Annotated in this window: 45 protein-coding genes (1 of these 45 running past the window's edge); 15 read left to right on the forward strand and 30 right to left on the reverse strand. The window is 66.0% G+C overall.

From position 1 onward, the window contains the following. Nucleotides 1–787 carry the 5' portion of a hypothetical protein gene (locus tag AB0I53_RS19480; RefSeq protein ID WP_358604441.1) on the reverse strand. 341 nt of this gene lie to the left of the window's left edge, so the window shows 787 of its 1,128 coding nt (coding positions 1–787); its start codon is at nucleotides 785–787; the stop codon falls past the left edge of the window. Between the two features lie 809 nt (nucleotides 788–1,596). Here AB0I53_RS19480 and AB0I53_RS19485 point away from each other — a divergent pair. Then, a complete protein-coding gene (locus AB0I53_RS19485) occupies nucleotides 1,597–1,887 on the forward strand; it encodes a hypothetical protein (RefSeq protein ID WP_358604444.1) in 291 nt (96 codons plus the stop codon). Between the two features lie 89 nt (nucleotides 1,888–1,976). Here AB0I53_RS19485 and AB0I53_RS19490 read toward each other — a convergent pair whose 3' ends face one another. The 10 genes from AB0I53_RS19490 to AB0I53_RS19535 form a co-directional block, all read right to left on the reverse strand. Then, nucleotides 1,977–2,915 (reverse strand): M23 family metallopeptidase, encoded by a 939-nt coding sequence (locus AB0I53_RS19490; RefSeq protein ID WP_358604447.1) that lies wholly within the window; start codon nucleotides 2,913–2,915, stop codon nucleotides 1,977–1,979. A 7-nt stretch (nucleotides 2,916–2,922) separates the two neighbouring features. Continuing rightward, entirely contained in the window at nucleotides 2,923–3,825 is a 903-nt protein-coding gene (locus AB0I53_RS19495; RefSeq protein ID WP_358604450.1) for a replication-relaxation family protein, read from the reverse strand. A 221-nt stretch (nucleotides 3,826–4,046) separates the two neighbouring features. Further along, a complete protein-coding gene (locus AB0I53_RS19500; protein ID WP_358604452.1) occupies nucleotides 4,047–6,536 on the reverse strand; it encodes a type IV secretion system DNA-binding domain-containing protein in 2,490 nt (829 codons plus the stop codon). A gap of 46 nt (nucleotides 6,537–6,582) precedes the next feature. Beyond that, nucleotides 6,583–7,416 (reverse strand): hypothetical protein, encoded by an 834-nt coding sequence (locus AB0I53_RS19505; RefSeq protein ID WP_358604455.1) that lies wholly within the window; start codon nucleotides 7,414–7,416, stop codon nucleotides 6,583–6,585. Nucleotides 7,417–7,505: 89 nt separating this feature from the next. After that, complete coding sequence (locus AB0I53_RS19510) at nucleotides 7,506–7,901, reverse strand: hypothetical protein (protein WP_358604458.1); 396 nt, start codon at nucleotides 7,899–7,901, stop codon at nucleotides 7,506–7,508. A gap of 20 nt (nucleotides 7,902–7,921) precedes the next feature. After that, a complete protein-coding gene (locus AB0I53_RS19515; protein WP_358604460.1) occupies nucleotides 7,922–9,763 on the reverse strand; it encodes a DUF87 domain-containing protein in 1,842 nt (613 codons plus the stop codon). After that, the gene (locus tag AB0I53_RS19520) at nucleotides 9,763–10,803 is read right to left on the reverse strand and encodes a PrgI family protein (protein WP_358604462.1); all 1,041 of its coding nucleotides are present in this window, start codon (nucleotides 10,801–10,803) and stop codon (nucleotides 9,763–9,765) included. The genes AB0I53_RS19515 and AB0I53_RS19520 overlap by 1 nt, the downstream gene beginning before the upstream one ends. Nucleotides 10,804–11,763: 960 nt before the next feature. After that, nucleotides 11,764–12,579, reverse strand: a complete 816-nt coding sequence (locus tag AB0I53_RS19525) for a hypothetical protein (protein ID WP_358604465.1) — start codon at nucleotides 12,577–12,579, stop codon at nucleotides 11,764–11,766. A 230-nt stretch (nucleotides 12,580–12,809) separates the two neighbouring features. Further along, on the reverse strand, nucleotides 12,810–13,103 hold the full coding sequence (locus AB0I53_RS19530) for a pilin (RefSeq protein ID WP_358604567.1): 294 nt from the start codon (nucleotides 13,101–13,103) through the stop codon (nucleotides 12,810–12,812). A 181-nt stretch (nucleotides 13,104–13,284) separates the two neighbouring features. Beyond that, nucleotides 13,285–14,178 carry a hypothetical protein gene (locus AB0I53_RS19535; RefSeq protein ID WP_358604468.1) on the reverse strand — a complete coding sequence of 298 codons (894 nt, stop codon included), beginning with the start codon at nucleotides 14,176–14,178 and terminating at the stop codon, nucleotides 13,285–13,287. A 1,469-nt stretch (nucleotides 14,179–15,647) separates the two neighbouring features. On the opposite strand from AB0I53_RS19535, the gene AB0I53_RS19540 reads away from it, so the two are divergent. From AB0I53_RS19540 to AB0I53_RS19555, 4 genes are all read left to right on the forward strand, one after another. Beyond that, entirely contained in the window at nucleotides 15,648–16,286 is a 639-nt protein-coding gene (locus AB0I53_RS19540) for a DNA modification methylase (protein WP_358604471.1), read from the forward strand. Further along, complete coding sequence (locus AB0I53_RS19545; RefSeq protein ID WP_358604473.1) at nucleotides 16,283–17,341, forward strand: site-specific DNA-methyltransferase; 1,059 nt, start codon at nucleotides 16,283–16,285, stop codon at nucleotides 17,339–17,341. The genes AB0I53_RS19540 and AB0I53_RS19545 overlap by 4 nt, the downstream gene beginning before the upstream one ends. Before the next feature lie 416 nt (nucleotides 17,342–17,757). Then, nucleotides 17,758–19,614 carry a recombinase family protein gene (locus AB0I53_RS19550; RefSeq protein WP_358604476.1) on the forward strand — a complete coding sequence of 619 codons (1,857 nt, stop codon included), beginning with the start codon at nucleotides 17,758–17,760 and terminating at the stop codon, nucleotides 19,612–19,614. A 188-nt stretch (nucleotides 19,615–19,802) separates the two neighbouring features. After that, entirely contained in the window at nucleotides 19,803–20,108 is a 306-nt protein-coding gene (locus tag AB0I53_RS19555) for a hypothetical protein (protein WP_358604479.1), read from the forward strand. Between the two features lie 95 nt (nucleotides 20,109–20,203). Here the strand turns inward: AB0I53_RS19555 and AB0I53_RS19560 are convergent, their stop codons facing one another. The 4 genes from AB0I53_RS19560 to AB0I53_RS19575 all read right to left on the reverse strand — a co-directional run bounded on the left by AB0I53_RS19560 (nucleotide 20,204) and on the right by AB0I53_RS19575 (nucleotide 23,776). Next, nucleotides 20,204–20,710, reverse strand: coding sequence for a hypothetical protein (locus tag AB0I53_RS19560; RefSeq protein WP_358604482.1), 507 nt, complete (start codon nucleotides 20,708–20,710; stop codon nucleotides 20,204–20,206). Nucleotides 20,711–20,751: 41 nt separating this feature from the next. Beyond that, the gene (locus AB0I53_RS19565; protein ID WP_358604485.1) at nucleotides 20,752–22,251 is read right to left on the reverse strand and encodes a sodium:solute symporter family protein; all 1,500 of its coding nucleotides are present in this window, start codon (nucleotides 22,249–22,251) and stop codon (nucleotides 20,752–20,754) included. Beyond that, complete coding sequence (locus AB0I53_RS19570; RefSeq protein WP_358604487.1) at nucleotides 22,248–22,418, reverse strand: DUF3311 domain-containing protein; 171 nt, start codon at nucleotides 22,416–22,418, stop codon at nucleotides 22,248–22,250. The genes AB0I53_RS19565 and AB0I53_RS19570 overlap by 4 nt, the downstream gene beginning before the upstream one ends. Nucleotides 22,419–22,498: 80 nt before the next feature. Further along, entirely contained in the window at nucleotides 22,499–23,776 is a 1,278-nt protein-coding gene (locus tag AB0I53_RS19575; protein WP_358604490.1) for a M20 family metallo-hydrolase, read from the reverse strand. Nucleotides 23,777–23,914: 138 nt separating this feature from the next. Here AB0I53_RS19575 and AB0I53_RS19580 point away from each other — a divergent pair, with 138 nt between their 5' ends. Next, on the forward strand, nucleotides 23,915–24,964 hold the full coding sequence (locus tag AB0I53_RS19580) for a LacI family DNA-binding transcriptional regulator (RefSeq protein ID WP_358604493.1): 1,050 nt from the start codon (nucleotides 23,915–23,917) through the stop codon (nucleotides 24,962–24,964). 618 nt (nucleotides 24,965–25,582) lie between these two features. Here AB0I53_RS19580 and AB0I53_RS19585 read toward each other — a convergent pair. The 3 genes from AB0I53_RS19585 to AB0I53_RS19595 form a co-directional block, all read right to left on the reverse strand. Continuing rightward, complete coding sequence (locus tag AB0I53_RS19585; RefSeq protein ID WP_358604496.1) at nucleotides 25,583–26,140, reverse strand: hypothetical protein; 558 nt, start codon at nucleotides 26,138–26,140, stop codon at nucleotides 25,583–25,585. A 227-nt stretch (nucleotides 26,141–26,367) separates the two neighbouring features. Beyond that, nucleotides 26,368–28,350, reverse strand: coding sequence for a hypothetical protein (locus tag AB0I53_RS19590; protein WP_358604499.1), 1,983 nt, complete (start codon nucleotides 28,348–28,350; stop codon nucleotides 26,368–26,370). A 4-nt stretch (nucleotides 28,351–28,354) separates the two neighbouring features. After that, the gene (locus tag AB0I53_RS19595) at nucleotides 28,355–28,777 is read right to left on the reverse strand and encodes a hypothetical protein (RefSeq protein ID WP_358604502.1); all 423 of its coding nucleotides are present in this window, start codon (nucleotides 28,775–28,777) and stop codon (nucleotides 28,355–28,357) included. Nucleotides 28,778–29,353: 576 nt separating this feature from the next. Here AB0I53_RS19595 and AB0I53_RS19600 point away from each other — a divergent pair. Further along, nucleotides 29,354–29,587, forward strand: coding sequence for a hypothetical protein (locus tag AB0I53_RS19600; RefSeq protein ID WP_358604505.1), 234 nt, complete (start codon nucleotides 29,354–29,356; stop codon nucleotides 29,585–29,587). A gap of 193 nt (nucleotides 29,588–29,780) precedes the next feature. Here AB0I53_RS19600 and AB0I53_RS19605 read toward each other — a convergent pair whose 3' ends face one another. The 5 genes from AB0I53_RS19605 to AB0I53_RS19625 form a co-directional block, all read right to left on the reverse strand. Further along, complete coding sequence (locus AB0I53_RS19605; RefSeq protein WP_358604508.1) at nucleotides 29,781–30,074, reverse strand: hypothetical protein; 294 nt, start codon at nucleotides 30,072–30,074, stop codon at nucleotides 29,781–29,783. A 157-nt stretch (nucleotides 30,075–30,231) separates the two neighbouring features. Continuing rightward, nucleotides 30,232–31,152: a hypothetical protein gene (locus AB0I53_RS19610; RefSeq protein ID WP_358604511.1), complete on the reverse strand. Its 921-nt coding sequence runs from the start codon at nucleotides 31,150–31,152 to the stop codon at nucleotides 30,232–30,234. 131 nt (nucleotides 31,153–31,283) lie between these two features. Further along, nucleotides 31,284–32,873 carry a PQQ-binding-like beta-propeller repeat protein gene (locus AB0I53_RS19615; protein WP_358604514.1) on the reverse strand — a complete coding sequence of 530 codons (1,590 nt, stop codon included), beginning with the start codon at nucleotides 32,871–32,873 and terminating at the stop codon, nucleotides 31,284–31,286. 249 nt (nucleotides 32,874–33,122) lie between these two features. After that, nucleotides 33,123–33,857 (reverse strand): NAD(P)H-binding protein, encoded by a 735-nt coding sequence (locus tag AB0I53_RS19620; RefSeq protein WP_358604517.1) that lies wholly within the window; start codon nucleotides 33,855–33,857, stop codon nucleotides 33,123–33,125. Between the two features lie 63 nt (nucleotides 33,858–33,920). Next, a complete protein-coding gene (locus AB0I53_RS19625; protein WP_358604520.1) occupies nucleotides 33,921–34,358 on the reverse strand; it encodes a cupin domain-containing protein in 438 nt (145 codons plus the stop codon). A gap of 118 nt (nucleotides 34,359–34,476) precedes the next feature. Here AB0I53_RS19625 and AB0I53_RS19630 point away from each other — a divergent pair, with 118 nt between their 5' ends. Both AB0I53_RS19630 and AB0I53_RS19635 read left to right on the forward strand, forming a co-directional pair. After that, nucleotides 34,477–35,670 (forward strand): hypothetical protein, encoded by a 1,194-nt coding sequence (locus AB0I53_RS19630; RefSeq protein WP_358604523.1) that lies wholly within the window; start codon nucleotides 34,477–34,479, stop codon nucleotides 35,668–35,670. A 287-nt stretch (nucleotides 35,671–35,957) separates the two neighbouring features. Next, nucleotides 35,958–37,874: a hypothetical protein gene (locus AB0I53_RS19635; protein WP_358604526.1), complete on the forward strand. Its 1,917-nt coding sequence runs from the start codon at nucleotides 35,958–35,960 to the stop codon at nucleotides 37,872–37,874. 142 nt (nucleotides 37,875–38,016) lie between these two features. Here AB0I53_RS19635 and AB0I53_RS19640 read toward each other — a convergent pair whose 3' ends face one another. Both AB0I53_RS19640 and AB0I53_RS19645 read right to left on the reverse strand, forming a co-directional pair. Further along, the gene (locus tag AB0I53_RS19640; RefSeq protein WP_358604529.1) at nucleotides 38,017–38,538 is read right to left on the reverse strand and encodes a hemerythrin domain-containing protein; all 522 of its coding nucleotides are present in this window, start codon (nucleotides 38,536–38,538) and stop codon (nucleotides 38,017–38,019) included. Nucleotides 38,539–38,942: 404 nt separating this feature from the next. Continuing rightward, nucleotides 38,943–39,071 (reverse strand): hypothetical protein, encoded by a 129-nt coding sequence (locus AB0I53_RS19645; RefSeq protein ID WP_358604532.1) that lies wholly within the window; start codon nucleotides 39,069–39,071, stop codon nucleotides 38,943–38,945. An 80-nt stretch (nucleotides 39,072–39,151) separates the two neighbouring features. Between AB0I53_RS19645 and AB0I53_RS19650 the strand changes: the two genes are divergently transcribed. From AB0I53_RS19650 to AB0I53_RS19665, 4 genes are all read left to right on the forward strand, one after another. Next, complete coding sequence (locus AB0I53_RS19650; protein WP_358604535.1) at nucleotides 39,152–41,875, forward strand: LuxR C-terminal-related transcriptional regulator; 2,724 nt, start codon at nucleotides 39,152–39,154, stop codon at nucleotides 41,873–41,875. A gap of 122 nt (nucleotides 41,876–41,997) precedes the next feature. Next, on the forward strand, nucleotides 41,998–42,150 hold the full coding sequence (locus tag AB0I53_RS19655) for a hypothetical protein (protein WP_358604538.1): 153 nt from the start codon (nucleotides 41,998–42,000) through the stop codon (nucleotides 42,148–42,150). 82 nt (nucleotides 42,151–42,232) lie between these two features. Next, on the forward strand, nucleotides 42,233–43,132 hold the full coding sequence (locus AB0I53_RS19660; protein WP_358604541.1) for an alpha/beta fold hydrolase: 900 nt from the start codon (nucleotides 42,233–42,235) through the stop codon (nucleotides 43,130–43,132). 183 nt (nucleotides 43,133–43,315) lie between these two features. Next, nucleotides 43,316–44,047, forward strand: coding sequence for a methyltransferase domain-containing protein (locus AB0I53_RS19665; RefSeq protein ID WP_358604543.1), 732 nt, complete (start codon nucleotides 43,316–43,318; stop codon nucleotides 44,045–44,047). On the opposite strand, the gene AB0I53_RS19670 is transcribed toward AB0I53_RS19665, so the two are convergent. The 4 genes from AB0I53_RS19670 to AB0I53_RS19685 all read right to left on the reverse strand — a co-directional run bounded on the left by AB0I53_RS19670 (nucleotide 44,042) and on the right by AB0I53_RS19685 (nucleotide 48,454). Further along, entirely contained in the window at nucleotides 44,042–45,601 is a 1,560-nt protein-coding gene (locus AB0I53_RS19670; protein ID WP_358604546.1) for an AMP-binding protein, read from the reverse strand. The two genes, AB0I53_RS19665 and AB0I53_RS19670, sit on opposite strands and share 6 nt — an antisense overlap. Before the next feature lie 91 nt (nucleotides 45,602–45,692). Beyond that, nucleotides 45,693–45,911 (reverse strand): phosphopantetheine-binding protein, encoded by a 219-nt coding sequence (locus AB0I53_RS19675; protein WP_358604549.1) that lies wholly within the window; start codon nucleotides 45,909–45,911, stop codon nucleotides 45,693–45,695. A 40-nt stretch (nucleotides 45,912–45,951) separates the two neighbouring features. Further along, nucleotides 45,952–47,205, reverse strand: coding sequence for a wax ester/triacylglycerol synthase domain-containing protein (locus AB0I53_RS19680; RefSeq protein ID WP_358604552.1), 1,254 nt, complete (start codon nucleotides 47,203–47,205; stop codon nucleotides 45,952–45,954). A gap of 304 nt (nucleotides 47,206–47,509) precedes the next feature. Further along, nucleotides 47,510–48,454, reverse strand: a complete 945-nt coding sequence (locus tag AB0I53_RS19685; protein ID WP_358604555.1) for an NAD(P)/FAD-dependent oxidoreductase — start codon at nucleotides 48,452–48,454, stop codon at nucleotides 47,510–47,512. A gap of 506 nt (nucleotides 48,455–48,960) precedes the next feature. Here AB0I53_RS19685 and AB0I53_RS19690 point away from each other — a divergent pair. Continuing rightward, nucleotides 48,961–50,232 (forward strand): C39 family peptidase, encoded by a 1,272-nt coding sequence (locus AB0I53_RS19690; protein ID WP_358604558.1) that lies wholly within the window; start codon nucleotides 48,961–48,963, stop codon nucleotides 50,230–50,232. Here AB0I53_RS19690 and AB0I53_RS19695 read toward each other — a convergent pair. Next, nucleotides 50,187–51,620 (reverse strand): M14 family zinc carboxypeptidase, encoded by a 1,434-nt coding sequence (locus AB0I53_RS19695; RefSeq protein WP_358604561.1) that lies wholly within the window; start codon nucleotides 51,618–51,620, stop codon nucleotides 50,187–50,189. The genes AB0I53_RS19690 and AB0I53_RS19695 overlap by 46 nt on opposite strands. A 107-nt stretch (nucleotides 51,621–51,727) precedes the next feature. On the opposite strand from AB0I53_RS19695, the gene AB0I53_RS19700 reads away from it, so the two are divergent. Beyond that, on the forward strand, nucleotides 51,728–52,336 hold the full coding sequence (locus AB0I53_RS19700; protein WP_358604564.1) for a helix-turn-helix domain-containing protein: 609 nt from the start codon (nucleotides 51,728–51,730) through the stop codon (nucleotides 52,334–52,336). Nucleotides 52,337–52,494: the final 158 nt, after the last annotated feature.

The raw sequence follows: 52,494 nt of genomic DNA on the forward strand, positions 1-52,494 counted from the left end.
GCGCCTGCGCAGCCTCCGTGTGCCCTGCATCCAGGGCATCTAGCCCAGCCACGGCGAAAGGGATGTAGGGGGACACAGCTTCGTAACCGCATCCCTCGATGGCCATGCGGCAGTCGGCGGAGATGCTCTTCCACCGGCGGCCCAGGATCTCCCGCCGTCCACTCGCCCCGTCGGCCCGGATCAGCGCCTCGGCAATCGCAGTGCGCGGCAGACCGTAGAGCGGGATGCCGTCGACCATGACGACCTGCTCGACCTCCTCGAGCTTCAACCCCCCGATACTCCGCAGGTTCGGCGGGTAGAAGGCGGCGGCGCGCATCGCCGCGATCGCCGGACCGATGTTCTTCAACCAGGTCGCCTGCTGCGCGGTGAACTTCTCAGCGATCTGACCCGCAGCCGCGAAGGCGCTGAAGTCGATGTTCCTGGTCAGCTGGGAGGCGACCAGGTTCAGGTTGGACTGCGCCAGGGCATGGCTCTTGAAGATGTCGCTGCTGATGCTGGCGAACTGCTTCTGCCAGGCCGACTGCGCATCGAGGAAGGGCTTGATCGCATGGGCCACCAAGGCGTGCTGCGCCTCAGCGATCCGCGAGATAGCAGCGATGTTCTTGAGGGTCGACTCGGGCAACGTGGACTTCGGGAGCCGAACCTTGCGAACCAGCGACTGCTGGATGCTCTCCATCGTTCTGCGCAGGGCCACCTGCTGCTCGGGTGTGAGCTCGATGTGCTCCTCCGCATCGCCGCCCTCCCCGCTCTCGTCAGCGGGTTCCCCCACGTTCTCGTCGTCGCTCACGAGAGCAGGCTAGCGAGCACCACCGACGGTGTGCCGGGGCTTTGTTGAGTAGGCGTCCGGGTTGGAAAAGATCCGGAGGTTCTGCACGCTGTCCTGGTTACCTCGACGGCAGTCAGCGGAAGGTGGCGTCCAGGAGCTCGGCATGCTCGTCCAGGTGCTCATCGGGGTCCGGCGGCAGGCGGTTGGGATCCAGGTGCCGACCACGCTTCCTTCTCAGGTTTCTGGATCTAGGTGGCATCGCGGGGCGTAGACGAAGATCCTGCCGTAGCACCGGATCAGATTGTGTGGGCTGGCATGCCAGCGCGGGGCACCAAAGTTTAATCCGGAGATGGGTCAATTAGGGCACGAACGTTGCCCCTACAGATGAGTCTATCGACATGCCTTTGACCTCGGAATTTACCGACTGCTGCCGACAGAATAGGCGTAGAAACCCATCCCCTCGATCGACTTCTTTCACGAACTCGCCCACGCCACCCGCCCGGAGGGTCGGCCCCACGGACCAGCCTGGCAACGCCAGATGAACCTGTGGATGCCCGACTGGCGCCAGCGCAAGGCCGCCTTGGCCCTGGCCGCTCGACGTGCCTGGATGGGCGACTGCCAACCGACCTGATCCGGCACAAGTGGCGAGACAACGCGTAGCCCACCTCATCAGTGAGGAGACGGGCATCCTGCGTACAGCGCCGCGCACCTTTACAGGTGTCGGCTCCAACCACGCGTCCTGTTGAAAGGAGTGATAGACATGCATGGTAGACAGGTGGCGACAACGAGGTTCGCTCGCCGCGGCGAGCCTGATAGGTGGTGGCGTCCACGTGAGCCAGCCGGACGAAACTCCTGATGAGGTCCTGCAGCTACGCGCCTGCAGATCCAAGCTCGAAGGCATCAAGAAGGACCTGCAGGAGGCTCGCGAGGAGCAAGCCGAGATCGAGGCGAAGATCACCAGTCTCCTCGCGCGGCAGCGCGAGGCGCGTAAAGAACGGAATCAAGCGGTTCTCAACGCTGACGCCGCTAAGATCCCGCGTTTGACGATCTCCAAAGAAGTCGGCATGCAGCGCAGCAACGTCTACAAGCTTCTTGAGGACGGAAGCGCCTCCGATTCGTAGCTTCGAACGCTTCACGGGCGTCCTATGTCGATGGACTTGCGGTCGCTCTACGGCCCTGTAGCGGTGCGCGAGCGCGGTAGCGGCGGCGGTCACTTACAGAGCGGTGGTGCTGACTGCTGCTGGAAGAACGTTACTGGGTCGACTGGGCGGCCGTTGTCTTCGATCTGGAAGTGCAGGTGTGGGCCTGTGGATTGCCCTTGGTCGCCGACCTCGGCGATCAGTTGCCCTGTGTGGATTTCTTGTCCTCTCCTGACGACGTTGCGGTTGTTGTGGCCGTAGGTGGTGACGACACCGTTTGGGTGTTGTATGCGGATCCAGAGCCCGTAGCCGCGGGCGGGTCCGGAGTCGATGACCGTGCCACTGCTGGCGGCAAAGATGGGTGTGCCGATAGGTGCGGCGATGTCTTGCCCGCGATGAAGCTCACTACCTCGCCGTCCGAAGCCGGAGGTGCACTGTCCCTGCGTGGGAACGGTCCAACTTCCGGTGGGTGTGCCGCTGCAGGTGGCATCGTGGACGCTGCCGAGGAGCTGGCGCGCTGCGGGCTCGTGTTGGGCGTATTCGTGTGGATATCCGGAGCGCTGGACGGCTTGTGCAGCGTCGTTGATGGTCATCCGCTGCCAGCCGGGAACTCCTAGAAGGTGCCGGTAGAACTGGGTGGTGCTGTAGGTGGTGTTCATGACTTGGTCAGCGCTACCCCACCCTTGGGATGGACGTTGCTGGAACAGTCCAAGGCTGTCTCGATCGCCGTGATCGAGGTTGCGCAGCCGGGATTCTTGTATCGCGGTCACGAGTGCGATCACCCAGCCGCGTTCTGGCACGTTCATCTGTTTGCCGATTGCGACGATGGTTGCAGCGTTCGTGATCTGGTCCGGCCCGAATCCGTGGCCTGCTGTAGCGGAGTCAGTTGGAGTGCAGGTCGTGGCACCGCCACCGCTGAAGAGGGTGGCGGCGACTCCCGACACCGCGACGGCAGCAAGCACGATCACTGCGAGGGCGCCGACCAGTACGGTGGTGATGAGTTTGAGCATGCGCGGATCACCAGGCTGGGGACCACGTCAGATCCCCGGCGTGCCAGGTCGGCATCGGTGCGGGTGGGCTCAGGCGCGGCTGCGATGTCGACTCGATGGCCGCAGGAAGGGTGCCGCTGACGGTTGTGGCTCGGGAGAGCTGCGGCCAGGCGGTGAGCAGCTCGATCAGCCGTCGGCGTCCGGCTCGAGAATTCCGTAGAGGCAACCACATCTCGGGTGAGGCGCCGGTGCCGGTGTCCTGCAGGTGTTGGGCGTTGGTGGTGGCGATCGGTAGGTCGTGCGGCCTGGTGTGGGTTTTCAGGTGTTCGGTCAGCAAGTTCCGGGCGTGGGTTTCCCGTTGTGGGGTGGCGAAGCAGGCCAGCAGCGGAGTGATGATGCGGGTGGTGGCGGCGAGCTCGAAGTAGCCGGGCAGTTTTGCTACGAAGCGGGACAATTGGTAGCTGCCGGTGTCCCATTCCAGGAACCATTCGATCTCACGGTCGCCTTCGCGCCAGCGGCCGTAGCCGTCGGGGCGGACGAGGTCGCCGAAATGGCGGGCGCAGCGGGCTTCGGACCACCAACCGGTCACTGCGCACTCATGCCGAGCGAGAGCATCCGCGAGGAGCGTGGTGAAGAAGGTGTTCACGCCGTGCAGGTGGGCCAAGCGCAGCGAGTAGGCGATGCCAACGGAGCGTTCAGCTCGGAATTTCAGCTCGCGGGGCTCGAGGCCGTCCTCGTGGGCGAGGACATGGGCGCCGGCGGTGTCGAGGACGTAGTACATCGGTGCACGTCCCCGTCCGATGTAGGGCTGGAAGCGGTCGAGCACGCGCCATTGGTAGAGCCGGCGTAGCCGGTGGTTGGCGGCGCGGCTGGATGGGAACGCGATCGCGGTGATCTGGTGTGTGGTCAGTACGCGATGTTCAGCGAGCATGCGCGCGATCCATCGGTCGCGAGCGGTGAGGTGTGCGGCGATGGTGGCTTGGTGTTCGGTGGATGCGGCCAGCCGCGGGCTGACGCGAGCAGGGGCCGGAGCGCGAAAAGCGCGTTGCGGTCTAGTGGGTTCCAACATGCAGAGTCCTCCGGATGGGAAAGCGAAGACGCACAACGGCGCGCCCGCGCCCAGTAATGCGGGGGTCCTTGGAAGTGGGTGTTTCAGCTCGCGCGGCGTGGGTCGAAGCCTCTGGCGTCCGACTCGTCGTCGTGTGTGCGCTCGGCGCTGGACGTGAGGGGCCGGGTGTGGCGGGCCGCCGCCTGACGGACCGTCTTTGCTCGCCCACGGATAGCCGGTGGGAGCGGTTGGGTGGAGACGGTGAACGGCGGAGTTTCCTCGCCGTTGACGACCAGTCGAGCCGCGGCGTGGAAGGCTCCGAGGTGGGCTAGGTCATGCTCAGAGATCCGAGGTGCCGTGTGGCGAGCGAGTTCACGAGCGTCTTCGGGTGAGGCGTTGAAGAAGATCTTCGAGCGTGCGTTGGTCGAGATTCCTTCCTTGAGATCTCGTGGGAGTTGACTGAGATGCTGGTGCGCGAGCGTCATCGCGAGCCGGTAGCCACGGGCTTCGGCGAGCATGTCGTCCATGGCGTAGGGCAAGTTGAGGAAGTTGTGTGCTTCATCGACGTAAAGGGCTGCGTCCCGTCGGTGGCGTTGCGGCAGCTTCGCTCGGCCGGTGGTGGCTTGCCAAACACGCGCGACGATGAGCGAGCCCAGCAACCGGGTGGTGTCTTCACCGAGGCTGCCTTTGGGGATACGCACCAGGCACAGGCCACCATCCAATACAGTAGATAGATCCACTGTGGAAGGGCCTGCCGCGATGGCCTTGACCACGAACGGCCGCAACAAGAACGCCCGCAGTTTGTTCAGCAGAGGGGCGATGGACTGAGCGCGGGCAGCGTCGGAGAGCTGCTCATACCAGTTCCAGAATCCCCGCAGCGTCGCGTCATCCTTTAGTTTCTCCTGATGCCGTGCCCGGGTCGCGGGGTCGGTGAGCAAGTCGGGCAGCTTCGCCAGAGTCGGTGCCTCCGAGACAGCCCGTAGCGACAGGCACCCTGCCCGCAGAATGTCCTCGGTACGTGGGCCCCACGCTGACGAGAACACCCGGGAGAACACCGACACGAGGTTGTCGACGGCGGCTTCCCTCGGCCCTTCCAACGGGTTGAGGCAGGGCACTGGGCCTCGGGTGTCGGCGTCGAAGAGCACGACCTTCTCGGCGGCGTGCTCGGGGAGCCGTTGCAGCACGTCGGTGATGAGGTCGCCTTTGGGATCGATGACCACTGCGCCGCGGCCGTGTTCGGCGTCGGCGAGGATCATCCGCGCCAGAATCGTCGACTTCCCGCTGCCGGTGGCGCCAAGAACGTGGAGGTGATGGCGAGCGTCGGAGACTTGCAGGCCGACTGGGCGGGCCTGCCCGGTGTCGGAGATCCCGACGGGGCGGATGAGCTCGCCTTCGGTGGGCGTGTTCGGCGGAGGAGGCACGGCCTTCGCCCCGGCGCGGGCCAAGCCGGGCAGCCCCTCATCGGTGGGTAGATGCGCCACGGCAGCCAGTTCGGGAATCGAGAGCAGGTCACCACGGCGCAATCGACGTTGAGCCATCGCCGTCAACGGGGCACCCAGCCGGCGGCGCCGGTAGTGATTGTGTTCGGTGAAAACGGAGAACGCGCTGGCGATCGCGTGCGCCTTGCCTCTGAGTTGCTGGCGGCGTCGAGCGACCTGCTCCGCGGGCATGTCGGTGGGCACGGTGGTCGCGACCGCGTACCGAATGACGGTTTCCCACTGGGATCCGCGCTGCTTGACCACGATGGCGCGGTTCTGAGCGTTGAACTCCAGCGAGGTCTGCGGATCAAGCTTCGGCAGACCAGCCTGGTTCTTCGCGCTGGACGTCGGGCCGGGCGTGATCACATCGAGAATCCGGCCCACCATCCGCGTGGACCGCCCGGCATCGAGGTGCCGGGCGGCTCGCCGCGCACGCTTGACCCGACGTCCGGTGACCGGGCGCGCGAGGACCTGCACACAGGCGACCTCATGCACCCCGAGGCCCACCGGTGCGCCGAGCAGCGCCCGGATCGGATCGGTGTCGAACTCCGAGCGGATCGGCAACGCCTCCGACCGGGCCAGGCGCAGCACGCCCCCCGTGGCCAGATGGCGGTGCCCATCGGCAGGCTCTATAGGCAGTGGTGAGCTGGCGGGTGCACTGCGGGTGTGCGCACCGGGCCAGGCTGCCTCGATAGCACGCTCGACCATTCCGGGAGGGACCGTGCCCGGCACCCACAACCGGATCTGGAGCCCGTCGTGATCGAAGACAAACTCCCAGGCCAGCTGCGGCTGCCCGCGCATCAGGCGCTGTAGCTTCGGACGCAGCAGTCCCACCAGGTTCGACCACACCGCTTGTGCCCCGCCCGGGTCGACGGTCGGCGGCGCCAGGATCGTCACCACGCGGGCCCTCTCATGCAGCGCGTCCTGGCACCGGCGAAACCGCCACCGATGCAGAATCCACGATCCGACCACCACGACAAGCAGTGCCGGCAACGCGACGAAACCCCATGAACGGACCCACGACCACACCGTGGTGAGGAGCGCCTGGATCATGCCCCACGGATCGGTCATTAACTCGCCGACCAGACTGTCCACAACCGAGCGTCGCAATATCATGATGTGGTCTCCTCCTCGAAGAAGTGAGCTCGTAAACGAGAGCGGGTCAGGCAGCCTTCGACCCCGATTCAGGCGGCATTCGACGGCGCGCGGATCGTGCGGTGGTGATCGCTTGCACTCGCGCGGTGTGGCGGGTGTGTCGTTCGGCGTCGACCTCGGCTTGCCATTCGGAGAACCGGCGGCCCTGCAAGCGACGCAGGAAATGCGGGATGCGGTTGGCCGGCACTCCCACCAGCTTGGGGCCGAGCACAGCCAGCAAGTCCGAGGCGTCCTGCGACGACCATCCCGCGGCTTCGATGGAGGCCTCGTCGGGGAACACGTCGGCCACGCGGTCGGAGGCGGTCAGCTCGGAGTCCTGTGTGCCACCGTAGGAGTACACCCACAGAAAGTTCGCAGGCGGGTCAGGTTCGACGAGTGCTCTGAAGCGGTGAATTTCCTTGGTGTAGCAGTAGAAGTTCACCTCCGTTCGCTGGCGCATGATGCGCAGCCACGACGCCAGGTAGGCGTCGGAGAAGAAGTCGCCGGAATCGTGAATCCGGATCCAGCCGCTGCGGAACCGGGGCGCTGCAAGCTCACCGAGCATGGCCTGTTCCCAGCCTGGCAGGTCGTCGAGAACGAACTGCAGGTTCGCGTGGTGTTTGGCTCGCACGACCGGCCACAGGTAGGTGCCGTGACGGGCGTAGCAGACCTGACGGCACACCCCTGCCGAGGGGCAGGTGTTGTAGGTACGGCCGTCGGGCAATCTCCCCGCCCAGGCTGGCAATGTCCAGTTCCACGCGCCGATGGCGCGCATTTCTCTGTTCTGGGTAAGCAATCGCCGCGGACGAGCGGAAGATGCCTGTGCGGAGCTCGAAGAGTGAGCCGTGTGAGAGGAAGGCATAGGAGTACCTCTGCAGGGAAGCAAGGACAGAAAGAGGGGTGACGGAACTGCCATCCGATGCGTTGCGGAGATGTGGCGTTGGTGATGGCCTATGCGGGGTCGTCGCCGGGTTCGGAATGGTTCTCCGCCTCGTGGGGCGTGGTCTGTGTGCCTTCATGCCGGTGGTGCCGCTGACGGCGGTAGTGATCAAGGTTGATGACGGTGGTGGTCACGCCATCGGTGTGCACGGTGATCAGCTGGGCATACTCGAGGCTGTGGGGAGGACAGGTGCGGCCTGTGTAAAGCCGGATCAGTCCGTGAGTTCCGCGCACGGCCAGGACGCCGATGGACACCCCGGCGATGGCGATGAGGGCACAGGCGATCGAGATTCCGGCGATGAGCCCTGCGGCAATGGTCCACGAGAGCAGGAAGTCGTGACCGAAGGCGTGCAGGAGCGAGCCGAGAATGTGCTGACTGGGGCCACCGGTGGTGGTGAGGGCGTACACGCGCGTTCCTCCTTCCTGGTCTAGTCGTCGAGGACGATGTCCGGATGCACCTCGGCAGCGGTGAAGTCATGGCCGGTGGGCGGCTCGTCGTCGGTCATGGCGGCCAGTTCGGCCGGGTTTGTGGTGATCAGCTGGTGTTCAGCGTCGGAGGCGATGGCGTGGAAGGCGACGCGTTGCGTCCCGGCCGCGAGCAATCCCTGACCGGTGCCGGCCGAGAGTAGGAACTGCCTTTCCCCTTCCGACAGTGCGAACGTGCGCACGATGTCGTCGATGGATTGCGGCGCTTGTCGAAGGAGCACCTGGGTGGCAGCGTTAGCGATCACGGCTTTGCCGAGGTCGGAGCCGAGGACGTCTCCGACGTCCTGGGTGGCGACGGTGAGACCTGTCCAGTGTTTGCGGGCGGATTTCGCCATGCGCCACAGGAACTCGGCTCCCGCCTGCTGCTGCATCAGCAGCCACGCCTCGTCGACGACACACAATCTGGGACGGCGTGCGGCGGGAGTGGAGATGCGCCGCCAGACCGCATCCAGCGTCAGCAGGGTGCCCGCGGGTTTGAGCTCGTCCGGGAGATGCCGCAAGGAGAACACCAGCAGGTGCGACTCGGTCGTCTGCGTTGTGGGCCCGTCGAACAGCCCTGAGAATGCTCCCTCGGTGAACGGACGCAGGCGAGCGGCGAGATCGTGGGCGGTCCCGTCGTGGCTTGCTGCGAGGGCAGCTTGCAGGTCCGGCAGCAGTGGTGCTTGGCGTGTCCAGGTGCGGGCGTCCTCGGTGATCCCCGCAGCCTGGTAGGTCGCAGTGACCGCCAGGTCGAGTACGGCTCGCTCGCCGGCAGTCAATGGTTGTCCGAAAAGGACGGAAAGCAGAGTGTGGCAGAACAGGCTGCGCCGGGTGAGCGCGTCAGCGGGGGCGCAGCGGCGCCCGTCGGGGCCCGTGTGGATCGGCAGGTCGAGGGGGTTGAGCCGGACTCCTCCGGTACCGAGGGGGATGTAGGTGCCGCCGACAGCACCGGCGAGGCGGGCGTATTCGTCCTCGGGGTCGATGATGGCGACCTCCACACCGCGGTAGAGGCTGCGGAGGGCTTCGAGCTTGACCAGATAGGACTTGCCCGCTCCGGAGCGGCCGAGGATGACGGAGTTGTAGTTTTCGCTGGCGAAACGGTCCCAGTGCACCAGGCCCTGGCTGCCGAGGTTGTAGCCGTAGAGCACGCCGCGGGCGGCCGAGGAGGAGGTCACGTCCGGTGGAGGTAGGTCGGGGCTGGTGAAGGGAAACGCCGCCGAGAGGGCGGCGGTGTCGAAGGTGCGGGTCATCCGGATCTGGTCCAGGCCCATCGGCAGGGCGGTCACCCAACCCTGCAAAGACCGGTAGGTAGTGGGTTTCGCATCCAGCAACAGACTGGCCGCCAGAGCACGCACGGCACTGATCTCTTCAACGAGTTCGTCCTCGGAACCGGCATGCACGGTGAGGTAAAGGCCGAATCGGAACAGTCGACCTTCACCACGGGCCAGGCGATCCGAGAGGTCGTAGGCATCCTCGGTCGCAGCCTCGACCTGGGGATCGGCCAGGCGTCCGTGTGCGGCATCATCACGGCGACCGGACTCCAGCTTGCCCAGTTGCTTGCGCAGCCGATCTGCGGCCACGCGCGGATCGATCGGTTCGATGTGCAGGGACACGTCCAGTCGCCCTGGATAGGTCAGCAGCGGCTGCAGCCAGCCGGGGTGGACTTCGCGCGGGTAGCCGGTGATAGCGAAGCTGGCGACCCAGTCCTCGCCGATCTGTAGATGGCGCGCGCCGACCTCGATGGCGTCCGGGGTGAACGCGCTGCCAGATGACCCTGTTGTGCGGCGGTGGTTTCGGGTGCGCATCAGGGTGTGTCCTCCTCATCGCTGAGGCCCCAGCCCGGGCTGATGGTGATGACCTCGTGGGCACCGGCCATCTCCGGCGAGGGCGGCACGAGCCGGTCAGGGTTGGTGGCGGCGGCCAGCACCGCCGTGGCCTGCCCCGCATCCAGCGGGGTGGCCTCGATTCCGGCGGGCGCCAGGAGTTCGATGGCTTCATGCATCCGCCGCACCAGCCGGGAGGCCGCAGCACGGCGCGCTCCGGTCGAGGGCTCTTGATCCTCGGTGTGATCTCGGTGCCGGCGTCGGGACCGGCTCAGGGCATCCGTGGATGCGCTCCCGACAGGCTCGCGGACCACCAGCAGGATCTGCCGGCGCAGGAGCTCGGCCTGCTCGCCCAGTTGGTGCAGGTAGTCGGCATGATCGAGCGCGGCGTCCTCCAGCGCCGGATGAGGCAGGCTCGCCGCACGGTGGCGAAGATCATCAATGTGACTGGTGAGATCCAAGCGCTGGGCGCGCACGAGAATCTGGACACCGGCAGTCAAGCTGTGCAGATAACGGCCGAAGCCCGCCGCGAGTGCTTCCTGCTCGGCCGGGGTGCGCAACGCGAAGTTGACCGTCGAGCACGCGGCCACCAGCGCGAGACCATCCCGCCCGAGATCGATCACTCCGGCCTCGCTCACCGCGTTCGCGGGAAGTTCTAGGCCCCCGAGGGCGACGTCGTCGGCTTGGTCGGCGAACTCGGACAGCCACTCGGGCACCGCCGCCGGAGTCTCGGGGGCGGCGACGCGGCGTCGTGGGGACAGGCGTTGGTGCAGCGCCGCCAGCAGCAGGCGATCCAGCGTGATTCCGTCGCGGGTGACCACCACCAGCAATACGACCGCAGCTGCGATCGGCGCGGCCATGACCAGATACGCCACCACCGGGAGCACTGCGCGGGTTGCGAGCCATCCGCAGTAGAGGACGAGGCCGGTGACGGCCATGGCGGCGACCTGGCGCGCGGTGAACCCGGCGAGAATGCGGTCCTCGCGGTCGACATCGGCCGGAATGCGGACGCTGCGCGTCATCGTGTGTCACCTCCACGGCGGCGGGTACTCGGGCGTGGCGGATGGACCTTCGGCAACTTCAGCGGCAGCGAGGGCTGCTTGCCGTGCGTTGATCCCGGCCGCGTAGCCGGCGATGCCGGTGGCGGAGTCGGTGGGGCTGCCGCGGGGCGGCGGGCTCGCTGGACCTGCAGCGGCAACTGGTATTGCCCTTCGGGACCGAGGCGGGGCTTGCTCTCCGGCCACTCACCGTCAGGGGGCAACTTGAGCTGCCGGGCCGCAGGCCGCGGCGACGAAGTCGGCAGTGGCTTCGGTGGCGCGGGGGCGGCTTCTGGCCGCCGGACGCGCTGGACGTCGAGCGGCAAGCGGTACTGCCCATCCCGGCCGAGCACGGGTCTGGTCTCCGGCCACTGACCATCGATTGGGAAACGCAACTGCTGAGTTCGCGGCCGCCGGGATGGCGGATTCGGCGGCGGTGGCGTTGGGCATTGACGTGCCGGTTGGCGTTGCACGTTCAGCGGCAGGCGGTATTGCCCATCCCGGCCAAGCCGGGGCTTGTTCTCCGGCCATTCCCCATCGAGAGGGAGCTTCAGCTGTTGGCCCTGTTCGGTTCGGCGCGGCTGCGCCGCCTTCGGTTTCGGGAAGTTCGGCTGTCGCACCGAGGGGCCACGCCGTTGACGTCTCACGTTCAACGGCAACATGTATTGGCCGCTAGCAGTCGCCTTCGGCGACTCGTAAGGATCCGCTGAGGTTTTCGGGTGGCCTTTTACCGGTGGCGCGCCTCGTCGTCCCCGGATCAGCCCGAAGGTCTTGTAGGCGATGAAGGCCCTGACGAGTCTCCCGATGAATGATCTGCCGCCGCCTCCGCGGGCAGCTCCTATGACCCAGAACGGGATTTTGACGAGGATGTAACACAATGCAAGTGCAGTCAGAAAAGGAATCATGGACCATCCCCCTGTTGCGAGACGGGCGATGTGTGGCGGGTCAGAAGATGGTGATTCCGCCAGGTAGATAGAAGATCTTCAGGGCAGAGATGAAAGCGAGAGATTGTGCGACCTGGACGACGAGAACCGCGCCGAAGACACGCCACCACCAAAAGGCAATGGACTCGGTCTGCGGCAAGGCGTGACACATCAACACCAGCGGAGCCGCGGCAAGCAAGAGCACGGTCAGCGCAATCCGGACCACATAGGTCAGCAGCACTGCGATAATCATGACCACGAGCGCCAGGACGGTGAAGACGACATACAGATCGCCGTAGGGAGAGAAGTCCTCACCTTCTTCCGGCACCTTACCGAGCAGCGTGTCCACGAATACGCGGGACGCTTCTTCCGCTCCGGTCTGATCTCCCAGGAACGCCCGGGACAGCGCGTTGGCGAACTCGATCGCCTTTCCGCCCAGAAACAGCGACAGGTTCGCGGCCACGAACCCGATCACCAGCCGCGGCAGAATCTCCTTCACCGAACTCCGCGTTTGCAACGTCTGATAGGACAGGACCACGACCCCCGCGATCGTGGTCACCAACACATACGCGGCGATCATGATGTTGCGGGAGCTGTTCCACAGCTGGCCCATGACGGGAAGCTGGTCGAACCGCGGGGTAGAGAGCAGGGAATCCGCCAACATGCCCAGCACCCCTTCGAGAGCCGAACGCGCGACATCGGCGAAGAAATCGCGAATCCACCCCGTAAGGAACTCCCCGATCCACGAGCTCTCCGGTTCCTCGGACGCAGGCTCAGGTTCTGGCGCCGGATTCGGCGGTGCCGGTAGCGCGGGCGAGGTGGGGCTGCTCGGCGCCACCGTCGGTAGAAGACACGCCGGGGTCTGTGGCTGGTCGGGGCCGCACCCCGGTCCAGACGGCACCGGAAGCGGCAGAGGGAGCGGTTCGCCAGACGGACGTGCGGGCACCGACGTGGATTCGGCCCGGACTGTGCCGGTGAAACCGAACCCTGTGACGCCAAGCAACACCACGAGCCCGGCGAGGACAATGCGCCGCACTCCAGCACGCCAGATCCAGGACCATGTGGTGGTCATTTTGGCTGGGCCAAGATCTCTTTGAGAATCTCAACCACCACCGGCGCTAGCACGGTCAACCCGTAGCCGATCCCGGCGCTCTTGAACGCCTGCTTGGCCTTCTCCACCTCGCCCGCGTTCCCGCCGGCCATCAGATAGCGGACCCCACCCACAGTGAGGAACAGGGTGGCGAGCAGCGCGAGGATGCCCATGATCCAGTTCCGGGCGTTGTTGAGGACATCGGTGATCGACGGCCCGGGGGCTTGAGCCAAGACGTAGGGGGCCGCCGTTGCCGAAGCGACGGCGAGCACTCCAAGCGCGACGGCGAGCGCAGCGGCCACCGCCAGCCCCGTCCACCTCCGACGGCATCGTGACAGTGCAGGCAGGGAGGGCTGCGGGCTTGTCGGGGAACGACGGCGAGGGTGAATCGTGATCATGAACGGAACCTCCAGAGGCGATCAGCAGGCGACGAGCCTGGGAAGCGAGCAGGGATCAGTCGCAGCCCTGAAGTCCGAAAATCGGGCCCTCACCGGTCACCGAGCGGTCAACTTCTTTCGCTACAGAACGTGACCGGCTCGCCGCTCTCGTCCTCTGCTCGAGCGATAGCCGGGCGGCAGCGGTCTCGCCGGTCGGATCGCCGTCGGTCCGGCCGATGCCGGACTCGATCAGCCAGGCGACGAGTCGGGCTTCGGCCCGACGGCGGATGCTGCGCAGGCCTTCGTAGGTCAGCTCAGGGTGGTGCGGCCAGTCGGCCAGCTCGACGCCTTCCAGCCGGGTGGCGCCGATCAGCTCGGCCTCGGTCCGGGTGAGGACCCCGGCTTCGACGGCGCGAGCCAGGACCAGGTCCGGATGGCCGGCCGGGGGTTTGGGGTCGCTGGAGTGAAACCCCGGCGGCTTCGGGATCGGCCCATCCAGTCCGTCCAGCAGTGCCCGATGCCCGGCGCGATAGGCGGCCCACCGGAGCCGGATCGTGATCCGTCCGGCGGCAAGATCCACCGTGTGCAGCGCGTCGAGGAACCCATGCAGGACCTCGGCGTGGATGTCGGCCGGGTCATCGGCATAGCGCTCGGTCAGCCGGGCAGCCAGCGAGGTCAGCATCGGCAGCGCCAACCCGACCGCGGCGACCAGCCACGTACCGCCCTCGATCCGGGCGCGGCTGATCACATGCGTCCACACCTGGTCCCACACCCGCCGCGGGCACCCCTTGGCCAGCAGCAAGTCCCGGAGTTCGTCGACCGGGATCTCACGGGCAGGCAAGTGATCGAACAGGCGGCCATCCACGGCCACCGGATGATCGCCCGCGGCCAGCCACCCGAATGCCTCACGCGCGGCGTCGAGGGGGTTACCCGGCCACGCTTTGTGCTCGGAGCTAGATGGGAGAGCCATGTCTCGGCTCCTCTCGAACGAGGTCAATGACGCCGTCGAGAGAGCCAGGCGCGAAACAGCGCAGCGCACGGCTCCGTACTAAGACGAAGCTAAAACGATCTTCTTGTTCGCGAACAAGAAGATCGCCCTGCGGTGGATTTCACGATTGCCTCTGGGCGAGCAATAGGCCTGTGCACTGCGGTGTTAGTCGGACGCTGTTCCCGTGCTGTCGCCTCGACGGGACGAGAGCGGGAGCAAGAGCAAAGATCTTGAGGAAGTTCCGGGGCGATCTTGAACCGGCATGCCGCAGGGCCTAGTGGGGCCCTGCTCACCACTGCTCTCCGCCGACCTTGAACGACCCGCTCGGACGTCGACATGGGGGGCGGTGGAACCGAAAGATCCAGTGACGCAGGGTGTCCGTTCCGCACGTGTGAAGGCGAGAATTTTCTGCAGGCAGCGACGACCGATCAGGGCAGGTTTCGCGGACTTCAGGAGTGCTCTTGGCACAACCCGACGATCAACGGAGCACCCAATGCCTGCCCTCCCGACCCCGGATGCGCCGCCCCCCAACACCGTGGAAGCCAGCGGACTGAGCCACTCGAACGCCGCAGCCCGTGAGCCACGCCGCGAACGCTCCGGTCCGTCGGCATCGGCCACAGTGCGACTGTGCCTCGTCGACCCTGCAGCAGGGGCAGACGAGATCGTCACCGCTGAGGTCTCAGTGATCACGAGGACCTACACCGTGCCCGGCGACCGGATCATGCTCGCCGCCCCCGAAGACCCGACCTCCGCGAGCCTGCAACGCCGGGACCGACTCGTGGAGTCCGTCCTCCGACTCGGCCGCGGCGCCACCACGACCGCAGACCACTCACCTCACCTCGACCATAAGTCGGGTCCCGCTGACGGATGCTCGCGCGACATTTCGAGGTCCGGGTCCGGACTCGGACCCCGCCACGACCACCTGATCGAGCCGGTCGCGAACCCGACCGGCCGCCCACCCCTCAACGGTCCTTCCGGCCCGGATTCGGGCGGCGTCACATTGATCATTGCCGGATGGTCCGACTGTCCCGTCACGCCGTGTGCACTGGCCGACTCGACGCTCAATCTTGCCGCAGGCGGAGCCGTCGTCGCGCTCACACGCAGTAGCGATCAGTACAGTGGGCGAGGCACCCATTCGGGGCACTTGGCACATCTCGCGGCGCAGGCCGGACTGATCTTGACCGACCGGCTGATCCTGGCCCACCAACTCCCGTCCGCCGCTCGGCCCCCATCCGGACAGGACCGCCGAGCGATCGCACGCGGCGGGCATCGCTGTATCCACACGACCGCAGAGGTGTTTCGCCGCGCGACCCCGAACAGGTCGGGCTGCTATGCCTAAGATCAACGTAGGCCCCGCCCGTGCCGGGGACACCGACCGCACAGACTCGCGCCTGCATTTCGCTGACCAGCATGTCGGCACCACCTGGGCAGACACAACTCTGACATCAGCCGTGGTGCAGCAGATCATCACCACCTACACCAGCCCTGGCGACACCGTCTGCGATCCCAACCCCGGCTCGGGCCTGCTCCTGGCTGAAGTCGTCCGCGCTGGCCGCAAAGCGCTTGGCCTGTTGCCCACCCAGGTTCAGTGGGAATCCTTCCTAGAAGCCAACCTTGCCCGGCTGACCGGGTCGGTCGGCACCGCGGCCTTGCTTGACAGCGCCGACGATCCCCGGGCCGCCGAGCTGCCTGGCGCCATCGATTTCGTACTCACCGACCTGCGTCACACCCCAGAATGCGACCCCAGCCAGGTCCTAGTCGACCTCTACGAGGACTTGGATGCAGTCGCCGACTGGGTCTGGCCCGGCGCGCACATCGTGGTCACCTGCCGGCCCTGGCGACGCCGCGGGCATCTGCTCGACCTACACAGCGAGATTCATGACGTCGCCGACGCGATCGGTCTCATCCACGAAAACCGGGCGCACCCAAGAATCGTCACTCGCACGGGAACCAGTCCGGAGCGCACTGACATTCACGGCCACCTCACCTCACACCCAGCTCATCTTGATGTGCTCGTGGTCCGCCTTCCGGCAACATGCTCAGCCGTTTTCCCGAACGACGACGGGAGACGAAGGTGGCGCGCAGCATGAACTCGCTCTACTACCGCGACCCAATCACAGAACTACACGTCGGCGACACTTGCAGTGTCCTCCAAGCGATGCCACGTAGCTCCATGGATTGTGTAGTGACGTCACCACCCCAGTGGGGTTTGCGCGATTACGGCACCGCAAAATGGATCGGCGGAACCGCTCATTGCCAGCACACCCTGGGCACTACACCCCATCAACGCCGCACCATCAAGTTCACTCCAAATTTCCCAGGTTCCCCAGAAAGCCCGAAACGGTGTCGAAAATGCGGTGCACGTTGTCACGATCTCCAGTATGGGCTGGAACCCACTCTCGACGACTACGTCAGACAACTACGTACAGTCGGCGCCGAGATAGCGCGCGTACTACGGCCACAAGGGACATTGTGGCTCAACCTCCGCGACGGCTACAGCTACCAGACCAGCGGCACAGGTCGCACACTCACTAACGAAACGACCTCAACGCGTTACACCGTCCGCCACAAAAGCCTGTTCGGCTTGCCATGGCGAGCCGCCATGGCCCTGCAGTCCGACGGATGGATCATCCGCAACGCCATCATCTGGCACAAACCCAACGGCATCCCAGACCCCGCACGCGACCGTCTATCCCAACGCTACGAAACACTCTTCCTCCTAGTCAAACAACCCGATTACAATTTCGACATCGAACCTATCCTGGCGCCCTACTCGCAGGATCGTCCCCCTCATCGAAAAACCCACTACGGCGGAAACAAACCCAATACCATCAAAACACCGTTCCTCGCATCACCAAACCGCGGCAAGAACCCCGGAGATGTCTGGTCGATCCCCACCCGGCCGCTGCGCGAAGCGCATTGCGCGCCGTTCCCGATCGATATCCCGCTTCGCTGTATCGCCGCCGGATGTCCGCCCAACAGCACTGTCTTGGATCCGTTCTCTGGGGCGGGAACAACGGGCATCGCGGCCCGGCAACTCGGTCGCCAGTACCTAGGTATCGACCTCCGGGTCGACTACCACGAAATCTTCTTGCGCCGGGTGGCAGAGCTGGAGAACCGCGCTGCTAAGGCGGATGCGTCGTGAACAGGCGGTGGACACGCTCGAGGGTTTCTGCCTGCTGGTGGCTACGCACGCCGAGCGCCGGCGTTATGGTCACCGGGCTTCGAATGCTCACCGGCACTCACATCCATGTGCTGTTCGGCGGTAACGATGGCACGCGGTAGGACATCGCGGTCACCGGACTGCCCTGGGGGATCCGAGCCCGGGAGACGTTGGTGTTTCGAACATATTGTTAACCCGATGGATGGCGAAGAGGGGAACTGGCTCCGGACGGAGCTGACCAAGATCCTTATTGACCTTGCGCTTTGGGCCCACCAGGACCAACGGTCGGTTGGCTCCCCCGCCGAGGAGGAAGAAGAGGAACCATGACAACGTCGGCTGACCCACCAGCGCCAGCGCTCACATCCCCGCTCGGCCGAGGCGGAGTATCGGATCTCGCGGTGTCACCGTTCTCGTTGCCAGCCGCCGTGCGCGGTAAGGAAGTGCGCGTGGCGTGGGTGGGGCGTACCTCGACCGAGGAACACCAAGACCCACGGCAGTCCCTACTGCGGCAGCTGGCCCGGTCCAAGAGCGTGTTGCCGGAGTCCTGGGTCATTGTCGCGCACTTCTACGACGTCGAGTCCGGTCGTATGGAACTGGAGCGACGAGGCCGCAAGGCCGGCTACGAGCGTTTCGACATCCCTATCGCCCGTGACGGCGGGATCGCGAACCTTCTCGAGGAAGCCCAGCGACCAAACCGGCGTTTCGATGTTGTCGTCTGCGAGACGATGTCCCGGATCGCCCGCAAAATGTACGAGAACCTCTCAGTCGAGCGGCAGCTGGAAAAGGCTGGCGTCGCCGTGTTCGCCTCGAATGAGCCGATCGTGCTCACCGGCGGGCGTGCCCAGCAGATTCTGCAGCGTCGGATCAACCAGTCCGTCGCCGAGTACGAAGTGCTCAACATGCTGGAGCAGTCCTGGGGCGGGACCTGCACCCATGTGCGCGAGGGCTACAACATCGGCAAGCCGTGCTATGGCTACAAGGCCAAGAAGTTCCGGCACCCGAACCCGGTCAAGGCCGAGAAGGGAATCACCAAGACTCGGCTGGAACCGGACGGCAAGCGAGGCGAGACGGTGACGTTGATGGCCAAGTGGCGCTATCACGAACAGCTCGGGTTCGACACGATCGCTGAACGCCTCAACGCAGACCTCGACGAGCATCCCCCACCGGAGCCCAACGGAGGAAAGCGCGCCCGCCGGGCGTGGTCGAAATCCTCTGTTGCCGACGTGCTCAAGAACCCCAAGTACACCGGCTACCAGGTCTACAACCGTCGAGCCCGACGCAGCCGCAACGGGGCAGTCAACCCTCCAGAGATGTGGGTATGGTCAGCCGAGCCCGCGCACGAACCGCTTATTCCAAAGTGGATGTTCGACGAACTGGCAGCTCGACGAGAAGCAAAGCGAGGCTCCCGGGATGGCAGGGAGGAGAACCAGCATCCGAACACCAAACGCGCGTACAAGCTGCGTGGGCGACTGCTGTGCCGGTGCGGCCGGCGCATGCTTGGTCACCGGCACCGCGGGCACCTCTACTACCGCTGCTGGCCGAAGAACAACAACCGCGGCCGCATGGACCGGCTCGGAGACCATCCGAACACTGTCTACATGCGCGAGGACGCAATCCTGACAGCCTTGAACGCTGTCTATAGCGACTGTGTCTTCGGGAAAGATCGTCTGAATCTACTCTCAGCCGGACCAGATCAGTTCGACGACCGCGACCAACGAGAAAGGACTCGCCGCCGCGACCACCTGACGAAGCGCCTCAGCGAGGTGACCCGTAAGCAACAGAATCTGCTCAGCCAGGCCGAAGACGCCGCCCCCTCCGATCCGTTCACCCAAGGCCTAAGGGAGCGCTACAACGCCTTGACGATTGAACAAGAACAGCTCGAGAAGGATCTTGAGGAGCTTGATCAGGAAGAGGCCTCCTCACCGCGTCCCCTCAACCGCTCAGACCTGAAGCTCGTTGAAGTCTTGCCCCATCTTTCGGTGAACCTGCACCGCGCACCGGCCGAGCTCCTAGGACGACTCTTCGAGCTAACGAAACTATGCATCCACATCGACTACGAAACGGACCAAGCCTTGATCGAAGTCACGCTTCCGGCAGAAGGCACGAAGGAACTCGCCGCAGCCGCAGTCAAACTCCCTCAGAGCACTGCACAGGCCAACCAGATCACGAGAACTCAAAACCCCCAGGTCAAGCCTGGTGTGATTGCTGCATGTGCCGCGCCGGGGGCACTCGTTAGTGCAGGTCAGCCCACATAGGGCTGACCTGCCATTTTCGTACCATAGATCAATCCGTGCTAAACCCATGCTTTTGGAGATGGCTCCACCATCAAGAACGCCCCGAACGACGAGGGCCGCCCGCGGATCATCGACGGCCGTGTCAGGCATCTGGAGAAAGAGATCCAGACATTTCGGGAGAACATCGACAAGATCTACAAGGGTGCGCGATGAGCGACGACGAGTCCGTGGTGTCGGTCGAGGTCCTACGCCAGGTGCTCAACCAGGCACTGGACAACCTGCAGCAGCAGGTAGGCGAGACCGTCGAACTCGACAAGGACTACTTCTGGTCGATTTCACCGGAAGCGGCCTACGACGTCTACACCCAGCCGGATCCAGAACAGCTGACAGTCGGCCAACTCTCCGAGTCCTGGAACAACCTCGCACAGCTGGTCTCTCATGGAGAACCGGTTCCACCCTACGCACTAGTGTGGATCTCCGATGTCCTCAAGGTTCTGGGGCACCAGGCTCGCTAACGGTCTCGGTGTGCTGGCCCCGAGCGCGCAGCCACTCCGATAGTTCCTCGAAGCTGCCCCTCCCGCAGTGTCACTACGTTACCGAGCCGCCCTGCTCACATGGTCAACGCCACGGCTGGGAGGCGGACACGTACGTCCGAGCAGCCGCCGGACGACAGAAGACCCAACGAAGCCCCTGGGTGAAGCCGATCTTCGTCAGCCGCACACCCCAGTGGTCCCGTGGGAGAGATGTCAGGACGCGGCGACCACGGGGAGATGAATGCGATGACCGCGCCGTCCCTGGCGTCGAACGTGCAGCCCAGCCCGCCTTGGCCGAGCAGTCGGAGATGAGGCCGGCTCATCGGGAGTCTTTCGAGTCGTTGGATCAGTTCCATCAGCTCCTCCTCAAAACACAGTCGATGGAACAGGAAGGCGGCACCACCTTCCACCGGGTCCTCGCACAAACTGCCCAGCACGAGAACGAACGCCGCCGACAGCGCGGTGCTCGGCCGCCGTACCCGGCACGGGCGGATCTGTACCGTCCGGCGCGGCGGGAGGACATCGCCAAGGGCTACGAGCTGCCAGATGGCCGGATGCTCGTCCGGGAAGACGACGCCACGCATGCGACCACTGTGGACGGATCATGTCTTCAACCTGCGCCCGGTCACTGACTGCGGGGCTTCTCCACGAGAACAGGCTGCGCGGTAGCCGTATCAGGTTCTTGTTCCGGTCGTGCTCGTGTTAGTGCCGAAACCAGCAGACAAGTGACGATATTCGCGACGAGGGCGACCACGCCGACGTTGAGGTGCTGCAGCGAGGCGGGCAGAGCCGGCAGCAAGTCCCCGATGCTGATCTCACCCAAGGTAAGCCAGCTGACCACCAGCACACCCACGACCATCCCAGCGCCCGCGCCCCACTTGTTGATCGGGTTCCGGCGCAACAGGCTCGCCATCAGGGACGGGAACAGCTGCGTGACGAACGCGTAGCCAAGCAGCAGGAGGTTGACGATCGCCTCTCCCCCGTTGAACGTCAGGTAGACCGCGATCGCGGTCACGACCGGCACGAAGAGCTTGGCGATCCGGGGGACCCGGGCATCGCCGACCAATGGCACGAACTCCTGCAGCAGGTTCTTGGCCAGCATCGTGGCGCTCGTGGTCAGCAGCATCGCTCCCGGAACCAGCGCACAGAACATGCCGGCCGCGCCCACCAGCCCGGTGACGACCGGCGGGAAGGTCTGGCGGGTGACCGCGAGCAGCGAGAGGTCGCCGTTACTCAAGCCGGGAACGACGAGTACCGCCGTCAGCCCCGAGAAGATCACGAACAGCAAGACGATCTGGTAGAGCGGCAGCAGCGCGGCATTGCGCCGGAAGGACAGCTCGTCCTTGGCGGCGTAGATCGCGCCGAAGTAGTGCGGCCACATGAAGAACCCGAGGGCGGACAGCATGATCGAGGTGATGAACCAGCCGGTGTCGTGCGCGGGCTCGTGCAGGGCGAGGAATCCCGGTTGGGCGGCGTCGACCGCCTCGAACATGGTCGAAACGCCGCCGAAGTAGTGCAGCGGCAGGTACAGCCCGATCGCGATGATGACGACGAGCACCAGTACGTCCTTGATCACGGCATTCCAGGCGGCGGCGTGGATTCCGGAAAGCACGACGTAACCGGCGAGCACGATCGCCCCGATCAAGATGGCGGTCGGCCGGGAGATGGCACCGTAGGAGGTTTCCTCCACGATGATCCCGAGCCCGGTCAACTGCAGTTGCAGGTACGGGATCATCGCGACCACGCCGATGAGCGACACGAGCACTCCGAGCCCGCGGCTGCGGTACTTCCGGACGAACCAATCGGGTTGCGAAACCAGCTGCTCGCGCTTGGCGTAGCGCCAAATCGCCGGTGCCAACCAGTAGGACATCACGTAGGCCAAGGCGCCGTAGCACAAGATGTAGAACGCGGCGCCGCCGTTGCTGTACGCGTAGCCACTGGCCCCAAGAAAGGTGAAGGTCGTGTAGATCTCACCGGCCAGCAGGAGAAATACGAAGAGAGCGCCGAACCCGCGCCCTCCGACGCTCCACTGCTCCAGGTCCATATGCTTGCCGCGGCGCGATCGCAGGCCCAGCACCAGTGCCAGCGCCAGAAAGAGGCCGAGGACGGGCAATGCTGCGTTCATCGCGGCTGCCTCCGGTTGGCGGGGTCGGTCCAGTACACGATCGCCATGCAGGCCGAGGTGAGCAGGACCCACAGCACGATCCAGAACAGCAGGAACGGCATCCCGAGCACGAAAGGGTGCACGCGGTTGGCCAACGGCGCGCAACCGAGCAATCCAATCCAGGGCAAGCAGGCCAGCATGAACCGGAGCACGCTGCCCGTCCGGCGACCATCTGCCGATGCGTCCTCGCCAGGTCCCGTTCGAAACCTCATCGACTGCCCCCGAATTCGTGGTCCACAGTGGCCTCCTGATCCATCCGGACCAGGCCGGCCGCCAGCAGGTGCACGCCGGTGGCGATCTGGTCGGCGTCGGTCCATTCCTCAGGGCAGTGGCTGCGACCATCGCGGGAGGGCACGAAGATCATGCCGGCCGGGCAGCGTGCGGCGAGGTGGGCGGCGTCATGACCGGCGCCGCTGGGCATCGGCATCCACGACAGGCCGAGCTCGTCGGCGGCGACCGCGGTCAGGTTCTGCACTGACGGATTCGTCGGCACAACCGGGTTGTCCGCAGTCCAGTCGATCAAGGCTTCGACCCCGTTTTCGGCGCTGTGCCGCGCGATCTCCTCGACAATCCGGCCGCGGACGCCGGAAAGCCAGGCCTGGTCCTCGCCGCGGAACTCGGCGGTCAGGTGCGTCCGCCCCGGAACCACGTTCTCCGCGCCCGGTTCGACGCGCAGATCACCGCAGGTGGCGACCGCGTTGCCGGGTGCCGCGCACCCTTCGCGTTCGACTGCCAGCACCGTCTTGGCCGCCGCCACCAAAGCGTCCCGCCGATCATCCATCCGCCGGGTCCCCGCGTGGTCGGACCGGCCGACGAAGGTCGCGAGAAAGCGCTCGATGCCGACGATGGCGGTGACGATCCCGATGCCGACCCCCCGTTTTTCCAACGTCGGGCCCTGCTCGATGTGCAGTTCGAGGTAACCGTGCAGCGGCCTCGTTGCCCAGGTGGGCGTAAGCATCCCGTTGGGGTCCAGCCCGAAGGCGGTCGCCACGTCGCCAAGCCGGTTGCCGGCCGCGTCCACCCGGTCCAGGTTCTCGGCGGTGAGCACTCCAGTCGCCGCCTGGCTTCCAAGGCAGCTACCGCTGTAGGGGTTGGACTCCTCACCGAGGAAGTCGACGACGAGGAGATCGTGGTCGAGTCGGGTTCCCGTTTCCCGCAGTCGGCGCGCGACCTCGATGCCGCCGAGCACTCCCACGATCCCGTCGAACCGCCCGCCTCCCTGGACGGTGTCCGTGTGCGAGCCGGTGACCAGCGGAGCACCACCGCGACGGCCGGGAAGCAGACCGATGATGTTGCCCGCGGCGTCGACGGAGACCTCCAGTCCGGCATCGTGCATCCGGCGGCGCAACCAGTGCCGGGCTGCCCGGTACGGCTCGCTGAAAACCCGACGCGTCCAACCTTCCGAATCCGGCTCGCTCAGCCGTGCGAGATCGTGCAGATCGGACCACAGCCGTTCGCGGTCGGGCGTCAACAGCTCGACGTTCACTCGATCACCTCCGGTGCGCGCCTGGACAGAACGCGCTCAGACGATTACCGTCTGCCTACCCAAACGTTTGGGGCAAACGTTTGGGTAACTATGATGTTCTTATCTCCAGGAGTCAAGGGGTTGGGTAGAGTTCCTCCGATGCCAACGCAAGACGCCCCTCGCGGAGCACCGCTCAAACCGCGCCGCCCCGCGACGTTGCGTGCCATCGCCGAGGCCGCCGGAAGCCACCCCTCGACGGTCTCCCGCGTGCTCAACGGAACTGCACAGGAGCGGCGCGCGGCAGCCTCACCCGAACTCGCCGAGCGGATCCGCCAGATCGCCGAGGAGCTCGACTACCGGCCCAATCCGCACGCGGCCAGCTTGCGCACCCAGCGAAGCGGCTTGATCGGCGTGCTCGTCCCGCGCCTGTCGGACCTCGTGCTCGCCATGGTCTATGAGGGGATCCACGCCGCCGCCGCAGACATCGGCCTGTCGACGTTTGTGACCAACACCGACGACCTCGCGGAGCGGCAGCGAACCGCAGCCGAGATGATGCTCGCCCGCCGCGTTGACGGGATGATCTTCGGCGACGCCCACCTCGACAGCGCGTTCCTCACCGAATTCGCCGATCGAGGCGTCCCGTTCGTGCTGGTCAACAGGTGGTCGGGCAGCTTCCCGGCCGCGACCTGCGACGACTACCTCGGTGGCCGGCTGGTCGCGGAGCACTTCCTGGACCGCGGCTTCGAACGCGCTGCGGTCTTGGCCGGGCCGACGTTCGCGAGCACGGCCCGCGACCGCACGGCCGGATTCGTCGACCGCTACCGCGAAGAGGGCATCGAGGTGCCCGGGAATCGGATCGTCCAGGCGGGACTCGATGTCGAGGAGGGCCACCAGGGCGCCGACGAACTGCTCGCCCACGGCCCGACGCCGGACGCGATCTTCGCCGTCAACGATTTCGCCGCGATCGGCGCGATCGGTGCCCTGCGCGACCACGGCATCCGAGCCGGCGAAGACCTAGCGGTCGCCGGCTACCACGACACCCCGCTGGCCGCCGAACTGCCCATCCCGCTGACCTCGGTGCGGACTCCCGTCAAGCAGATGGGCAAGGCCGCAGTCGACATGCTCGCGCAAGTCATGACCGGGGAGTCACCGGAATCCGTGCGTCTCCCGCCGACCCTGGTGATCAGAGCCTCCACCAACCAGAGTTGATCGCAGGTTTGACGAACGCGTTGTCGTGCTTAGCGAGCGTGCTCACCTAGATGGCTTCGTCGGTGAAGTCGTCGGCTGCATCCACGATCTCGAAGTCGACGCCACCGAGCGCCAGCTCGGCACGCACCGACCCCACGATGCCCGACACACCTTCGGCTACCGGCTCTCGGCCGCCTCCGCACCGCGCTTCGTCTCCGGTATTCGCGGACGGCTCCTTCAGGCGGTGCGCACCAAGCAAAGTCGCCAGGGTCAGCAATGCGAAACCCATCCTTTATGACCCCGAGCCCCGGCGAGTCAGCCACCGCGTACCCAATCCCAGCGAAGAGAACGTCCTGGTCAGGCGCGGTTCAGCACGCCTCACCTGAGCAAAGCTCAACATCCGTCCAGTGTGGGCGCATACACCCGTCCGGCGTAGTACAGACGACATTCGCGAGCCTTAACTCGCCCTGACTATTCCAGTCGCACATCTGCTCATCCGTGTCGTCCGGCCGGACGAGTCGGTCACAGCGATTCGGAACATCGCGAAGGGAACCAGGGACTAATCTCGTATTACTTCCAGGGCGCGTCGGATAAGCTGGGGCAAACCGATCGAATTCGGCTTCGGAGTCAAACGTGAACCTATGACTCATACGACGTCCCTGACGGCTCCTGTTCAACTGGAGCACCCTGCCCCTGTTTGGATTTGGACAAATTTTCGACCCGCTCAGTGAAGCGCGTTTCCCCCAAGGATTCTAGGCACGCTCGGAACAATTCGACCAGAAAATGGTACTTGACGGGATCGACCCCATGCATAAAATCGACAAGGACCCGAGCAAAAGAATCACTTCCGCACAACTCCTTCTCTCTTTGTTGCGTGCGCGCAGTGTCAAACTTATTAATCAATCCTTGAAACTTGTCGGGATCTATAGATTTAAGCTTATCGGGGCGTTGATCGAATAGCCACATCCATGCCAAGTCTTGGCGCTCGAACAGGCCTAGTTGTGCCTCCAAACGAGCCAGCATGTTGTCGATGCGGATCCGCTCATCGCGTAGTCCACTCAAGTAGTCGTTGGTTAGATCCTGAGATCCCTCGGCAGGAATAAGACGAACTGACCCCTCCACGAAGATTGTGCCGAATTTCTCTCCTTGTGCTAGTTCAGCATTGATTTCTACTTCGGCCGCGGAAGCGTGTCTCACCAGTCGCGTGCTAGCGATTCTCTCGGTGACCGACCGCAGATGATTTATGGCGACCGCCCTGGCGTCGACTTCGGAAGGATTTTCTTGATCCTTTCTCCACCGGGGAAGAAGGGTCGCTTCGAAATCGGCTCCAGGTACTTTACTGGACACTCGGATTCTATTCGAATTCGAGGGAAATTGCTCGCGCGAATTGTCCGCCACTTGCCTATTTCGACGGCGCATTCGCATCACTCCTCCCTGAGAGATGTGCGAGCGGACACAATTTCACGCATAACTATCTGCAAGACCCGACGATTGCTATTCCCTTCGAACACCGATGCGGCAAGACTCTTATCTGAGTCCGCACGTAGGGCCGGAAGGCAGATTTCAAGTACCATATCTTCCGGCAAGGCCGATCCAATAGATGAAAACCAGCTTCGCATAGACTCAGCGCACTCCTGTGCGCCTACGGCGGTACATGCCGACTTCCAGCAGTCAATAAGAATGAAACGGATACTTACATCATTCCGTGAATCCTCAAGCAAACTTGGCACTACAGAGCCTGAAGTAAAATACACAAGTCGTAGGAACGCCTTTGCGCCGGCACGAGGCGAAGTCTGCAGAAGATGCGAGAGAGAGCGGACCACTTTGAGCCTTCGCTCACGTTCAAAGGAAATTTTGTTAAGCGCCTGCCCTGTGATTTCTAAGACGTCCTGTGACGAGGAAGGGTTGGCCAGTACTTTTGCCAACCTATTGAGGGCCAAATCGGTGCGCTCATGGCCAAGCCTTTTTCCGCAGGCTGCCGCAGTTAGACCAAGGAGCAACGCCGTCTTCGACGACGCCCAGCCCAATAGTCGTCCACGAACATAAGGACCTAGGACTGGATCTAAGACCGCTCCGTCGAGTAGATCAACCGCAAGATCGTGATGCTTTTTGCCCTCGCCAGCGAATTTAGTTAGGAAGTTAACCAAATAGACGCCAGCATCGCGACTGCTGGCAAGACGCACCATTACTGAGGCAATTCGTTTTCGTTGATCTTCCGTAGCGTGCACACCTGTTGCCTGCTGCAAAAGCCACGTTTCTAAGTGCTCCCGAGTCTTAGGGCGTTGCTTCCAGACATGCTCGATTACTGATTGATCAAATTCTGGTCGATATTCATTCAGGTTGACTGAATCATCATCGCCGATTTCTGCACCTGTGTTCGCAAGCTGCTCTATCAAGTCCGGTGCGCTAAGCGGATTTTCCTCAGAACTGGGCTGACCGACCAGTCTTAACAAAGAATCCGCGGCGTCTACGACATCTTGCGCTCGACTCTTCCCTAAGGCCGCCGCGGCAATAATTACGGCGCGATCAAAGACATTAGGGTGGTTGCGAAACCAGCGCCGCAAGTGGCCTGACCAGTGCTTGAATTCGTCAAGAGCAACGCTCTTCGCGTCCATTTGCTCGCTGGTATTGTCTTTTGCGCGCGCGATCGATCTAGCTAATCTTACGGCTTCGGCAGGCGGAAGTAGCGAGCTCCTGGATAGGATATCGTCGAATCGTTGATCACCCAGCCAAGAAATCCGCTCATGGCTCTTCAAGCTCCCCTTGAGGCGCTCGGTTATGATCGTTCGAGCACTTGGCGGCCTCCACGAAAAGGTGTCCTCATCGGACACTTCGCGACAGTATTCCCACGCTTGTGGAGTAACAACAATAATGAGGAAACTATTGTCGACCTTTAGCAGATTTGCGTAATCTTTGAGGCCTGATCCAAATGATTCTTTGGGGTGAAGGTCGGTCCCATCGTCCAACCTGTCAGTGTTGTCTGATAGGTCGAGTACGAAGATGTGCCCCTTAATCCTGGGGATGGTGGTAAGTTGAGGCTCTAGCCCGGAAGGTTTCAGTCGCCAAACGTCACGTATAGGTGCAGAATTACGCATCTCATTTTGTACGTCCAAAACCAGTCGTAGGGCTCCCGTGTGTCGTCCTTGCCCCCGTTTTGCGTTCAGAACAACGAGATTGTTTTCCAGCAAGTGCCTTTTTATCTCTTGATAGTTCTCCGGGGCAACAAAGTCTAGAGCGGCGGAATCGATCTCGGATGGTCCGACTTGTTGATGGCTGAGAGCGTGGGTATGGATGTGGTTTAGGTCTACCTTGTTGGCTGCGACAGATGTGCCGCCACCTAGTGATACCGCAACATTTTGCGATTTCTGTGGACTGTTGTCCTCATAAGAATCATCCCCAGTTGGCATCATTTTAACTATCCGAAGGGAGATTAACGTTCACGTTGTACCCCGAGATTGCTTTCCCGTGAAAAAGAGCAATGCTCTTGTTTACAACGTTGTGCACGGTATCGGCCGAGCCGTCGACAGTTTCGTATCCTTCAACCAATTCGCGGATAGCTTCAGCTTCGTCGGGGTAATCGTCAAGGAATTCTTGAATCTGCAAGGCCAATCGAGCTTTTAGTCGCTCAACTCGATCATTATCTTCGTGATCGATCGCGTCGATAAACTTTTCCCTGGTGCGGTCGAGATCGTCTCCCGCTCTCTCGGCTTCGCTGTCATCCCCTCTGCTGAAAATTCGAACAAGTCCTGCACATAGCCCCTTCCAGGCATCTGTCGTGGCCGCCTGGGACAATGCGGTTACAGCAGGCGTGACAACATCCGCCATTGCGTCCATCCGAACTCCTTTTATATCCTCGAAGGAGGGTTGATGCACATAACGCTACCGAATACAACTGTTCGATAGTTGAGGTTTTCTGCTTGAGCTAGAAGACCACTCGGACGGAGCAAGATGAGGGTCGGCATCGTGGACAGAGAGTCAGATTTTGTGCATGATTTAGTCCTGAAGCGCCTGTTCGGGCAGGAAGGTATGCGCGTAGGTGGATACTCTGCGCGCGGGTCGCCGCAGATCTCGCTTTGCTGGGAAGTCATCTCAAGTGATTTTAGGTAGTCCCAAGCCGGGACGATTGTTCTCCTGCGGCGGGGTACCGAATCGGTGAAGTCGTCCCCAAGTGGGCAGGAACCATGGTTTGGGCAGCAGTGACGGTTCCACCAGGCGGCAGCCGCTGGTGATTATCTTGCCGAGGTTCATCAAGCTTCGTTTCGCGTGCGGCAGCGACGTTGTGCAATTGACACCTGGTTGGAAATCAGCAGCTCACGGCGGGTGTGCCCCCGTGTAGATGCTGTACGAATCTCACCGGGGGCACCCAGTCTGACCTGGCGTGATGAGCAGGCGTCCTGGCCCCAACCGATCGTGTCCGATCGCGCGGCTGTTGAGGTTCCCGAGTCAATCGGGATTCGGCTGCGGCGAGATCCCGATGACGAGATCGAAGTTGTCGTCTGGACTGGTGGTTGGGCTGACGTGGGCTACTTGCTCGATGGCGAGGTGACTGACCTCTGTCCCGAGTTCCAGGACGTCGACGGCGCCTACGCCGCGGTGGTGAACAACGTTGAGGACTTTCTTGCCAAGGCGTGCGTAACCAGTTGATGATCGCGACCAGGACGGCGCCGTCGCGGTAGATCACGGCGTGCTTGCGTAGCGGGTCGCGAGCCCCGCCACTGCTTGATCAGGTTGAAGGAGCGAGTGCTTGCTTCTTCGCATGTTGAAGCGGCCTATCCCGGTGGATTGCAGGGCCCATAAGCGGGCAGCGCGTCCGGGTCGTTGCCGGGGTCGGTCGCTGTCATATCCCTTGGCCGGGGTCGATTTGCCACACCGGCCGTTCGTGGCCGCATCGGCAGCCCGGGTAGCGGCACTCGCCGTTGTGCTTGCGGTGCCCGCAGCTGCAGGGCCACTCCACCACGCTGGTGTAGTCGTTCGTCCAGTACAGCCCGCACGGGCAGTCCACCCGGCCCACACCGTCGGCCCTGGTGTACGGCACGTCCGCCAGGCAGCCCTGCGTGCTGTGCTCGCTGCGCGCGTGCCCGCATTCGTCGCACGCCCGCCTGCCGTTGACGTCGGACTCGCCCCAGCGCATTCCCGCTCCCCTCATCGGCCACTGGCAGCCACATCACAGCACACCGCGGCTGAGCGGCACGATGCTTTCCGCGACCAGGCTGGACGAGTGCGCCGCAGTCCATCAGCGATGAGCACCACGAGCTCGGCGTAGTCAGGCGGAAGGTTGGCGTTGGTGATCAGGCGTTCGCTCGGCGGAGGCGTTCGGCTGACTGGGCGCGGACGGCGTCACAAGACACCGGGGGGTCGCCGTGCAGGGCCTCCCAGCGGGCGTTGTGCGCTGCCGGCCACAGGCTGGCCGCCCACGCGATCTCCTGCTCCTCCGCGGTGAACCGGCGCCCCCGAAGGTCCTGGTAAGCCGCCAGGAACGCGGCGGAGCTCTCTATTGGGGCCAGGGTCGGCGGCGAGGCACTGGCGAATGCCCCGCACGCCGCGCCCACCAGCGCCGCCTCCGGCTGCCACGCCAGGCTGTCCCAGTCGTGCACAGCCCACACGTGGCCGTCGCGCCAGCGGAGGTTCTGCGCTTCGAAGTCGGCGTGGCCCAGCACGCATGGCAGGTCGGCGGCCAGCATCCGCTTGCGGGCCCGGTCGGCCGCCTCGACGACGTACGCGGGCACGGCGCTCTGATCTCGCTGATCGAGGAACTCGATCGCCGGCCACAGCCCGGCATCCGCGTGGTCCCAACGCACCCAGCGCGGGTTCGGCAGCGGCGGCGCGACGGTCACATCGGCCAGCTCAGCCATCAGCCGGGTGAACACCGCCGCGCAGCGCATCGCGACGTCCTCCGAGTCGCCGCACAGCATTTCACCGCCGGGCCGGGACTCCTCGGCGTGAACGGCCAGCGCACCGATGCCGACCGCGGGCGTGAGCGGCCGGGGGCACGGAAATCCCCGCTCCGCCAACCGGGCTTGCGCAGCAACACACGACGCGGCGCGGCCGTCGTCCTCCCGCGCCTTCACCACGACGTCACGCCCGCCGGCCAACCGCAGTCCGAACACCGCCGAGATCGACCGCAGCTCGAACAGAACACTGACCGGCTCGTCGCCCAACTGGTCCACGCACCAGGCCGGCAACCAGGTCGGCAGATCACCCAACGACACGGTGAGGACTGTGCCATTTCCGCAATTGATGTTGTGGGAGGCTCACCCATCTACTCCATGAGGAGTTCCGATGCCTCGATCCCCGGGCTGCGGCTCGACGGAGTCATCGCATGAATCGGCGGGCACGATCCCTAGGGCACGTCGAATGCCAGTAGCACGTTGCCGTGGTCGCTGGGGTACATCGGGTAGTACCCGGCCTGGACGTAGAGCGTTCCGTTGGCGACGACCGCGCCACCATTGCCGGAAACCGAGCCTCCGCGTCCGATCAACCCGTTGGTGCCAACGAAATCCCGCACAGTGTCGTACTCCCACAGCACCTCGCCCGTGCCTGCCGCGTACACCCGCATCTTGCCGTCGGTGCTGCCCTCGTAGACAAGCCCTGGGCTGGACGTGACCGCTGGGGTGTGCGCCAGCACGCACTGATCGGGATACGTCGCCGCGCCGCCCCAATCGCAGCCGTTGGCCGGGTTGGGCGTTGTCCACACGACCTCTCCGGTGGCCGGGTCCAGGGCATTCAGGGTGCCGGGTTCGGCGAAGTAGGTTGCCACGTAAAGGTTTTGACCATCGTAGCTGCTTCCCCACTGAATGCCGGTGGCTCCGCCGAGCGGTGCAGGGACCGACAACTGCCGCCGCCAACGCACCTCACCCGTCCGCGCGTCAAAGGCGTGGTAGACACCGCTTTTCTGGCCGACGCCCACCAGCATTCGTCCCTGCACCGGAAAGAGGTTCGGCGTCGCCCCCAGGTCGAAGTCCAGCGCCGTGTTGTCCTTCAGGCCGGGGCAGTAGCCCTCCGAATCGGGGACGTTGCACAGATCTCGCCAACTATCCGCGTCGGTGACCTGTTGCTTCCACCGCAGCGTGCCGTCAAGGGCATCCAGCGCGAGCAGGGTGTCGAAGTCACCGCCGTTTCCGGAGTAGTTCTGCCCGGTGCCCACGTACAGCGTGCCGGTCGTCTCGTCGATGACCGGCGAACCCCACACGCCCGCTCCGGAGGGCTCGTACCGGGTCGCACCGCTGGGCCAGGTTCCGACGGCCTGCGGTTCGGGAACGGTGTGGTGGCGCCACATCAGCGCTCCGGTCGCGGCGTCGAGGGAGTCGATGTGCCCGCGGAAGGTGCAGCACGGGTAGTCCGGGCCGACGCCGTGCTCGGCGCTGGAGGCACCGAGGTAGATCCGGCCCTGGTAGTACAGCGGCGAACCGGTGTGCCATCCGCGCGGGTGGTCTTCGGTGTGCACCGCCCAGACCAGCTTTCCGGTGTGCTGGTCCAGCGCGTACACGTAGCCCCGGCTGTCGCCGAAGAAGACCTTGCCCTCGGCGACGGCAGGTCCGGTCGCCCCGTTGAACGCGACCCCGTCCATCGTGCCCGGGCCCACCGAGGTCAGGTCGAATTGCCACTTCAGCTTTCCGCTGCGGGCATCGACCGCGTAGAACTGCTGGTCCGGTCCGCCGAAGAACACGTCGTCGCCGACCACGACGGGCTGGCTCTTCACCCACGCCCCGGTTTTCGGGTACGCGAACGCCCACTTGAGCTTCAGCTCTCCGACGGTGTCCGGAGTGATCCGGTGCTCCGCGCGGCTGAACCTCGATCCGGCAAGATCGCCCTGCCAACTCGGCCAGTCGCCTCGCCTGCCGACCACGTCCTCGCTCGCCGTGGCGCTCACCGTGCCGCCGAGAACCACGGCAGCGCCCAACACGACCAACAATCCGCGTGCCCGGCGCATAGGAACCACTCCCCTGGACCGTGACGTCCCGCCAAGCCTGGCAGCAGCACCAGATCACGTCGATCCGCCACAGGGACCTGATCATCGGGCACCGCGCCCCGCCAAGTGGCCGCAGCCGTTGCGAGGAAACGGTGCCGCACGGCGGGTATCGCCCCGGCAACGAGGAATACCGCTGGCATGCTGCAGTTGCGGCCCGCCGTCACACGTGCCTCCTACCGCACAGCCCGCGAAGCTCTACGCCAAGCCGGGTCAGCGCGCGAGCCAGTCCCGATAGGCGGTCTTGGCGATGACTGCGTCGTCCTTGGCGATGAGGACGTCGCGCGGGGTAGCGGCGAACATGCCGGCGCTGTTGTCGGCGATGACGAGGCGATGGTCGCCACGGGCGGCGAGGGTGATCTTGCCCAGCTCGTCGAGCGCGAAGACCTCGGGCCCGGCGACGTTGCGGGTGCCCTGCAACGGAGGGCCCACGGCGACGTCGGCCACGGCCTGGGCGACGTCGGCCGCGGCCATGGGCTGGACACGCGTCGTGGGCAGGCGGACGGTGTTCTCGTCGGCGGTCCAGGACAACACCGCGTCGATGAACTCGAAGAACTGCGTGGCGCGCACGATCGAGTAGGACAGGGGGCCGGCTTTGAGGATGTCCTCTTGCAGCACCTTGGCGCGGTAGTAGACCAGGCCCGGCACCTTCTCGGCGCCCACGATCGAGAGGACGACCGCGTGGCCGACGCCGGCGGCCTCGGCTGCCGTCAGCAGGTTGTCCATGGTCTTCTGGAAGAACTCGGGCGAGGCTTCGTCGAAGGTCGGCGAGTTCGTCAGGTTGACCACGACGTCGGCCCCGTCCAGCGCCTCGGGCAGGCCCTGCCCGCTGAGCAGGTCCAGACCGGTGGACGGCGAGTGCGGCACCGCCTCGTGCCCGCTCGCGTTCAGGATCTTGACCACCTTCGATCCGATGAGCCCGGTCCCACCGATGACAGCGATCTTCATTTCTTTGACCTCCGTGTTCTCGGAGATGACATGCCCGAGCCTTGAACACGACGGGGCTCGCGGTCAGCTCGTGCGCGGTGCCCGGCGGTTCTTACGCCGGACGAGCTCTTCCTCGTCCACGAAGGTAAGCATCGGTTTGCCCGGTTCGCAGAGCATGGTGACGGTGAAGCGCACCGGGATGTCGTCGCGGTTGTTGCCGTCCTGGTAGTGGATGACGTCGCCGCCCGGCTCCCAGAACGCCTCGCCGCGCCGGACGACACGCGCCGGCTCACCCTCGACCTCGAACACCATCTCGCCGTCCAGCACATAACCGAAGGCCGGCCCGGAGTGCCGGTGTGGCGGGGTGCCAGGGTCGCCCGGCGGGAACTCGACGACGATGGTCATCGCGTGCGCACCCGTCGGGATGAAGGGAGGCGCCGCCTCCTGCACCACGGTGATCGCCGACTGCCACGCGTTCGATGGTGGCTTCTGCCCGGCGGTCGTCGACTCGATGTCCGACATGGAAAGACCTCCCTGATGAGGACGGGGTGCGGAGGGTCCGCTCACCTGACCGGACAACCGCGCACGAGTTGTGACACCTCACTGGTTGCACGCCAAGGCTCAGGAGGCCGCTGACGCCATGACCGGTTCCAGCATGCCGTTGACGGCGGGGCATCAACCTGGGGCTTTGGTCCTCTGCGACCGGGTCGAACTGGTAACCGATCAGTTGACCTTGTTGTCGGAGCGGATCATGCGCCGGCGGCGGGTGCACGCGCCGCCCAGGTCGTCGTCGAGCGACTGCCCCCGACACGACGCAGCGGGGACGCTGCCGCCTGTTTTGATCCGTCTGGGCGCTGGTGGTCGTGGTGGTGTTCGCCGTGAACTGGACGGCGAGCTGATCGTTTCAGGGAGGACATCGGTGCACATCACCGCGCACACCCAACCCAGTGGGAACAAACCGAACGAAGATTGGTTCGTTGCCGCGGACGGTCTTGTAGTCGTTCTCGACGGAGCGACCATCCGCACGGATACCGGCTGTGTCCACGGACTTCCGTGGTATGTCCGCACGTTCGGCGCATCCTTGGTCGCGAACGCCGCCGACCACGCCAGGGACTTGCGGGATGTGCTGGCCGGTGCGATCCGGCAGGTTGCTGCGGCTCACACCGATACCTGCGACCTTGAGCATCGCGGTACGCCTTCTGCGGCGGTCGGCCTGGTGCGCTGGACGTCCGAGCTCCTGGAATGGATCGTCCTCGGGGACATCACGGTCATCGTCGAAACCACCAGCGACGGTGTTGTCGCGACCTGCGACGACCGCGTCAGCCACACCGGCTCGGATGAACGCAGGGAGTGCGACAAGTTCCTCATCGGCACCGACGAGAAGATGGCGGCGATCCTGGCGATGAAGGAGGTCGAATTGGCCTCGCGGAACCAGGAGGGCGGCTACTGGATCGCCTCGAACGATCCCGACGCCGCCACCCACTCTCTCGCCGGCGCGCGGTTCCGGTCGACCAGGTCGTGCGTCTCGCGGTGTGCAGCGACGACGGCATGCGTGCACTCGACCTCACCTCGATCAAAACAGCCACCGACGTTCTGCGGACGATGCAGAAGGCCGGGCCCGATGGGTTGGTCGAGCAAGTCCGGGCCGCCGAGAACCGAGACCCCCTCGGGGCCCGGGTGCCGCGGAACAAAGCTCGCGACGACGCCACCGCGGTACTGGTCGAAACGCGCGGCGGCCACGAAGATCCCGAATGATCATACAAATCGACGAGCGGAGATCCGTCCTCGCAGTTACGTGCCGAGTAGCTTCGTGGCGTGCGACGAACCGAACTGACCAGCCGTGACGGCACTTGGGTGGGCCTCGAATTCGAGGCGGAGGGCCGCCCTCGTCCCGGCCTTTGCGTGTGTGCGGCTGGTGGTGGACGGCTGGCGCTTCGGCAGCGCCTGGCACAAGAATCAGGACCGGAGTGGCGTGCTCACGTCGAATGGCGAGAGCACGCACCGGAATTGGCCGGCATCTCCCGCTGGCTCATGTCGAGCAATCGGGTTCCGCTGCTCTTCTGGTCGGCGTACCTTGTTGGCGTCACCGCGATCGTGATCTCGTAGCAACTGGGGGGCTGCGTGCAGGATGTGGTCGCCGCGCTCTTCCAGTGGGCGTACGGGGTCTGGCCGTCCTACGGGCCCGCGATCGTGCTGGCCTCGTTGGTGATCAGCGCGTTCCTCATCCCCTTCGCCGTCCTTGAAGTGCGGATGCAGTGGAAGGTGTTCGCGCGGTTCGGTGCCCGGGCGTGGAGCGACGACCCGAGTTCGAGGCTTTTGGCGTACCGCGAGCTGTACAGGGGGCGGCGCCTGCTGCTGTTTCTCGCTCGTCGAGCGCTCCTGTTGGGTTCGGCGATTCTCGTCCTGGTGACCGTGATGCGCTGGCATCAGCACCGAAGTCAGACGACCTTCGCCGGTATCGACCTCGGGTCGAGCGTGTTCACGGTGGTGATGATCAACCCGCAGGACTGGCCCGTCGTCACGCACTCGGTGATCCCCGCCGTGTTCGTGCTCGTCTACGCCGTTGCGGGCGCCAAGCCGCTCGCGGGCTCGCGCACGGTACACCTCCTCGGCGCCGCGCTGATAGCGCTGCTCGTCCCTGGGGCCGTCGTGCTCTACCTCCTCACCGTGCTGCTCGCCACCAAGGGCGTAGTCGGCCTGATGACCCGTGCCGCTACGTTCGCCCGCGAGAACCGCCACGACCGCGTGCGCGCGACGGGGTGGGCTGATTACTCCCTGCCCGCAGATCGTTGGCAGCCGGGAATCCTCGCTCTTTGGGGAGGCTGGCTGGGGTGCCTCCTAGGAACGGCCGCAACGGTCGCGGCGGAGTTGTACGCGCTGACCACGCTTCCCGGCGATCCACGGGATCTCAGCCTCGGGTTTGACACCGAACCTCTTTTCATTGGTTCCCTGGTCGGAGCCGCCGGACTGCTCGTTTTCGCGAAAGGCGAGAACCTTCGCTGGATGGGCCAGATCATGCTGTCCCGAATCAGCGCGTACCGGGATGAGCACGGGTTCCCCCAGCGCACGGAGAGCCTTGCTGCCCTAAATCGCTCGATGCCCCGGCCGACGCGCCGGGCGGGCATCGGGTTGATGGCCATAGGTGGGATGGGAGCCTGCGGCTTGGGCTGTACCGGGGTCATGATCGGTCTCCGGTACACGTGGGAACTTCTTGCGGGCGGAGGAGCGCCGCTATCGGTCTCCGTCCTCCCGCTGATTCTCGGGATAGCACTGCTGGCGCTGGGGAACGGCCTGCTCCGTGCAGGTGGCCGACGCGTCCAGCACATCATCTCCTCGCCGAAGGACCTGGTGGCGGGTTCATACGCGCTGTATCTCCGATCCTTCGACGAGGACCCCAAGTTGGCCCGGCTGCACCGGATTCCCCGGCCGACCTCGTTGGTGCGCGGCTTCTTCACGGCCGGCAATCCGGAGGAGGAGCGACTCGCCGACGCGCTCGCGTGGGCCGGGCTCCCGGTAAGCGTGGGACGACCGGGAGAGCGAGCACCGCACGTCGGAGTTCCGCGCGTGTACCTGCCCTTCGACGGCTGGCAGGAGCCGGTGCGGGAAATGATGCGAGGCGCGAGCCTCGTAGTCCTCGTACTCGGCCGCGGAGCGGGCACCCTGTGGGAACTGGGCGAGGCGATGCGGACCCTGCCTCCGGAGCGGCTGCTGCTGCTCGTGACCATGCCGCGGCAAGAGTACGACCGGTGCAGGGAAGTCGTGGAAGCCGAGCTGCGGGAGCAGGTGGAGGCGGTGAGGCGCGAGACGGGCACCCACTGGACGCCGCCATCGCTCCCCGACTACGCCGGAAGCCCTGTCGTCGCAACACGAATCCGGGGACTCATCTACTTCACACCGGCCTGGAAAGCCGTCTTCGCGCCGCTAGAACGCCCTCCTCGCCTGGAGAACCAGCTCTTGGGAGCTCTCGACCGGAGCATGTGGCCCGTCGCGGTACAGCTGACCGGCTACGAGCAACGAACCGGCAAGAGGCACAGCTGAGGGCACGGTGCAGGCACGATCGGCCTCTCGACGAGTTCAACCGGCCTTGGCATCAGGTCGCTGCGAAATCGGGGTGGTGTTCTTGCGCTCTGCCGCGCCTGGTGATCTCGACCGGCCTAGTCCCGGTCGAGATGCGCCGCTGCTATTCGTTGTTGTCGTCTTCGGTTAGCAGGAAGTCTGGCTTGGCTTCTCGCCAGCCTGGGACGTTCATCGAGTTCAGGACGGAGATCAGCTTCTTCTCCTCGTAGATGAAGTGCGTTTCCATGATCGCCGACAGGCCCTCCAGTTCCGCGCGCACGTTCGCCGCGGCTGCCGGGTCCGGGGTCGCCGGGAGGTTTCCGAGCAGTTTCTCCAGGTTGCCCAGGATCCAGTCGATCCGGTTGTGGTCCGTCTTCAGCTCGGAGATCACGTTGCGCAGTTCGGGGAACTCGTCGGCGATCACCGGGAACGCGCCGCGGTCCTCGCCGGTGTGGTGGCGCGTGAGGGCCGAGCAGAAGGAGAGGCAGTGGGCCCGCAGATCCCGTGACGGGAGGCCTTTGCCGTCGAAGTAGTCGTCGACGTCGTCCCGGAGGTCTTCCAGTTGCTCGCGGAGCCAGATGTGCACTTCGATCAACTGGTTGCCGAAGGCGGTGAGGCGACTGCTCGCCTCGAAACTCCCAGCCATGCTTCTCCTCGGATCGGACGTCTCCACGCTCGACCGCCAGATGCCCGAGCGGCCGACGGCACAAACGATAGCGATCTTGCTCGCGCCGGGCTGGAGCGATCGTGGTCGGCCGGCGAGCTCGGCTGTCGGCGTGCGATCTCGTCCGGCACTTGACCGAGGGTGGCGGCGGACGCGACAACATCTGTCCATTGTGGACCTTTTCAAGAATCAGGAGCCTCAAATCCTGTTGCCCCAACGGCCGAAAGTGCCCGTTGACCTGAGCTTGCGCGCAGGTCAACGGGTGACTACCCCGCGTCATTCCGGCTGGGCCGTCGTGCGGGCGTGGTGGTCGGCGATTTCGTCGCTGGTCGTCAGGCACACCCCGGGGTGCCCGGCGATGTACTCCAGCGCCTTGTCGACGTCCTTCACCCGGAAGGCCTGGCCGTGAGCAGCACGCTCGCCCGGATGCCGTGCCGGTCGAGGCTCTCCATCACCCGCCAGAAGCCCACCCGGGCTCCGTAATCGCGCCAGCCGTGGTTCAGCAGGTCGGGCACCAGCGCCGCCGTCGCCTCGTTCAGGCTCGTCGAGGGCTGGCCCGGCTCGCCAGGCTGATCGCCTGTTGCAGAATCGCCTCATGTTGTACGGGCGCGCGGTGGAGCAGGCCGCAATCGACGAGCTGACCAGCGCGGCTCGGAGCGGCACTGGCCGGGCTTTGGTTCTGCGTGGGGAGGCCGGCGCCGGGAAGTCGGCTCTGCTGGACTACGCCGCCGCTGCCCCGATGCGCGTGCTGCGGGTTACTGGGGCGGAGCCGGAGACGGATCTGGCCTTCGCCGCCTTGCACCAGCTCCTGCTTCCGGTGACCGATCTGCTGGATGCCTTGCCCGAACCGCAGCGCGATGCCGTCCGCGGCGCTCTGGGCCTGGCGGCTCCGCCCGCCGAGGACGCTCGTTTCCTCGTCTCCGCCGGAGTTCTCTCGCTGCTCGCCGAGGCCGCCGCCGATGGCGGCCTGCTCTGCCTCATCGACGATTTCCAGTGGTTCGACCGGGCGTCCGCTGACGCGATCCTCTTCGCGATCCGGCGGCTGCGCGCCGATGGTGTGGCGGTGCTCATCGCCGTCCGCGACAACGCGGGCCAGGTCGTGCGCGACATCCCCGAGCTGCGTGTTGGCGGACTCGACGAGAAGAGCGGGGCCGAGCTGCTCGCCGGGTGCTCCGCCGCTGTTCCCACGGCGGCCGTGAACGAGCGTCTTGTTGCGCTGACCGGCGGCAATCCGCTGGCGCTGCGGGAGGTGGCCGGGACGCTGACGCCCGAACAGCTCACCGGGCGGGTGCCGCTTCCCGATCCGCTGCCGGTCAGCGCTGGGGCCGAGCTGTTCGGACGCCAGGTGGCGGAACTGCCCGCGCCGACGCGGCTCGTGCTCCTGGTCGCGGCCGCCGAGGGATCCGGCGAGCTCGGCTTGGTGCTGGGTGCGGCGGCTCGGCTCGGCAGCGATTCGACAGCCGCTCTGGAGGCCGCCGAGACGGCCGGGCTGATCATCGTCGAGGTCTCATCGGTCCGCTTCCGGCATCCGCTCATCCGGTCCGCCGTGTACGCGGCGGCGACCTTCGCGCAGCGGCAGGCCGCGCACGCCGCTCTGGCGGAGGTGCTGGAGGAGTCCGGAGATCTTGATCGGCAGGCCTGGCACCGGGCCGCCGCGGCGACCGGGCGGGACGCGCAGGTCGCCGATCGGCTCGCCGAGGCAGGCGAAAGGGCCCGGGCACGGGGCGGTTACGCCGACGCGGCGACCGCGCTGGCGCGGTCGGCGGAGCTCACGCCCGAACTGACCGTGCGGGCCCGGCGGCTCACCGACGCGGCGACGGCGGCCTGGCTCGGCGGGCTGCCGGGCCGGGCGGAGAGCTGCCTGGCCGAGGCCCGCGAGCTGACCGACGACCCGCGTCTGCTCGCCGAGCTGGCTCAGCTGCACGGCCGCTTCGAGCTCAGCTCGGGCGACGCCGCCGAGGCGCAGCGCGTGTTCACCGAAGGCGCGGAACGCGCCAAGGATGCCGACCCCGCTCGTGCCCTGCAGATGCTGGCCGATGCCGCCGAGGCCGCCGCCAATGTCGGGGACGCCGCCGCCATCGTGCAGATCGGCCGGTGCGCGGAGACCTACCAGGACACCGATCCGTTCCTGCGGGCGATCCTCGTCGGCATGGCAGCGATGCACGTGGGCGACGCCGAACGGGGCGTGCCGCTGCTGCGCGGTGCGCTCGCGCGGACCGATGAACTCGGCCGTGCCGACCGGCTGCTCTGGGCCTCCGTCGCGGCCGGTGAGTTGGGCGAGATCGACAGCGCGGCGGAGTACATCATCCGCGCCGGGCAGGTCGCCCGCGTCTCCGGCATGACCGGTCAGCTGCCGGTGGTTCTGGAGTTCGTCGCCCGGGCCGAACGCATCAGCGGCCGCTTCACCCTCGGCGCCGCGATCGCCGAGGAAGGGCTCGCGCTCGCGCGCGAGGCCGGCTACACCAACTCCACCGCCGGGCACCTGGCCAACCTCGCGGTGGTCGCGGCCGTCCAAGGCCGGGAGGCCGACTGCGAGCGCTACGCGCGGGACGCCCTCGCAATCGCCATCCCGCACCGCGTCGGGCTGCAGGCGAGCGTCGCGGCCTACGCCCTGGGCCTTCTCGACCTCAGCCTGGGGCGTTTCGCGGCGGCACACAGTCGTTTCGAATCGATGGCGGGCGCCGGGCCGGGTGCGGGCCATCCCGTCTCCACGCTCCGCTCCACTCCCGACCGCGTCGAGGCCGCGATCGGCTGCGGCGAGCCGACCGCCGCGCACACCGCGCTGACGGCGTACGAGCGTTGGATGGCGAACGCGCGCACCTCGGAATCGCAGGCGCTGCTCGCCCGCTGCCGCGCGCTCGTCACCGAGGACGGCGAAGAGGCCGTCCCGCTGTACGAGGAGGCATTGCGCCTGCACGCCGGGGACGGCGGCTCGCCGTTCGAGGAGGCCCGCACCTCGCTCCTCTACGGGGAGCGCCTGCGCCGCGTGCATCGGGGAGGCGACGCTCGTCTGCCGCTCCGCACCGCTCTGGAGACCTTCCAGCGACTCGGCGCCGAGCCCTGGGCGGAGCGCGCACACGACGAGCTGCGCGCCGCCGGTGAGTCCGCGGCCCGGCGCGAGTCCGACGCTCTGAGCACCCTCACGCCGCAGGAGCTTCGCATCGCGCGGTTGGTCGCGGACGGCGTGTCGAACAAGGAGGTGGCCGCGCGCCTCTTCCTGAGCCCACGCACCGTCGAATACCACCTCTACAAGGTCTATCCCAAGCTCGGCGTCGCCTCCCGCACGGAGCTGTCTCGCCTGGTCAACACCTCCCAGTGAGCTGATCCCAGTACTGGCTCGCACGGGCCCAGTGGTCCTACGGATGGCACCGGCCGCGCACTGGACCAGGCTTCTCCTCACCGGCCCGGAGCACCTCCGGCCGGAACGAGAAGGAGCGACGCATGCGAATCACCTTCAGCACGGCCGCCGCGACGGCGATCCAGCAGCAGGCCGCCGGATCCGTCCCGGCGCGGAAGGACGTCCGCCAGCACCAGCCGATGCCGCGCTCGATGCCGCGCCCGAGACCGCGGCCGAGGCCCGGCTCGATGCGCTGAGCGCAGCGACCTGAAATCACCACACGCCGAAAAGGGCGCCCTTCGAACAGCGTCATCGATGAGACGCGAAGAGGAGCTACGCATGACTGCCGAACGAATGATCGCCAACGGGAACGTCGAGCTGTGGACCGAAGAGTTCGGCGACCCCGGCCAGCCTCCGGTGCTGCTGGTGATGGGCTCGATGTCGCAGGGCGTGCTCTGGCCGGACGGGTTCGTCGGCCGGCTCGCCGCCGCGGGGCGCCGCGTCATCCGGTACGACCACCGCGACACCGGGAAGTCGAGCGCGATCGACTTCGAAGCCGATCCCTACTCTTGGGCCGACATCAAGAACGACGTCCTGGCGGTCCTGGACGCGTACGGAATCGACCGGGCGCACATCGTCGGCCACTCGGCGGGCGGGCTGCTCGGCCAGTGGATCGCGGCCGAGCAGCCGGAGCGGGTGCTGTCCCTCACCGTGATCGGGTCCTCGCCGCTCGGCCGCGGGGAAGGCGCCACCCTGATGCGCGCCCTGATGGGCGAGGACCCGCAGCCGGGCGCGCTCCCCTACCCCACCCAGGCGTTCATCGAACACTTCGGCGAGGCCGCGGTGAACCCGCCCGCGCCCGACCGGCGCTCCCAGATCGACTTCGCGATCGAGACCGCGCGGGTGCTGCACGGCCCGGCGATCCCGTTCGACGAGGACGAGCAGCGGCGGCTGGAGGAGCGCATCTTCGACCGGGACCGCGATCCCGCGACGGTCGCCAACCACCGGCTCGCCGCGATGTCCGATTCCGGTTTCGAACCGGTCGGCGCGCTCGCCCGGATCAAGGCCCCGACGCTGGTCATCGAGGGCACGCACGAGCCGGTGAAGCCGGGCCACGGCGCGCTGATCGCCGAGGAGATCCCGGACGCCGAGCTGATGATGATCGAGGGCATGGGCCACACGCTGCCGCCGCAGGTGCACGAACCGCTCGCCCGGGCCATCCTCGCGCACACCTCCTGATCGCAGCGGGACACGTGTGGGTCCGACCCGAATCCTCCTACTGGAAACGACTTTCATGCTCTCGGATGATTGAAGTGGGCAACATGCTCCTCAAGGATGAACATCGAAAGGCTCCTCCTGCCCGATGCGGGCGAGAACGCAGAAACCATCGTGATCGCAGTCTTGCGTTAGGAGATTTTCCAGATGTCCACCGGAGAATTGCCACGGGCGCTCGGGCCCGCGCAGCAGTCGTCGTTCGACGTGGGTGTGCGGCTGGCGCAGCGGCACGGCGAACTCGAGGGTCGGCCGGCGGAGTTCGAGCTGCTGGGACTCCGGTGGGATCTGCTGCCGGAGGTGTTCGCGCCGATCCACACCGCATCCACCGAGCTTTTCTCTCAGTGGTTGCCTTACCCGAACGGCGGAAGTTTCCTCGAAATAGGTTGCGGCACAGGCGTGATCGCGGTGACCGCGGCGTTGCGCGGCTGCGCTTCGGTGTCCGCAGTGGACATCGTCCCGGCAGCGGTGCGCAACACCGGGATGAACGCCGCCCGCCATGGGGTGGCGGATCGGGTTCGGGTGCTCCGCAGTGACATGTTCGACGCCTTGGACGCCGACCAGCGCTTCGACGTGGTTTTCTGGAACTCCAACGTGATCCCGGCACCAGCGGACTTCGACTGCGCCCTCCCGACGCAGCGGGCGATCTTCGATCCCGGCTATGCCGCGCACGACCGCTACCTCCGGGAAGGGATCGCGCGGCTGACCGAGAACGGGCGGCTGTTCCTGGGATTCAACAGCCTCGGTGACCTCGCTCGGCTGCGAGCGCTCGCCGCTCTGATGGACCTGCGCGTCACCGAGATGCAGCGGGCCACGCACCGGACCGGAAACGCGCCGGTCACCTTCCAGCTCCTGGAGATCAGCGCCGAACACCGGCTATGACCGCGCCGCCGCGGCTTCGCGCAGCGCGGCGCGGTCGAGCTTGCCCACCCCGATCAACGGCATCGCGTCGAGGAGTTCCAGGCGCTCGGGCATCTTGTACCGGGCCACCCCGCGGGATTCCAGGTGCAGACGCACTTCCCGCAGTTCGGGAGACACGTCACCGGCGGGCACCACGTAGAGGCACACGATCTCGCCGTGCATCGGATGCGGGCCTGCGACGGCCGCCACCTCGGCGACGTTGTCCAGTTCCCGGACGAGCTGCTCCAGCTCCTCGGCGCAGATCTTCTCGCCGCCGCGGTTGATCACGTTCTTGATCCGCCCGACGACCTGGAGATCACCGCTCGGCAGCTGCCGGACGAGATCGCCGGTTCGGTAGAAGCCGTCTGCGGTGAAGGCGTTTTCGGTGGCTGCCGCGTCCCGGTAGTAGCCCGCGACCGTCGCCGGGCCTCTGGTCAGCAGCTGCCCGGGGTGCTCGGGTGGAACGGGTGCGCCGCCGTCGTCGACGATCAGCACTTCCTCGGCGGCCGAGACGGGCCGCCCCTGCGAGGACGACACCACATCCGCCGGATCGTCGAGCCTCGTCGCGTTGCACAAGCCTTCCGTCATGCCGTAAACCTGTTGCACGACCGGGCCCAGCGCCGACCGGGCGCGCTCCGCTGCGGCGGGCTCCAGCCTGGCGCCTCCGACCTGGACCACGGCGAGGCTGGAGGTGTCGAAGCGATCCACGTCGAGCACGTCCAACCACTGGCTGAGCAGTCCCGGTACCGCGGCGAAATGGGTCACCCGCTCCTGCTCGATCAGGCGCAGTGCACGCCGCGGGTCTTCCGCGCTGCCGAGCACGACCCTCCCGCCGGCGGCGAGAGCACCCAGAGTTCCCGGACAGGACAAGGTGAACGCGTGCGCGGCGGGCATGACCGCGAGGTACACCGTGTCCGCATCAATCCGGGCCACCGCCGAGTTGGTCCGGATGACGTGACCGAGGGACTCGTGCGTGCGAGCGATCACCTTGGGCGGCCCGGAAGTTCCGCTGGAGAGAAGCAGCGCGGCCGCATCCTGTGGCTGCGGCTGATCGATGGGTACTACGGAGCAGCCGGAAGTGCTTGAGGTACTGCACAATTCGGACATATCCACGATGTCGCTGCCTGACGGCAGTTCTTCGCCCGCGACCAGCAGCAGGTCGAGGTGCGGATGCCGGGGACGAAGTTCTTGAACCATCGCGAGGTGGTCGAACCGCCGCATCCGGTGCGTCAGCGCCATTGCGCGGCTGCCGGTCAGCTTCAGGACGCGCTCGACCTCGTACGACCGAAGCGTCGGGAGGAGGAGCATCGGCAGGGCGCCGATCCGCATCAGCGCGAGCAGGAGTACGACGAACTCGATGCTGTTGGGGAGCTGCACCGTGACCTTGTCGCCGCGCCGCACGCCCCGCTCCGAGAGCCGTCCGACCGCGCGATCGACGGTGGCGGCAAGCTCCCCGTAGGTCATCCGCCGGTCACCGGACACCAGCGCGCACTTGTCCGGAATGCCTTTCCCGTGGCGCAGAACGAGTTCGTGCAACGTTTCGGGTCGCCACCACCCGGCCGCGCGATAGCTTTGTGCGCGCTCTTCGGGGATGCCGGGAATCTCGGGCCGATCTGGCATAGCTTTCTCAACGCCTTTCGATGACGGCGTCGAGTTCGGCCACGGAGAAGTCCGTGGCGCCCCACAGGTCGATCCGCACGCCGAACCGGCGCTCCAGTTCCAGTTCGAGCGCGGTGATCTCGGTGGAGTCGAGCCCCAGATCGGCTTGCAGCCGCGTGTCCGCCTGGATCTCCTCCACCACGCCGAGGCCTTGGAAGATCTCGTGCAGGGCAGCCTCGTTCCGCATGGTCCAACTCCTTGTTCGAAGGGATTTCCGGGTATGCCGATCAGCTGTCCGGCTCGGACCGCGCTGCGGCCGGCTCCGCCAGGTCGGCCAGCAGCGCGATCTCCCGCGTGACGGCGTCCGCGAGCATCCGGGCGTGGCCGGGAACGGTGTTGCTCACAACGCTGAGGCTCAGCGCGTCGGCGTAGCCCACGAGGGAGAAGCTGATCGTGCCCGGTGCGGGGATGTCCGGCATCGCGACCACGCGGCGGAGTGGCGCACCGCCGAAGGCCCATGCGCCAGGCGCCCACCTGAGCGCGGTGCATTGCACGGACGCGAAGTTGGGCGAGGTGAGGAGCGTGGTGGCGGCGCGAAGTGCCCAAGGCCCGAGCCGCAGCGCAGCGTCGAGCAGTCGCGCGGCGCCGTCCACGGAGTCCGCGCGACCGGAGGTGAGCGCTCCTCGACACGCTGCCAGGCGATCTTCCGGACGGTCCGCCGCGGCGGGCAGTTGGATGCGCACACCCGAGAGGACGTTGCCGAGTTCCTGCGCGTTCTGCCAGGTGCGGCGGTTCTTTGGCACCACGGCGTACAACTCGCCGGGCTTCCCCGGCCAGTCATTCGGTCGGCCGAACACGCTGCGGACGGCACCCGCCGCGCCGGCGAGCAGGACTTCCGTCGGAGTCACCCCTTCGCCGGGCAGTGCGCTGCGAACGGCTCGCAGTTGCCTCGCGTCAACCGACGCGCAGGCCAGCTCCGGCTCGGTATCCACATCCGCTACAGGCAGGCTCCGCCCGCCGACCAGCACGTTGCGCAAGGTGCTCATCGCCGTTTGCCGGACGGATGACGATTCCGGCGTGGCGCCGGTTCTGGTCCGAGCACGAGGCTTGGGACCGTCGAGCAGGTGGCTGAACAGGATCTTGCTGGATTCCATGTCGAGCACCGCGTGGTGCGCGATCAGGACGAGGGCGAATCCGTCTCGCGACGGCTGGCGCACCAGGTGCAGCCGCCAGGGCGGGACATCTCCCACCAGCGGCTGGATCATGAGATCGCCGAGCAGGGCTTCGAGTTCCACGTCGTCGCCTACGACGACCTGCTGTCGCGGGTCGAACCGGTCGAGCACCGTCCAGCGCCTTCGCCGCAGACGACTCTCTTCTGTCGGCAGCATCCAACGCAGCCGGGAGAACGGGCCCCAGCGCTCGGCCACCCGCTCTCGCAACACGGTGATATCCGGAGGCTCACCGGAGAAGATAGCTGCCACTCCGGCGGGCTCGACGCCGTCGGCCAGGAGTTCTTCGGTAGCTGACAGGAAGTTGTCCATGCTGCCCTTTTCTCGAATTTCGCCGAATCCATGTGTATCCAGGCGGTAATCGAGCAGCAACCTGATTCGCCGAACAAACCTCCATCGAGTAACACCCGACGGATCGGCGACTATCGCAAAACTGACTCGCATTTGCGAAATCGCCCGACTCCGACGGAGAACACGTCCGCGCGGCATGGCGCCGACGGATGCGATCGTCGTTCGCGACGCCGGAATTGCGGGGCCGACGCACCGATCATCAGCACGTGGCCCGGCAATCCTCGATCACGTCCGGCGGCAGCCGACCCGTTCTAGAGCGGGTTCATCATGGCCGGTTCGAACGGTGCGCCACGACGGCCCGTTCGACGTCGTCCGCCAGCAAGTAGTGGTTCAGCGCGATGGCTGCGGTCGTGCCCGCGCTGGCGGCGTTGAGCAGTTGGGCCGGGTTGTCGACGACGTTGCCCGCCGCCCACACCCCGGGCACGGTGGTGCGCCCGGAAGGATCAACCGAGACCCAGCCGTTCTCCCCGAGCTCGCATCCCAGTCCCTTCAACAGCCCGTCCTGCGGCACGAACCGAGGACCGACGAACACCACCTCCCGCGACACGACCTGGCCATCGGCCAGCTCCACGCCCGAAACGCCGTTCTCGTCCGCGAGGACGCGCGCCACGTCGCCCTCCACGATTCGCACACCGCGGGCGGTCAACCGTTCGCGCTCCTCGTCGTCCAGGACGATCCGGTTCGGGAAGAACACCACGTCGGACGACCACTGCCGCACCAGTTGCGCCTGGTGCACGGTGAAGGGCCGGTTCTCGCCGCCGATCACTCCGAGAGGCATGTCCCTGACCTCGTAGCCGTGGCAGTACGGGCAGTGCAGCACGTCGTGGCCCCACCGCTGGCGAAGGCCCGGGATGTCGGGCAATTCGTCCCGCAGCCCGGTGGCCACCAGAACCGACCGGGTCATCAGCTCCCGCCCGTCCGCGACGCGCACCACGAATCCGCGCTCCGCACCGCTTTCGACGCCCTGCACCCGGTCGCCGATCACCTCTCCTCCGTAGCGCGCCACCTCCACTCGCCCGACCGAGTACATCTCCGCCGGGGACATGCCGTCTCGCGACAGGAACCCGTGCAGGTGCTCGGCCGGCGTGTTGCGCGGCTCGCCGCCATCGACGACGACCACCCGCCGGCGGGACCGCGCGAGCACCATCCCGCCGGTCAAGCCGGCCGCGCCGCCGCCGATCACCACAACGTCGTAATCCATTGCGTCCATCGAACTCACCTCCGCAACCGGGCCTGCGCCGTCGTCCGGCCAGACCGGTAGCTCCATCTCGTCTTTCCCGAATTTCGCGTCGTGGCGGGGCTTGGAGATCTCGCTTCCGCCGGCATCTCCCGCGCGAGCGCCCGCCTTCGCCCCGAACTTCCAGGCAGGACAAGGACGTTCCACACGGCCGGTGGTCGTAGCGATGATTCCGCTGGTCAGTTCCGGAACGGCGGGCGTCCCTCTCCCCAGCACTTCCAGGCCATGTCGCGGCAGCCCCGCATCGACACGGTCAACGCCGTTGACAACAGCAGTCGGATTCGACCGGAGCCCGGGCTAACGGGCTTGAGAATCCCCAGTTGCACATCCCGGCCGATCCCGCCCTCACCGGCGCTTCGCACCCTAACAAACCAAGATCACGCTCCGCGTCCGACCCGGCACAGAGAGTCTCGTAGCCGGTTCGGGGCCGGAAACCTACACTCCGAATCGATCGATGCGGGTGCCGATTGAGGTGTCGGATGCGAACATCCAGAAAGATCTGGCTCGCCGGCGTGCTGGCGTTGACAGCAGTCGCCTGCTCGCAACCCGCGCCTCCCGACGGGCAGTCCGCCATCGACTTCCGCCAGTGGCGTTCCGCGCAGGACTTCCAGTCGGGCAACGCCGAAGGCATCCGCGGCGACGGGGCGAGCATCCGCATCGATCAGCCGATCGGCACCGTCGAGCATCCCGCCGCCGAAGGCGGCACGACACGCGACTACGACTACGCGCGGTGGACGTCGCCACCGCACCGGATCGGCTTCGCGGCGACCCAGCTGGTCGCTTCCTGGAACGCTTCCACGCCGCCCGGGACCTGGCTGCAGGTGGAGATGCGGGGCCGGACCGACACCGGCGCGCAAACCGGCTGGTACGTGCTGGGCCAGTGGGCGTCAGGCGATGCCGACATCCACCGCACGAGCATCGACGGCCAGGCCGACGTCGACGGAACCGTCAACGTGGACACCTTCACCACCAGCCCAGGCACGACGCTGTCCGAGTACCAGCTCCGCGCCACGCTCTACCGCGCCGCCGGAACTCCGGCCTCGCCCACCTTGTCGATGGTCGGCGCGATGGCTTCGAGAATCCCGGACCGGTTCGAGGTGCCCACCTCGGGCCCCGGCGGCGCCTGGGGCATCGAACTCCCCGTGCCTCGCTATTCCCAGAACATCCACAGTGGACATTATCCGCAGTACGGCGGCGGTGGTGAGGCGTGGTGCAGCCCGACATCGACGGAGATGGTCATCGAGTACTGGGGAAAACGGCCATCTGCGCAGGATCTGGCCTGGGTCGATCCGCAGCATCCCGACCCCGCCGTCGAGCACGCCGCACGCCAGACGTACGACTACGCCTACGACGGCACCGGGAACTGGCCGTTCAACACCGCTTACGCGGCCACCTACGGGCTGGAAGCGCACATCACCCGGCTGCACTCGCTGGCCGACGCGGAACGGTACATCCGCAACGGCATTCCGGTGATCACATCGCAGTCCTTCCGAGCCGACGAGCTCGCCGGCTACGACACCGAAGGCCACATCATGGTCATCATCGGATTCACCGCCGACGGGGACGTCATCGCGAACGACCCCGCCTCCTCCGACAACGCCGCGGTCCGCACGATCTACCCCCGCGCCCAGTTCGAAAACGTCTGGCAGCGCACGAAACGCCACGACGCCACCGGCAAGGTCGCCGACGCTCCAGGCGGCATCGCCTACATCATCGTCCCACCCGGGCACGCCCTACCGCCCGCGCGATGACGCCTGGGCTTTCGCCGTGGTTGGTGGTCTCGGACGTACTCGGCCGCGGCCAGTCCGGCGCACACCTGGGTGCCTACGGCGGAACGGATCGGCGGCGGTTCCGGCACGTCCCGCTCCAGCCGTGCCGCTTCGGCCTCGAACTCCGCAGCAGCTTCTTCTCGATGCCCTGCCAGCCGCGCCGCCGCCTCGCCGGGCGGGTGTGCCGCCAGGTCGAGGTCGAGCATGCGCACGTACATGCCTCGAAGGCGCTGCATCGTCCCGCGGAACAAGATGATGCGATGCCACTCCGCGACGGTGGCGAGCTCGTCGCCGTCTTCGATCGCCGCGAGCGCGTCTCGTTGTTGCGCCGCCATGAATCCGTACATTTCGAGGGTGTGCCGGACCGCGCGGTGCAGACGGGTGTCCAGCCGCAGATCCTGCTCGAACTCGGCGAACCGCTCCGCGAGCGTCGCCGAGGCCGCGAGCACCTCGACGCAGGCGGCGAGCACCTCGCGGCGGGTCAGGGAGGACGGTGCCGGGTCGCAGCTTCGCGGGTCGTCGAAGGGTGAGACCTCCGGCAGCAGGCAGAAGGTCCGGTACCGCCGCAGGTAGTCGCTGATGAGCCCGCCGTGGCCGGCGAGAACGGCGGTGGTGGCCGGGTCGGGAACGCCGTTGTCCGCGAGGAAGTCGTAGATGCCCGTCACGCTCGACACCAGGCTGATTCCCGGCGCCAGCAGGACGTCACCGGGGTTGGTGGCGGGCTCGGTGGACAGGTGCAGGCCGAACCAGGACGGCACTTCCTGGAGCACGGCGTGGATCGGCCCGCATTCGTGGCTGACGTAGTAGAAGGTGCCGCCGATCTCGGCGTTGTGCAGGGCGTAGCAGAAGTCGGGTTCGGCGTCGTCGATGACCGACATCAGCGCCCGCGTCTCCGGCGGCGGCCGGTCGAAGGCGAGGGTCTTGTACCTGATCGGGAAGTTGAGGTCGGCCTCCTCCGCCATCGCTTCCCGGAAGAAGTGGCGGTGGTACTTCGTCAGCGTGATCGGCGGCTTGAGCCAGGCCTCGTTGAGCCGGAGGCCGTCGGGATCGACGGCCTTGACGAAGTGCCACGTGAAGTCCAGTTCGGCGCGCAGCGACGCGTCTTCGCACAGGCGCCTCGCGAGGTATTCGATCGTGAGGGTGCCAATGGGCTCGTTCGAGTTCGGCACGGCGTACACGACGGCGGAGCGCGACCCGTCGCCGATCGTGAGGCACTCGATGTCGTCGCCGGAGCTGGACGAGCCGACCGTCCGCACCCGGACGAGGTGCGGGAACTCGGCGGCGAGTTCCCGGGTCGACGCGGTCAGCTCGTCGAAGGTGGGATAGGCGGAGAAGTCGGGAACGTCTGCGGCGATTGCGCGGAGATCCATGGGCGATCGGTCCTTCTCGGAGGTGCGGCCGGCCCGGGCTCGCGGTTGCGCCCGGCCCTATGGATAATGACGTTATTCAGATAGTGTCGTTATTTCAAGGAGCCGATGTGGCGACGCGCGCGGAGACCCAGGAGCGAAACCGGCAGGCGTTGATCGCCGCGACGCTCGAACTCGTCGCGAACGCGGGCTACCGCGCCGCGACGGTGGAAGCGATCGCGGCGCGCGCCGGGCTGACGACCGGCGCGGTGTACTCCGCGTTCGGCGGCAAGCGCGAGATGTTCTACGCGGCAATCACCCACGGCCGCGGGGCGCTGGACCTCGAAACCGACCTGGATCTGCCTCCCGACCGGCCGGCCACCGAGGTGTTGCGCAGCTTCGGCGCGGCGATGGCCCGCACCGCCTCTTCCGCGAAGGTCCGGCGGGTGTACCTGTTCGAGCTCGAACTCGCCGCCCTGGTCCTGCACGATCCGCTGTTGGCGCAACGGCTGCGCGCCGATGGAGACCCGCTCGTCGAAACGCTGGCCGCCGCCCTGACCTCCCGAACCCATCCGGACGGGAGCGCATTGCCCGAAGGAGCCGCGAAGCGCATCGCCGCCGCGGCCGTCGCGGCGGCTCGCGGGCTCGTCCAGCACGACCTCTTGCGAGGCGACGCCATCGACGACGGACTCGTCATCGAATCCTGCGTCGCACTCGCCACGCTCCCACTCGCCACCTGAAGTCCACAATGGATGAGCCGGGCGCGGCACGAGCGACCCGTGCGTACTTCGTGTCGCTATAGCGCCTGTTTCCAAACTCGTCCTGCATAGCGGTGCGGGTGGCGGCCCCCCTGCGGGAGTCACCGCGGTCTTCTCGCTGTGGGATCCCCGACATCATG

The sequence above is a fragment of the Saccharopolyspora sp. NPDC050389 genome (assembly GCF_040655595.1).
Taxonomy (GTDB): domain Bacteria; phylum Actinomycetota; class Actinomycetes; order Mycobacteriales; family Pseudonocardiaceae; genus Saccharopolyspora.

Coding starts and splice junctions, on each gene's coding strand:
- AB0I53_RS19490 (WP_358604447.1), bottom strand. CDS start 2,915: ATGCTCAAACTCATCACCACCGTACTGGTCGGCGCCCTCGCAGTGATC.
- AB0I53_RS19495 (WP_358604450.1), bottom strand. CDS start 3,825: ATGCTCGCTGAACATCGCGTACTGACCACACACCAGATCACCGCGATC.
- AB0I53_RS19500 (WP_358604452.1), bottom strand. CDS start 6,536: ATGATATTGCGACGCTCGGTTGTGGACAGTCTGGTCGGCGAGTTAATG.
- AB0I53_RS19505 (WP_358604455.1), bottom strand. CDS start 7,416: ATGCCTTCCTCTCACACGGCTCACTCTTCGAGCTCCGCACAGGCATCT.
- AB0I53_RS19515 (WP_358604460.1), bottom strand. CDS start 9,763: ATGCGCACCCGAAACCACCGCCGCACAACAGGGTCATCTGGCAGCGCG.
- AB0I53_RS19520 (WP_358604462.1), bottom strand. CDS start 10,803: ATGACGCGCAGCGTCCGCATTCCGGCCGATGTCGACCGCGAGGACCGC.
- AB0I53_RS19535 (WP_358604468.1), bottom strand. CDS start 14,178: ATGGCTCTCCCATCTAGCTCCGAGCACAAAGCGTGGCCGGGTAACCCC.
- AB0I53_RS19545 (WP_358604473.1), top strand. CDS start 16,283: ATGAACTCGCTCTACTACCGCGACCCAATCACAGAACTACACGTCGGC.
- AB0I53_RS19555 (WP_358604479.1), top strand. CDS start 19,803: ATGAGCGACGACGAGTCCGTGGTGTCGGTCGAGGTCCTACGCCAGGTG.
- AB0I53_RS19560 (WP_358604482.1), bottom strand. CDS start 20,710: ATGCGTGGCGTCGTCTTCCCGGACGAGCATCCGGCCATCTGGCAGCTC.
- AB0I53_RS19565 (WP_358604485.1), bottom strand. CDS start 22,251: ATGAACGCAGCATTGCCCGTCCTCGGCCTCTTTCTGGCGCTGGCACTG.
- AB0I53_RS19580 (WP_358604493.1), top strand. CDS start 23,915: ATGCCAACGCAAGACGCCCCTCGCGGAGCACCGCTCAAACCGCGCCGC.
- AB0I53_RS19590 (WP_358604499.1), bottom strand. CDS start 28,350: ATGCCAACTGGGGATGATTCTTATGAGGACAACAGTCCACAGAAATCG.
- AB0I53_RS19595 (WP_358604502.1), bottom strand. CDS start 28,777: ATGGACGCAATGGCGGATGTTGTCACGCCTGCTGTAACCGCATTGTCC.
- AB0I53_RS19605 (WP_358604508.1), bottom strand. CDS start 30,074: ATGCGCTGGGGCGAGTCCGACGTCAACGGCAGGCGGGCGTGCGACGAA.
- AB0I53_RS19615 (WP_358604514.1), bottom strand. CDS start 32,873: ATGCGCCGGGCACGCGGATTGTTGGTCGTGTTGGGCGCTGCCGTGGTT.
- AB0I53_RS19620 (WP_358604517.1), bottom strand. CDS start 33,857: ATGAAGATCGCTGTCATCGGTGGGACCGGGCTCATCGGATCGAAGGTG.
- AB0I53_RS19625 (WP_358604520.1), bottom strand. CDS start 34,358: ATGTCGGACATCGAGTCGACGACCGCCGGGCAGAAGCCACCATCGAAC.
- AB0I53_RS19630 (WP_358604523.1), top strand. CDS start 34,477: ATGACCGGTTCCAGCATGCCGTTGACGGCGGGGCATCAACCTGGGGCT.
- AB0I53_RS19640 (WP_358604529.1), bottom strand. CDS start 38,538: ATGGCTGGGAGTTTCGAGGCGAGCAGTCGCCTCACCGCCTTCGGCAAC.
- AB0I53_RS19650 (WP_358604535.1), top strand. CDS start 39,152: ATGTTGTACGGGCGCGCGGTGGAGCAGGCCGCAATCGACGAGCTGACC.
- AB0I53_RS19655 (WP_358604538.1), top strand. CDS start 41,998: ATGCGAATCACCTTCAGCACGGCCGCCGCGACGGCGATCCAGCAGCAG.
- AB0I53_RS19660 (WP_358604541.1), top strand. CDS start 42,233: ATGACTGCCGAACGAATGATCGCCAACGGGAACGTCGAGCTGTGGACC.
- AB0I53_RS19665 (WP_358604543.1), top strand. CDS start 43,316: ATGTCCACCGGAGAATTGCCACGGGCGCTCGGGCCCGCGCAGCAGTCG.
- AB0I53_RS19675 (WP_358604549.1), bottom strand. CDS start 45,911: ATGCGGAACGAGGCTGCCCTGCACGAGATCTTCCAAGGCCTCGGCGTG.
- AB0I53_RS19680 (WP_358604552.1), bottom strand. CDS start 47,205: ATGGACAACTTCCTGTCAGCTACCGAAGAACTCCTGGCCGACGGCGTC.
- AB0I53_RS19685 (WP_358604555.1), bottom strand. CDS start 48,454: ATGGACGCAATGGATTACGACGTTGTGGTGATCGGCGGCGGCGCGGCC.
- AB0I53_RS19690 (WP_358604558.1), top strand. CDS start 48,961: ATGCGAACATCCAGAAAGATCTGGCTCGCCGGCGTGCTGGCGTTGACA.
- AB0I53_RS19695 (WP_358604561.1), bottom strand. CDS start 51,620: ATGGATCTCCGCGCAATCGCCGCAGACGTTCCCGACTTCTCCGCCTAT.